The organism is Sinorhizobium sojae CCBAU 05684 (assembly GCF_002288525.1).
Taxonomy (GTDB): Bacteria; Pseudomonadota; Alphaproteobacteria; order Rhizobiales; family Rhizobiaceae; genus Sinorhizobium; species Sinorhizobium sojae.
This window is the reverse complement of sequence record NZ_CP023067.1, coordinates 3,347,772-3,405,442: the sequence shown is the minus strand read 5'-3', so window position 1 is coordinate 3,405,442 and position 57,671 is coordinate 3,347,772. Positions and strand designations below refer to the sequence as shown.

The window sequence follows — 57,671 nt, the reverse complement described above, 5'->3', positions numbered from 1 at the left end:
CACCCCATCCGTTACGAGGGCGACGAGCCGCTCCTGTCGATCCGCGTACAGGAACTCTTCGGACTGAAGACGCATCCGACGATCGGCAATGGCCGGCTGCCGCTGCTTCTCGAGCTGATCTCACCCGGCCACCGCCCGATCCAGACCACCCGCGACCTGCCGGGCTTCTGGGCCGGCTCCTGGAAGGATGTGCGCGCGGACATGCGCGGACGCTACCCGAAACACCCCTGGCCGGAGGATCCCGCCAATGCCGCGCCCACGACGCGGGCGAAGCCGCGCGGCACGTAGAGCATGCAATAAGCAGATTTTCATGGGTTCACCCACGATTATCGGGTTTAGATTCCTCCGCAGGTTCTGATCGCAAATCGTGGGCGCTTTTGCGGAACCTGCTTAGGACTGGTCTATCGTCCCGGTCTAGCGATAAACTTGAGCTGCAGCGCGCGAAAGGACCGGCATGGCGGCAATGGCACTCGACAATCTCAACGGCAATCGCAGCCTGCGGCTCCAGACGCTCGTGCGGCTGCGGTGGCTCGCGGTGGGCGGCCAAGCCGTGGCCGTGATCGTCACGGCATTCTGGCTGCAATTCCCGCTGCCGCTCGTTTCCTGCTCGGTTCTGATCGCAAGCCTTGCGCTGCTCAATGCCTTTCTGACGGTGCGCTATCCGCCGACGCACCGGCTGACGGCGCCGGCCGCCTTCGCGCTGCTCGGGCTCGACCTGGCGCAGCTGACGGCGCTGCTCTTCATCACCGGCGGGCTTGCCAATCCCTTTGCGCCGCTTCTTTGCGTGCCGGTGATCATCTCGTCTGCCTCGCAGCCGAAGCCGCACAGCATCGTTCTGGCGGGCTTCGCGGTCATCGGCATCACGGCCCTTGCCTTCTCCCCTTTCCCGCTGCCGTGGTATCCCGGAACCGTGTTGCTGATGCCGAGCGTCCTGACGATCGGCATCTGGTTTGCCATCGTCTCGATGACGGCCTTCGCCGCCTTCTACACCTATCGCGTTTCGCTCGAGGCAAGCGAGCTTTCCGAAGCGCTGACGGCAACCGAGCTCGTGCTGCAGCGCGAAAAGCACCTGTCGCAGCTCGACGGCCTCGCCGCCGCCGCCGCTCATGAGCTCGGCACGCCGCTTGCGACGATCAGCGTCGTCGCCAAGGAGATGGAACGGGAGCTTGGCGACGACCCGCGCTTCGGCGAGGACGTCCACCTGTTGCGCAGCCAAAGCGAGCGCTGCCGCGATATCCTGAAGCGGCTGACGACGCTCTCGTCGGAAAGCGAGGAGCACATGCGGCTTCTGCCGCTCTCCTCGCTGATCGAGGAGGTGATGGCGCCGCACCGCGAATTCGGGATCGAGATCAAGCTCGTGGAGAAGGGAGACCGCGCCGGCGAACCCGTCGGCGCCCGCAATGCCGGTATCCTCTACGGTCTCGGCAACCTTCTGGAAAACGCCGTCGACTACGCGCGGAAGGCCGTGATCGTTACGGTCGAGCACACCGCCGAGCGGGTGAAGGTGACGATCGAGGACGACGGCGACGGTTTCGCACCGGACATCCTGGCGCGGATCGGCGAGCCCTATGTCACCCGGCGGCAGAAGGAAGATAGCGCCGGCGGGCTCGGGCTCGGCCTTTTTATCGCCAAGACGCTGCTCGAGCGATCCGGCGCCCGGCTGCGCTTCGAGAACGGCAATCCGGGCGCCCGCGTCAGCGTCGAATGGCCGCGCGCGCTGATGGAGACGAAACTGGCCAAGTGATCTGCGGCGGATTATTGAAGACAGGGGCGAAAAAACCACGTAATTTCAACGGGACCGCAGGGCTCGAGGGTTGAAGAATGACGGACAAATCAACGGGTGGACAAAGCACGCAGTCGGATGCCGAGCTGATCGGGCCCGACAGGACGCTCCTGATCGTCGATGACGACGGGCCTTTCCTGCGGCGGCTCGCACGCGCCATGGAGGCACGCGGCTTCACGGTCGAAATTGCCGAATCGGTCGCCGAAGGCATCGCCAAGGCGAAGGCGCAGCCGCCGAAACATGCGGTCATCGACCTGAGGCTCGGCGACGGCAGCGGGCTCGACGTGATCGAGGCGATCCGCGGGCGCCGCGACGACACGCGGATGATCATGCTGACCGGCTACGGCAACATCGCCACGGCCGTTAACGCGGTTAAGCTCGGTGCGGTCGACTATCTCTCGAAGCCGGCGGACGCGGACGACATCTTCTCCGCCCTGGTGCAGCGTTCAGGCGAGCGGGTCGAGCCGCCGGAAAACCCGATGTCGGCCGACCGCGTCCGCTGGGAACATATCCAGCGCGTCTACGAGATGTGCGAGCGCAACGTCTCGGAAACCGCGCGGCGCCTCAACATGCACCGCCGCACGCTGCAGCGCATCCTGGCGAAGCGGGCGCCGAAATAATCAGGTTTCCACATCACGGCTGCCGGCGACGATGCCGCGAATCGATTCGCCGAGTTCGCCGTTTCTCTCCGCAGCCCATTCGGCGAGCATCAGGCGCTGTGCCGCCACCCGGGCAAAGGCCTGGGTGACCGATTTGCGCGTCGCGGCGGCCAGGCGATGTTCGGGGGCGTCGCGCAGCATATGTGCTTCGTAGCCGTCGGAAAGCATGAGCCCGCATTCCTCCGGAAAGATGTCGAGCGGCACCTCCGCATGAGTCGCAAAGAACAGCCGGTCGCAATGCAGCCGGTAGTCCGGCCATTTGCGGTCGACGCGAAAATCCTCGATAGAGGTCTTGATCTCGACGATCCAGATCTCGCCCTTCGCAGACAGCGAGATGAGGTCCGCCCGCCGGCCACTCGCGAGGGTCAGTTCCGGCAGCACGGCATGACGCATATCGGCAAGCAGGCGCTGCACGCCGCGGCGCACCTTCAATGCCCGCTCCGACTGGCGCCCGTCGGCGAGCGGATTGTCGCCATGGATCGATAGAATCGTCATCGTTCGACTTCGGCGCAAGGCGCCGCTCCGCCGCTTGTTGCAAAAAAGCAATCGTCGCGGAATTTACACTTTACGGCCGAATTGCGGCGCCTCCGTCCCTTGCTAAGCACCATGCAATCGCAAATAAGCTGACGGCCGGACACCCTCCTCCCGTCCTTCCTTACCCTTCCTTGTACGAGACCCTCATGCGCTTCCGCAACGCTCTCCTTTTGTGCAGTCTGGCGGCGACTGTCCTCATCGCCGGCTGCTCGCAAACCACGTCCACCGCCGGCTCCTCCTCCGAGGGCGAAAAAGTGGCGACGAATCAGATCTTTACAAGCAATTATGGCGCGGTCGAGGACCACGGCTATCCCTTGCCGGCGATCCCGATCGACCGTCTCGACAAGCGCTTCCATCGACAAATCGTTGAGTATCGGACGAAGGAGCGCCCCGGTACCATCATCGTCAACACGCCGAATCGCTTCCTCTATTACGTGCTGCCGGGCGGCAAGGCGGTGCGCTACGGCATCGGCGTCGGCAAGGCCGGCTTCGCCTGGGAGGGCGAGGCCTATGTCGCCTGGAAGCAGGAATGGCCGACCTGGCATCCGCCGAAGGAGATGGCCGAACGCAAGCCGGAAGTCGCCAAATATGTCGAGGAGGGCATGGGCCCGGGGCTCAGCAACCCGCTCGGCGCCCGGGCGCTCTACCTCTTCAACGAGGAAGGGCGCGATACGCTCTTCCGCCTGCACGGCACGCCGGAATGGTCCTCGATCGGCACCGCCGCGTCGTCCGGCTGCATCCGGCTGATGAACCAGGACATCATCGATCTCTATGCACGGGTTCGCCCGGGCCGCAGCGCACGCGTTATCGTGCAGCAGTAATGGCATCCCCGCTGCGACCTGTCGCCGGCAATAGAGATGTTCCCTCACCCTAGCCCTCTCCCCGGATGCGGGGCGAGGGGACGGGTCGGAAACCGCCCGTACTCTTCTTCACGCCCCCTGCTTCGCCTTCTGTTCCAGGCGCCGGCGATGGAGCACCGGTTCGGTATAACCGTTCGGCTGTTCGCGCCCCTTGAGCACGAGGTCGAGGGCGGCCTGGAAGGCGATCGATTCGTCGAAGCGGCCGGCCATCGGCTGGTAGTTCGGATCGGCGGCGTTCTGCCGGTCGACGATCGCCGCCATCCGCCTCATCGTCTCGACGATCTGCGCCTCGGTGACGATGCCGTGATGCAGCCAATTCGCCATGTGCTGTGAGGAGATGCGCAGCGTCGCGCGGTCTTCCATCAGGCCGACATCGTTGATGTCCGGCACCTTCGAGCAACCGACGCCCTGATCGACCCAGCGAACGACATAGCCGAGAATGCCCTGCGCATTGTTGTCGAGTTCGCGCTGGATTTCCTCCTCGGTCCAGTTCGGCCGCGCCGCCACCGGCACCGAGAGGATGTCCGCGAGCCTGGCGCGGGGCCGGCTCTTGAGGCTCGCCTGGACCTCGGCAACGTCGACGCGATGGTAATGGGTCGCATGCAGCGTCGCGGCCGTCGGAGAGGGAACCCAGGCCGTGTTGGCACCCGCCTTCGGATGGGCGATCTTCTGTTCGAGCATCGCCGCCATCAGGTCCGGCATGGCCCACATGCCCTTGCCGATCTGCGCGTGGCCGGAAAGCCCGCATAGAAGGCCGATGTCGACGTTCCAGTCTTCGTAGGCGGCAATCCAGGCCGCCTGCTTCATGTCGCCCTTGCGGATCATCGGACCGGCTTCCATCGAGGAGTGGATTTCGTCGCCGGTACGATCGAGGAAGCCGGTATTGATGAAGACGATGCGTCCGCGCGCGGCGCGGATGCATTCCTTGAGGTTGACGGTGGTGCGCCGCTCCTCGTCCATGATACCCATCTTCATCGTATTGGCCGAAAGTCCGAGTGCGGCCTCGACACGCGCAAAGATATCGCAGGCGAATGCCACTTCGTCGGGACCGTGCATCTTCGGCTTGACGACATACATCGAGCCGGCGCGCGAATTCGCCCGGCGGCCGTTGGGGCCGATGTCGTGCAGCGCGATCAGTGCGGTGACCATCGCGTCCATGAGGCCTTCGGGGACCTCGCCTCCGTCGCGGTCGAGGATCGCCGGATTGGTCATCAGGTGACCGACATTGCGCACCAGCATCAGCGATCGGCCAGGCAGCGTCAGCGCTGAACCGTCGGGCCTCGTATAGACCCGATCGGGATTGAGCTTGCGCGTGAAGGTCTGGCCTCCCTTGGTGACCTCCTCCTCCAAATCGCCCTTCATCAGACCGAGCCAGTTGCGGTAGACGACGATCTTGTCCTCGGCATCGACGGCGGCGACGGAATCCTCGCAATCCATGATCGCGGTAATCGCCGATTCGACGACGACATCCGATATCTGCGCCGGATCGGCCTTGCCGATGGCCGTCTTCTCATCGAGGATGAGGGCGACGTGCAGATTGTTGCGGGAGAGCACGACCTCGGCCGGAGCATCCGCTGCACCGACATAGCCGGCGAGTTGAGCCGGATCCCGAAGGGCAGTTTTGGCGCCGTTCGCCAGCGTGACCGCCAGCGCCGCGCCCTCGATCGCAAGCCCGCTTACCTCGCTCCAACGGCCCTCGGCCAGCGGAACGCTCACATCGAGAAAATCGCGAACCCAGGCGATGACCCTTTCGCCACGAACCGGGTTATAGCTCTTGCCGCGTTCGGCGCCGTCATCCTCGGAAATCGCATCGGTTCCGTAGAGGGCATCATAGAGGGAGCCCCAGCGGGCGTTGGCGGCGTTCAGGGCGTAGCGGGCGTTCATCACCGGCACGACGAGCTGCGGCCCGGCGATCGTCGCGATCTCCGGATCGACATTGGCGGTCGAGACGGAGAAATCCGGTCCTTCGGGCAGGAGATAGCCGATCTTCCTGAGGAAGGCCTCATAACCATCCACGTCGACGGGGGCGCCGTGCTCGCGATACCAGGCATCGAGCTGAGCCTGCAGGTCATCGCGCCGGGCGAGCAGCGCGCGGTTCTTCGGCACGAGATCGTGTATGAGAGCCGACAGGGCCGAAAAGAAGTGCTCGGACTCGATACCGGTCCCCGGCATCGCCTCCTCGACCAGAAAGCGGTGCAGTCCGGCATCGATCTTCAAGCCAAATTTCTCAACGCGATCCATGCCGCAACTCCCGATTCTCGATCACCACTCAATAGCTGAAAACAGGATACATGCGGAAAATGATCGCGCACACCCGCTATCCAGGCGGGCGCAGTCTCTCATCAATTCGTCCTCTGTCAATTCTGCAAAAGTTCTAAGAATTATTTCCTGACCGGATCAGCAATGCGCGATTCGCGGCCGGCCGCTGGCGGACGCGATGAACCGCGCCTCGATCAGTTTGCGTCCGCCCTCCATCTCGGGCGCGTCGATCTCTTCCCGGAGCGTTGCCACCGGCTGCTCTGCGCCGTTTGCCCGCGCCGTTTCCAGCGCCATCGCCTCGGCCCGGATGCGGGCAACCTCGAAGGCCTCCTCCTCACCGAGGAACCGCTCGCTGACGCCCGCACCGTTGACGACGAAGATACCTTCCTCCGGTGTCGTGACGAAGACGGTCACGGTGGCGCGCACCTGGCCAACCACGGCGCCGACCGCATTCGCCACATCGGCCTCCCCGGGAATCGCCGTCTCGGTGCCGAGCATATCGGCGATCGCCGGATAATAGACGGGGGCCGAGGCGCCGAGCCCGACAAGCGGCCGGTCGAGGCGGATCGAGAAACGCACGATACCGGGCTCGCGCTTCAATGCCCGGTCGACGGCAAGCGAAGCAGCCGGATCAATCGCTCCGGCGCCGTCTTCATGGAGACAGGCCTGCAGGATCACCTCCGAGGACTGCCGCGTCAGCCGGTCGACGATCATTTCGGCAAGCTTCTTGGCCGAGGTCGCGATCGGCTGGCCCGATCCGTCCTTGCCGCGGCCGGCAAGCTCGAGACCGAGACGGGCGGCCTCGGCGTTCCATTGTGACTGGCGTCCGAGCACATGCATGGCATCGGATGGCGTCAGGCCAGAGATATGCACCAGCCCGCGTGCGACAAGTCGGTCAAGGGTGGCCCGCTGCGCCGTGGTGACGAGCAGGTCCGCGAGCGCCACCGGCACCTGCCGGATCCGGCCGTAAAGGACCTGCTCCTGCGGCTGAAGTCCGCTCGCCAGGTGATCGGGCAGGCCCGTGCGCACGGCAAAGCGGCCGTCATGGCGGCCGGCATGGGGCGAGCGCAATTGCTTCTCCAGTACGGAGAGAACCGCCTCGCCATGGAGATGGGCAGCCAGGCTCAAGGGCAGGAAACGGCGGGGTCCAAGCTCGAATTTTGCTTTCAGGCCGCGATCATTGATCCGTACTTCCGAATCGCCGCCGAGACCGAAGGTGCGCATCGCAACCGCCTCGACCATCGTGCGGAATCCGCCGACGACGGCCCCGTCCGCATCGAGCCGCGGCCGGCCGCCCTCGAGAACGGCGACATCCGTCGTCGTACCGCCAATGTCGGAAACGACGGCGTTTTCGAGACCGGTCAAATGCCTGGCGCCGACCAGGCTCGCCGCCGGGCCGGAGAGTATCGTCTCGATCGGCCTCAGCCTCGCTTCGGCGGCGGAAATGAGGGCGCCATCGCCGCGCACCACCATCATCGGTACGTCGATGCCACGCGCTTTCAGGAAATCCTCGCAGGAGCCGATCAGCCGGTCGATCATCGAGACAAGGCGCGCGTTGAGCAGGGTCGTCAGCGCCCGGCGCGGGCCGCCGAGCTTCGAGGAAAGCTCGTGGCTGCAGGTAACCGGCAGGTGCGAGACCTCGCGGATCCGCTCGCGCACGCGCTTCTCGTGGTCGGGGTTGCGCACGGCGAAATAGCCGGCGATCGCAAAGGACGACACCTGCCGGCTGAGTTGCGGCAGCGCCTCGTCGAGCGCGCGCATGTCGAGCGGCGTCTCACCGCCATGGACGTTGTGGCCGCCCGGCAGAAACAGAACCGGATCCGAGCCGAGCGCCTCGATGAGCCCGTCGCGCTTCAGGTCTTCCGGCCCGAAGCCGATCATGACGAGGCCGGCGCGGCCGCCTTGTCCCTCGACCAGCGCATTTGTTGCCAGCGTCGTCGAGAGCGAGACGAGGCTGATCGCCGAAACCGGGGCCTGCGCCTTCTGCAGGACGGCCTCGACCGCCCCGGAAATACCCACGGCAAGGTCGTGCCGCGTCGTCAGCGCCTTTGCCTTGGCTACGACGCCCGTTGCTTCGCTGAAAAGGACGGCGTCGGTATAGGTTCCGCCGGTGTCGATGCCGAGAAGAAGGTGCGCGGTCAATTTCTGCTCAGTCCATGTTGAGAGCCGGGTGAGCCCGGGAGAGAAGGGGATCGGCCGGTGATAGGACAAATTGGCGGGTTTGACCACCGTGTGACGGACATCCGCTGTCGCAGGTACACTGAGATTATCGCGCGCGAAGCGTTACCTGCATCGGCAGCCCGCCTTTCGGCTGGGTCGTCAACCGCTGCACCGGCCAAGGATCGGTCGCCTCGGTCGGATCGAAACGGAAGCGGCGCATGAGCACGGCAATGGCGATGATCGCCTCCTGCAGCGCGAAGGTCGCACCGATGCAGACGCGCGGTCCCGCGCCGAATGGCAGGTATTGGAAGCGGTTGATCTTTTCACGGTTTTCCGGAAGGAAGCGTTCGGGCATGAACGCGCGCGGCTTCTGCCAATAAAGCGCATGGCGGTGCAAGGTCCAGGGCATGATCAGCACCGATATGCCCTTGCGGATCGCCACATGCTCGCCCTCGGGCGAGGTCCACTCGTCCTCCTCGATCGCCGCGCGATTGATCGAGGGTGCCGGCGGATAGAGCCGGAGCGCCTCCTCGAAGGCGGCAAGCACGTGCGGCATGCGCCCGAGCCAGTCGACGGGATCGGCACCGCTTGCGAAGACCACATCGATTTCCCGCTCCATGATCTCGCGATAGGCCGGCGTATTGGCGATGCAATAGAGGCACCAGGCGAGCGCGCGCGCCGTCGTCTCGTGGCCGGCGCCGATGAAGGTCAGGATATTGTCCTCGATCTCGTCGGTCGAAAGGCCGTCCGGCCCTTCGAGCTGCAGCAGCAGCGTCAGGAAATCGTTCGGCACGCTTTCGGGCTCCTGCGCCATCCGCCGCCGGCGTTGCGCCATGGTCTCCGAGACGACGCCGCGGAAGCGGTCGAGCACCTTCCGTCCGCCGATCCGGGTCAGCCGCGGCACCCATTTCGGTGCGACAAGGAGGTCCATCGGATCGACGCGGCCCATCCGCTGCAGCAATTGCTCGACATTGGCGGCGAAGCCTTCCTTTTCGACGGCGATTTCGCCGGAAAACAGCGTCTCGGCAAGGATCTCGAAGGTGAGTTCCGTCATGTCGACGGCGATATTGCTGACGAAGGGCTCCGACGCGGCGCGCTCATAGCGCTCGACGAAGGTTTCCGAGACCCGCAGCATCTGGCCGGCAAAGCCCTTGGCGTGGCGCGGCGTGAAAACCGGCGCCATGGCCTTGCGCGACCGCCTCCAGACCTCCCCCTCCGCCGTCAAGAGCCCATCGCGCAGGATCGGCCGGAGGATCAGCCGCCGCACCTCCGACATTTCATAGTTGGCGGCGTTCTCGACGAGGATGTAGCGGATGAGACCGGGATCGTTGACGATCAGCGTGCGCTGATTGATGAATTTCGTCTCGATCCAGGGCAGCGTGTAGGACGGCTCGCCCCAGAGCTCGAGCGGGTTTCGAAGCACAGTGCGGATGATCTGCAGTCGCGAGGGGATGCCGGTCCGCGGGACGGGCGCGGGCGGCTCGAAGGGCTCCGGGCGCGTGTCCATGACGAGGTGCCTTTCCTGATCGCCGACTGCCGCAATTGAAGGTGCTGCAGCAGCCTTCGCGCGTCTGAGCAGACGTGCGGGCTTTGTCAGCGTTTCAGCTTTTGGCGGCGCAATCAAGGGCCGGTTTCACGTGAAGCACGCTGACGGCGCCGGTCGCGGCGCGGTCCGGCTCAGAGCAGCGCTTCGAGCTCCGCGCGCCGGTCGTTAACGAGCCAGCCGTAGTAGTTTTCTTCCGGCCAATGCACCTCGCCGTCCGCATTCTTCGCAGCAAGGGCCGTGGCGCGCCCATCCGGATTGCCGACATTGTAGAGCGTTGCCGTGATCCCGGGATTGTTGGAGATGTCAACGCCGGCGATCGAGCGATAGACGTCGATCGAATGGCGGATGCTTGCGGCCATGTAGGCGAGCGAGACGTCGGGGTCCATGATCGCCGCGTAGACGCTGGCCGCGTTGCTTTCGTCAAGCCGGGGATATCCGGAAACGCGCGACACCATGTCCGTCAGCTTCAACGCCGTCAGCGGGTTGATCTGGCCGAGGCCGAAGGTCTGGCCGGCGAAGAAGGGCTGGAAGAACACCGCACTGAAGCGATTGTTCGGGAAGGCCTTGCCGACGACGACGCGGCCACGGAACTCGCGTTCCCATACCGCCTCGCGGCAGCTCCACAGCGCATAGGAGGTCTTCTTGTCCGCGCATGCACCAAATTGCGAGCGCTGGACGAATTCGCCGATCGACTCACCGTTATAGCCGAAGTGGAAGCTGTTGCCGGCATAGGCGGCCGCCTTGACGTAATAGGCCTGCAGGCGGTCATAGGCGTCGACGTTATAGGTGTGCTCGCCGACGATGGCGCCGATCATGTGAATGGGCGCTATGCCGTAGGCCGCCGAAATCTGCGTGATCTTGGCGATCAGGTTGCGGTCGGAGGCGAGGAGATCGCGCACCTTCTCGTACTTCGCGTCGAAAGAGGTTCGACCTGCCCTGGTGCGGCGAACGGAGGCGCCGGGAACGTCCGGCTGCTCTGCATGCCGGTTGCCTTCGGGCACCATGCGGATCTCGGCCACAGCCGGCTTGGCGACGGCGAAGCAAAGCGTGGCGATGGCGAAAAGACAAGCGGTGAGACGCACGATCTGTATTCCTGTGAACTTCTTTCCCGGAGGGACCCGATCCGGTCGGCGCGGGCCGCGTAAGGCAGAATAATGTCGGAATCATGCCCTGTTCCGGCTGATCGCCTTCGCTCTAGAAAAAATGCGGGCGCCTGTCGAGTGGCCGGCGCCCGTACCATCGAGCGATGAGCGGCTTTTCGCTGAAAGCCGGCAGAAAGGTCACAGAATGTAGCGCGACAGGTCGGTGTTGGCCGCAAGGTCGCCCACATGTTTGCGGACATATTCCGCGTCGATCATCATGGTGTGACCGCCGCGATCCGGCGCGTCGAAGGAGATGTCGTCCAGGACGCGCTCCATCACCGTCTGCAGCCGGCGGGCGCCGATATTCTCGACATTGGCGTTCAGCTGGACGGCGACTTCCGCAAGCGCGTCGATCGCATCCTCGGTGAAGTCCAGGACCACGCCCTCCGTCTCGAGCAGCGCCTTGTACTGGCGGATGAGGCTGGCCTCGGTTTCCGTCAGGATGCGGCGGAAGTCCTCCTTGGTCAAAGCACGCAGCTCGACCCGGATCGGCAGACGGCCCTGCAGTTCCGGCAGCAGATCCGACGGCTTCGAAACATGAAAAGCGCCGGACGCGATGAAGAGGATATGGTCCGTCTTCACCGGCCCGTATTTCGTCGCGACCGTCGTGCCTTCGACCAGAGGCAGCAGGTCCCGCTGGACGCCTTCGCGCGAAACGCCGGCGCCGAAGCCGCCCTCGCGGGCCGCGATCTTGTCGACCTCGTCGAGGAAGACGATACCGTCGTTTTCAGCCGAGGCGACCGCCTCACGCTGGATCTGCTCAGTGTCGAGCAGCTTGTCGGATTCGTCGTTGATCAGGATCCCGTAAGATTCCTTGACCGTCGTCTTGACCTTCTTCGTCCTGCCGCCGAGCGCCTTGCCGAACATTTCCGACAGGTTCAACACGCCGATATTGGCACCTGGCATGCCTGGAATCTCCAGCGTGCCCGGCATGCCCGCGTCGGCAATATCGATCTCGATCTCCTTGTCGTCGAGCTCGTTGGCACGCAGCTTCTTGCGGAAGGAATCGCGCGTCGCCGGGGAAGCCGTCGCGCCGACGAGCGCATCCAGCACCCGCTCTTCCGCATTCTGGTGCGCCTTCGCCTTCACTTCGGCCCGCTTTTTCTCGCGCACGAGCGCGATGCCGACCTCCACAAGATCGCGCACGATCTGCTCGACGTCCCGGCCGACATAGCCGACCTCGGTGAACTTGGTGGCCTCCACCTTGATGAAGGGGGCGCCGGCGAGCTTGGCAAGGCGGCGGGAAATCTCGGTCTTGCCGACGCCGGTCGGGCCGATCATCAGAATGTTCTTCGGCATGACCTCGTCGCGCAGCTCGTCGCTGAGCTGCTGCCGGCGCCAGCGGTTGCGCAGGGCGATCGCCACCGCGCGCTTCGCGTCCTTCTGGCCGATAATGTAGCGGTCGAGCTCCGACACGATTTCTCTGGGTGAAAAGTTGGTCATCAATTCCTCTCAAACTCGGTCCGCGTCAGCTCCATCAGGAGGGTCCGGCCGGACTCGTCTATCCATTCGCCGAAGGGTACGAAACCGGCCTTCGTATAGGCTCTGACCGCGCGGTGGTTGCCGGCATCCGGGTCGATAACGATACGCTCGGCACCTTTCTCGAACAGCCTAGCCGCGAAGGAACGGAGCGCGAGCGCGGCAACGCCTTTGCCGGTCATTTCGGGCGGGCCGACGAAGATGTCGACGCCGGACGTGTCGGCCGAAAGTTCGCCCGCCCAGGCTTCGTCGTCATATTGCGAGGGGATCCAGGATTGGATGTAACCGGCCGGTTCACCTTCGATATGGAAGATGAAACCATCGACCTCTCCCGTCTCACAACCGTCGCGGATCAATCCGAGTTCCACATCCGGGTCACCCCACCATTGGCGGACATGCGGCTCCGACAGCCAGGCAAGGAGCATCGGCAGGTGGCGCTCGGCCATCGGCTCGAAACTCACCTCTGCCCGGTCAGTCGGCATCCAGTGTCTCCACAACGATGCTGTGGTTGGTGTAGACGCAAATATCGCCGGCGATTTCCAGTGCGCGCCGGGCAATCTCTTCCGCAGATTTGTCACTGTCCATCAGGGCGCGCGCAGCCGCAAGCGCGTAATTCCCGCCCGAACCGATGGCGATCGTCCCGTGCTCCGGCTCGAGCACGTCGCCGTTGCCGGTAATCGCCAGCGTCAACGATCTGTCGGCAACCAGCATCATGGCCTCGAGGTTCCGCAGATACTTGCTGGTGCGCCAATCCTTGGCAAGTTCCACGGCCGCACGCATCAGCTGGTCGGGATATTGTTCGAGCTTCGCTTCCAGGCGCTCGAGAAGCGTGAAGGCATCCGCCGTTGCGCCGGCGAAGCCGGCAATCACGTCGCCCTTCAAGAGACGACGGACCTTGCGCGCATTGCCCTTCATGATCGTCTGGCCAAGGCTGACCTGGCCGTCGCCGGCCATCACCACCTTGCCGCCCTTGCGCACCGTGATGATGGTGGTCGCGTGCATCGTTCCGTAGGGATTGTGTTCGCTCATGTGAAACTACCTGTTGGCCCCGCGGATCCGGGGCGTTGCAGCCCGACCCGGGCCTGGTTGCTTGGGGCCTATGTAAGTCGGCTCGCCACAATTGCAAATGCGCCGCCCCGCCATTCCCTCCCTGGCTTTGCATCCGGGCCTGGGCCGATCGAATTTCCGTTGCAGTTCTGGATATTTCGCGCCCCGCCTGATATGGAGCGGCTCTTACAGCGACGCGCGTCCTATCAGACGCGCAAAGGTCGATGTACCACATTGAATCGCTGCACGCTCCGTTGCCTCTTGTGCACTTTTCGGGGTCGAGCGCAGACAGGAGAGCCTGATGGCAGACGTCATGCCCAGCCGAACCGGCCAGGTTTCGCGAAAGACGAACGAAACGGACGTTTCCGTCTCCGTCAATATCGACGGAACGGGCGCGTCGAAGGTCACGACCGGGGTTGGCTTCTTCGATCACATGCTGGATCAGCTTGCGCGCCATTCGCTGATCGACATGGAGATCAGCACAGAGGGCGACCTGCATGTCGACGACCACCACACCGTCGAGGATACCGGCATTGCGATCGGCCAGGCAATCGCCAAGGCGCTCGGCGATCGCCGCGGCATCACGCGCTATGCCTCGATCGACCTAGCCATGGACGAGACGATGACCCGCGCCGCCGTCGATGTTTCGGGCCGGCCCTTTCTCGTCTGGAATGTAGCCTTCTCCTCGCCCAAGATAGGCACCTTCGACACGGAACTCGTGCGGGAGTTCTTCCAGGCTTTCGCCCAGCACGCCGGCATCACGCTGCATGTGCAGAACATCTACGGCGCGAACAACCACCATATCGCCGAAACCTGCTTCAAATCCGTCGCCCGCGTGCTTCGCACCGCAACCGAAATCGACCCGCGCCAGGCTGGACGCGTTCCCTCGACGAAGGGGACGCTCGCCTGAGCCGGCTAAATACTGGTTTGAAGATCATGGCATCCTATCTCATCCTGACCCCGCCCGGTGCCGCCGCCGACGATGAAAGGGCGCGTTTCGTCGCCGACGGCTTTTCCTGGCCAGCCTTCTTCTTCCCCGCGCTCTGGCTGATCGCCAAGCGGGCATGGCTCCTGGGAATCCCGGTTGCCGTCCTGCAGATTCTGTTGATCTCTTTCTCGACTCTACCCGGCGGCTTCGTCCCGGCCCTCCTCATGCACCTTGCGCTCAGCCTGCTGGTCTCGCTTGAGGGGCCGCTCGTCATAGCCGGGCTGCTCTCAGCCAAGGACTGGACGCTGCGCAGGATCGTTCCGGCGCGGGACCTCGCGACGGCGGAGCGGATCTATTACTCGACCGCGACCGCGCATTCCAAAAACGCCACGCCATTGCGGTCGGTCGAATGGTCCGGGACGGAACGGACGGAAAATTCCACCGGCCCCGACTTCTTTGAATCGTATGGAGAGCGCTGATGCGGGTCGCCATCATTGACTATGGATCGGGCAACCTGCGCTCGGCCACCAAAGCTTTCGAGCGGGCTGCGCGCGAAGCCGGCATCGCCGCGGAGATCGAACTGACGGACCGGCCGGAGCGGGTGGCTTCGGCCGATCGCATTGTGCTGCCGGGCGTCGGTGCCTACGCGGATTGCCGCCAGGGGCTCGCCGCCGTCACCGGTATGGAGGAGGCTTTGACGCAGGCGGTGGAGACGGCCGGGCGGCCCTTCCTCGGCATCTGCGTCGGCATGCAGCTCATGTCCTCGCGCGGTCTCGAAAAAACGATCACCCGGGGCTTCGGCTGGATCCCCGGCGATGTCGTCGAAATGACACCAAGGGACACTGCGCTGAAGATTCCGCAGATCGGCTGGAATACGCTGCGGCTCACCCGGGCACACGCGCTCTTCGAAGACATTCCGACCGGCGAAGACGGCCTGCATGCCTATTTCGTGCACTCCTATCACCTATCCGCCGAGAACCCGGCGGATGTGGTTGCCGTCACGGAATATGGTGAACCGGTGACGGCCTTCGTCGCCACTGGCAACAAAGCGGGCGCGCAATTCCACCCGGAAAAGAGCCAGACGCTCGGCCTCGCCCTCATCTCGAACTTCTTGCGCTGGCAGCCGTGACGCTTCGCGGGCGCTCTTCTGATCGGACGAACCCATGATTCTCTTTCCCGCAATCGACCTCAAAGACGGCCAATGCGTGCGTCTGAAGCTCGGCGACATGGACCAGGCGACCGTCTACAATGCCGATCCGGCCGCCCAGGCGCGCGCCTTCGAGGAGCAGGGCTTCGAATGGCTGCATGTCGTCGACCTGAACGGCGCCTTTGCCGGCGAGACGGTCAACGGCACCGCGGTCGACGCCATCCTCAAGGCCACGCACAATCCGGTGCAGCTCGGCGGCGGCATCCGCGCGCTCGAGCATATCGAGAACTGGCTCTCCCGCGGGCTCGCCCGCGTCATCCTCGGCACGGTTGCCGTTCGCGACCCGGCGCTGGTGATCGAGGCCTGCCACAAGTTCCCGGGCCGGGTTGCGGTCGGCATCGACGCAAAGGGCGGCAAGGTGGCCGTCGAGGGCTGGGCGGAGGCCTCCGAACTCGGGGTGATCGAGCTCGCGAAAAAGTTCGAGGGAGCCGGCGTCGCGGCGATCATCTATACCGATATCGATCGCGACGGCATCCTCACCGGCATCAACTGGGACTCGACCCTGGAGCTTGCAAACGCCGTTTCCATTCCGGTGATCGCCTCCGGTGGCCTTGCCTCGATGGATGACATCCGCCGGCTGACACAGCCTGACGCGCACAAGCTCGAAGGGGCGATTTCCGGGCGGGCGCTCTATGACGGGCGGATCGACCCGAAGGAGGCGCTGGCTCTGATCCGCGATGCGCGAAAAGGGATGAACCCATGACCCTGAAAGCCCGCGTAATTCCCTGCCTCGATGTCAAAGACGGCCGCGTCGTCAAGGGCGTCAACTTCGTCGACCTCATCGATGCCGGCGATCCGGTCGAGGCGGCGAGAGCCTATGATGCGGCCGGTGCCGACGAGCTCTGCTTCCTCGACATCACTGCCTCCTCCGACAATCGCGAGACGATCTTCGACGTCGTCGCCCGCACCGCCGAGCAATGCTTCATGCCGCTCACCGTCGGCGGCGGCGTGCGCCAGGTGGCCGATATCCGCAAGCTCCTGCTTGCCGGCGCCGACAAGGTGTCTATTAACACGGCGGCGGTGAAGAACCCGGATTTCGTCGCCGAAGCCGCCGACAAGTTCGGCAACCAGTGCATCGTCGTCGCCATCGACGCGAAAAAGGTCTCGACGCCGGGCGAGGAAGACCGTTGGGAGATCTTCACCCATGGCGGTCGCCAGCCGACGGGTATCGACGCGATCGAATTCGCGCGCAAGGTCGTCGATCTCGGCGCCGGCGAAATCCTGCTGACGTCGATGGATCGCGACGGCACGAAAGCCGGTTACGACATCCCGCTGACGCGCGCGATTGCGGATGCCGTGCGTGCGCCGGTCATCGCCTCGGGCGGCGTCGGTACGCTCGACCATCTCGTCGAAGGCATCCGCGACGGCCATGCGACGGCCGTGCTTGCGGCGTCCATTTTCCACTTCGGCACCTACAGCATCGGCGAAGCCAAGCGCTACATGGCCGAGCATGGCATCGCCATGCGGCTCGACTAACCCAAAGGAGCCCGTCATGACCGAATTCACGCTCTCCGACCTCGAACGGATTGTCGCGACCCGCGCCAAGGCGGCGGCGGAGGACTCCTGGACCGCCAAACTGGTCGCCGGCGGCCAGCGCAAGGCGGCAAAGAAACTCGGAGAGGAAGCGGTCGAAACGGTCATCGCGGCGTTGACGAACGACCGCGAAAATCTGATCGATGAGAGTGCCGATCTCCTCTATCATCTTATGGTCGTATTGAATATCGCCGCCGTCCCGTTGCAGGATGTGATGAGTGAACTTGCCAGCCGGACCGGACAATCCGGCCTGCAGGAAAAGGCAAACCGGCAGAATCCATGAGCATCGCCGCGAAAGACATCGAACCGGCAGACATTCCGGGCAATCTACAGGGGGGCGAATATTCGCCCTACCACGTCTTCTCCGCTGAGGAATGGTCGCGCTTCCGCGCCGATACGCCGCTGACGCTGACGGCCGACGAGGTGCAGCGGCTGCGCTCGCTCAACGACCCCGTCGATCTCGGAGAGGTGCGCCGCATCTACCTGTCATTGTCCCGGCTTCTTTCCGCGCATGTCGAGGCGTCACAGATCCTGTTCCAGCAGCGCAAGCGCTTCCTCAGCATGTCGGACGAGACGAAGACCCCCTTCGTCATCGGCATTGCCGGCTCGGTTGCCGTCGGCAAATCGACGACCGCCCGCATCCTTGCCGAGCTGCTCGCCCGCTGGCCCTCGAGCCCGAAGGTCGATCTCATCACCACCGATGGCTTTCTCTACCCCAATGCGTTCCTGCAGCGGGAAAACCTCATGGATCGCAAGGGTTTCCCGGAGAGCTACGACATCGGCGCACTGCTTCGCTTCCTCTCCGCGATTAAAGCCGGACGGCCGAATGTCATGGCGCCGACCTATTCGCATCTCACCTATGACGTCGTTCCCGACCAGTTCCAGATCATCGACCGGCCGGATATCCTGATCTTCGAGGGGATCAACGTGCTGCAGTCGCGCGATCTGCCCGCCGACGGCAAGATCGTGCCGATGGTGTCCGACTTCTTCGACTTCTCCATCTACATCGATGCCGAGGAAAGTCTCATCCACAACTGGTATGTGAGTCGCTTCATGCGCCTGCGCGAGACGGCCTTCCAGAACCCGCAGTCCTTCTTCCATCGCTATGCGACGATCAGCGAGGAGGCGGCCCTGGCGATCGCCGAAGGGCTCTGGCACAACATCAACCTGAAAAACCTCCACCAAAACATCCTGCCGACGCGGCCGCGCGCGGATCTCATTCTGCAGAAGGGACAAAACCACCTCACGCAAACGGTGGCGTTGAGGAAGCTGTAGTTAGCGCCTCTCTATCTCTCTCTCTTGGGAAAAGACCCTGCCCAACCCGTCCCCACAGGTGGGAGGGGTTAACCTGCGGCACCTTCCCCGGTCCTTGTTGCCCGTGAGACAAGTTCAACCCCTTTGAGAAAAGTTCAACCCCTTTGAGAAGGGCAGTCGGCCGCGGCGGGCACGACAGCCCCTCCCCCCGTTTTTGTGCTGGGGAGGAGTAATTCCCGGGCAATGATTACGGATTCACCCGCCGGAGCGTCAGATTGAGGCGGCCGCCGTTCCTGAGCAAGGTCGAAGTATTCGGATAGATGCGGTCGACGCCATGGAAAGCGAGGCGGCCCTCGCCGCCGAGCACGACGACATCGCCGCTTTCGAGCTTGAAGGACATGGTCTGGCCGTCGCGGCTCTTGCCGCCGACGCGGAACAGGCAGCTGTCCCCGAGCGAGATCGACACGACCGCAGTCTCGAGGTCGAGTTCGTCCCGATCCTGATGCAGGCCCATGCGGGCGTCGGCCGAATAGAAGTTGACGAGGCAGGCCTCGGGCGCCTTGTCGCTCCCCGAAACTGCGCGCCAGATCTCCAGGAGCAGATACGGCATTGGCGGCCAGGGGCATCCGGTCTGCGGATGTTTCGCCTGATAGCGATAGCCGCCTTCGCGATCCGTCACCCAGCCGAGCGCGCCGCAATTGGTCATCCGCACCGACAGGGGCTTACCCGTCCTCGGCATTTCCGGCCTATAAAGCGGCGCTTCGGCGACGACATCGCGGATCGCTTCGACCAGTTGCTCCTGCCGGCTGCGGTCGAGAAAGCCGGGAATATGCCTGACGCCTTTCGGCAGCACCTGCATCGGGGTCTTTCCTTGTGCGGCCCGGACTACAGCGCCGCTTGTCGCCGCGCCCGAAAGAGGGTCGGCGCCTCAGTCGCCTTCCGGCCGGGTGCGCAGCCTCTTGATCTCCGCGCGACCGGATTTCTCCTTCAGCCGCCTCTCGACTGACCCGCGCGTCGGCTTTGTCTTCCTGCGCGGTGGAGGCGGCGGCGCGGCCGCCTTCAAGATCAGTTCCTTCAGTCTTTCGCGCGCGTCCTCCCGATTGCGCTCCTGGCTGCGGAAGCGATTGGCCTCGATCATCAGCACGCCGTCTTTGGAGGCGCGGCGGCCGGCAAGCTTCAGCGCATTCGCCTTGACGCGGTCCGGCAACGACGGGGACGTCAGGATATCGAAGAACAACTGAACGGCCGATGACACCTTGTTGACGTTCTGACCGCCCGGGCCGCCGGCCAGCACGAATTGCTCCGTCAGCTCCCAGCCGGCGATCACGATCGTCTCATTGATGTAAAGCGGTTCGCTTGCCATGACCCCCTATCGCACAAAGGAGGGAAACGTGTGAAGCAGCTTTCCGTTCGCCTATTGCATCTACTTGCTGCGATTGCGACCCCATGCGCCCGGTAGGAGCCGCCCATAGGAAAACCCGGCCGCAGGGGCCGGGTTTCACGTGAATCACGGGCTTGAACTCTATTCGGCAGCGAGCCGCGGGCCGGGGGCGGCGTCGCGCACGCTGCCGTCGACATGGCTCTCGAACTTTGCAAAGTTGGCTATGAACATGTCGACCAGCCGCCGCGCCTGGACGTCATAGGCTTCGCCCTCCGCCCAGGTGGAGCGCGGATCGAGAATACGGTCGTCGACGCCCGGGGCCGACACCGGTACCGCGAAGCCGAAATTCGCATCGGAGCGGAACGCAGCACGGTTCAAGGAGCCATCGAGCGCCGCCGCCAGCAGGGCACGCGTGACCTTGATCGGCATGCGGCTGCCCGTGCCGTAGGCGCCGCCGGTCCAGCCGGTGTTGACCAGCCAGCAGGTGACGCCATTCTTGGCGATCAACTCCTTGAGAAGGTTGCCGTATTCGGACGGATGGCGCGGCATGAAGGGCGCGCCGAAGCAGGTCGAGAAGGTCGCCTCCGGCTCCGTCACGCCCTTTTCCGTGCCGGCGACCTTGGCCGTGTAGCCGGAGAGGAAGTGATACATCGCCTGTTCCGGCGTCAGCTTGGCGATCGGCGGCATCACGCCGAAGGCGTCCGCCGTCAGCATGATGATGGTGCGAGGCTGCGGCGCAGTGCCGGTCCTGCTCGCATTGGGAATGAAATGCAGCGGATAGGCGATGCGGGTGTTCTCCGTCAGCGAGCCGTCATCGAAGTCGGGCATGCGCCGGTCGTCGAGGACGACATTTTCCATGACGGAGCCGAAGCGCCGCGTCGTCGAGAAGATTTCCGGCTCGGCCGCCTCCGACAGGCGGATCGCCTTGGCGTAGCAGCCGCCTTCGAAGTTGAAGACGCCCTGGTCTCCCCAGCCGTGCTCGTCGTCGCCGATCAGTGTTCGGCTCTGATCGGCGGACAGAGTCGTCTTGCCGGTGCCGGAGAGGCCGAAGAACACGGCCGTATCGCCATTCGGGCCGACATTCGCCGAGCAATGCATCGGCATCACCGATTTCTTCGGCAGCAGGTAGTTGAGCACCGTGAAGACCGACTTCTTCATCTCGCCGGCATAAGACGTGCCGCCAATCAGCACGAGACCCCTGGTGAAATCACAGGCGATGACGGTTTCGCTCCGGCAGCCATGGCGCGCCGGATTGGCCTTGAAGCTCGGCAGGTCGATGATCGTCAGCTTGGGCGCGAAAGTCGCAAGTGCGTGGCGCTCGGGGCGGATCAGAAGGTTTCGGATGAACAGGGAGTGCCAGGCGAATTCGGTGACGACGCGCGTCGGCAGCTCGTTTTCCCGATCCGCGCCGCCAATCAGGTCCTGCACATAGAGCGACATGCCCTTCGCATGCGCCAGCATGTCCTGATGCAGGCGCTCGAAATTCTCCGGCGACATGGCGCTGTTGTTGTCCCACCAGATCTCACCGGCGGTCGCCGCATCGCGCACGATGTACTTGTCCTTCGGCGACCGGCCGGTGTGCTGACCGGTGCGCGCACAGAGCGCGCCCTGCGCCGTCAGTTGCGCCTCGCCGCGGCGCAGGGCTTCTTCGTAAAGCTCCGCTGCCTCGAAGTTGTAACGAACGACCGAGAGGTCGGAGAAGCCGATCGTTTCGAGACCGTTCGAGGGGTTGCGGCTGCCAAGCTGCTCCATGGTCAAGCTTCCTTCGTGTTTGCCCGACGGCGTTGAATTTGGCCGGAACATACTGATCCGGAATTCTGAAAACAAGATAGCCTATCCTAAAAGAGTAATAATTTCAGTACATTAATCGATTTAAAGAAGTTTATGCTTTTTTTAATCGGTTGAAATGCGCCATTCTGCGTCGTGTTTCCGCCGCGTCCCGGGAGCGACGTCGCAAGCGCTTTTGCGCTTCGCCACAATTTGTTCCACCTTTATACTCATGTAACGCGGCCGTGACTCGCGGTTGCCGCCGTTTCAAGCGGATCCGGCCACCGGACATCAAAAGACGGAGTTGAACACGATGCAGACCATCGCGCTTGTCGATGACGACCGCAACATCCTGACATCCGTGGCCATCGCGCTGGAAGCCGAGGGCTACAAGGTCGAAACCTACACCGACGGCGCGTCTGCGCTCGAGGGGCTGGTGGCACGCCCACCGCACCTCGCGATCTTCGACATCAAGATGCCGCGTATGGATGGCATGGAGCTGTTGCGCCGGCTGAGGCAGAAATCGGATCTGCCCGTTATTTTCCTGACGTCCAAGGACGAGGAGATCGACGAGCTCTTCGGACTCAAGATGGGCGCTGACGATTTCATCACCAAGCCCTTCTCCCAGCGGCTGTTGGTGGAGCGTGTCAAGGCAATCCTGCGTCGTGCGACCAACCGCGATATCGCGGCCGCCGGCGCCGTGGGCACGGTGAAGAACGGCGACACGCCGGCGCGCTCGCTGGAACGCGGTCAGCTTGTCATGGACCAGGAGCGCCACACCTGCACCTGGAAGAACGAGCCGGTGACGCTGACCGTGACCGAGTTCCTGATCCTGCATTCGCTGGCGCAACGCCCGGGCGTTGTCAAAAGCCGCGACGCGCTGATGGACGCCGCCTATGACGAGCAGGTCTATGTCGACGATCGGACGATCGACAGCCACATCAAGCGACTTCGCAAGAAGTTCAAGATGGTCGACAACGAGTTCGACATGATCGAGACGCTTTACGGCGTCGGCTACCGTTTCCGCGAGACGGCCTGATCCTGGCGGAACTCGCGGATCAGGCGGGACTTGCCATCACGTCGATTGTGGCGCATTGAGAGGCGGCGCGAAGGCAGGTCGCAGATCGCGGCGATAGACGCAGCTCAGCGGTTCATGCCGCACTCCCGCCGGCCCGCTGCGTCTCAAGCGAAGCTCGCTGCAGGCTTGGACCGCTGCCATGTCCTTGGAATCGGACCGGGAAAGCAGCAACCGTGCCCTTGAGGTGAGGCGACCGGGCGGCCCGCCAACCCGGGGGTGCACAGGAAGGAAAGCGACGGTTTCTTCGTCGCGGGAGCAGTAGACTTGGTGGAAGTCTTGCGTGGCGAAATCGACGATTTGGACGGGAGAACCTCCGCGCTGCGCGGCCAGCGCCGGTGGGCGCATCCGTTCACGCTGATCCGCCGCCTGTTCGGCAACGCCGTCTTTTCGAGCCTGACGCGGCGGATTGTCTTCTTCAACCTCGTCGCGCTGATCGTGCTCGTCGGCGGGATCATGTATCTCAACCAGTTCCGCGAGGGCCTCATCGACGCCCGCGTGGAGAGCCTGCTGACGCAGGGCGAGATCATCGCCGGCGCGATTTCGGCCTCGGCATCGGTCGACACGAACTCGATCACCATCGATCCGGAAAAGCTGCTGGAGTTGCAGGCCGGCGAAAGCATCACGCCGCTGCCGAGCGACGAAGACCTCGAATTCCCGATCATCCAGGAGCGGGTCGCGCCGGTTCTCCGCAGGCTCATCTCACCGACGCGCACGCGCGCCCGCCTCTTCGACGCCGACGCCGATCTGCTGCTCGACTCGCGCCATCTCTATAGCGGCGGTCAGGTGCTTCGCTTCGACCTGCCGCCGGTCGATCCGGAAACGCCCAGCATCATGGAGGCGATCGGCACCTGGTTCAACCGGCTCTTACAGCCGAGCGACCTGCCGCTCTACAAGGAGCCGCCGGGCGGCAACGGCTCCGTCTATCCGGAGGTAATGAACGCGCTGACCGGCGTGCGCGGCGCGGTCGTGCGCGTCAACGAAAAGGGCGAACTGATCGTGTCCGTGGCGGTGCCGGTGCAGCGCTTCCGCGCGGTGCTCGGCGTGCTGCTGCTCTCCACCCAGGCCGGCGACATCGACAAGATCGTCCATGCCGAGCGCCTGGCGATCATCCGCGTCTTCGGCGTCGCCGCACTCGTCAACGTCATTCTGTCGCTGCTCCTCTCCTCGACCATCGCCAATCCGCTGAGGCGACTCGCGGCGGCCGCCATCCGCGTGCGCCGCGGCGCCAAGGAACGCGAGGAAATCCCCGACTTCTCCTCCCGCCAGGACGAGATCGGCAATCTCTCGATCGCGCTCCGGGAAATGACGACGGCACTCTACGACCGCATCGCCGCGATCGAAAATTTCGCTGCCGACGTCAGCCATGAGCTGAAAAATCCGCTGACCTCGCTGCGCAGTGCGGTGGAGACCCTGCCGCTCGCACGCACGGAGGACTCCAAGAAGCGGCTGCTCGATATCATCCAGCACGATGTCAGGCGCCTCGACCGCCTGATCAGCGATATTTCGGATGCCTCGCGGCTCGACGCCGAGCTCGCCCGCAGCGATGCGAAGAAGATCGACCTCGAAAAGCTCCTCGGCGACCTCGTCGATATCTCGCGGCAGGTCCGCGGCAGCAAGAAGCCCGTGCTGCTCGATTTCGTCATCGACCGCAAGGACAATCCGAAGGCGAATTTCTTCGTCAGCGGCTACGAGTTGCGTATCGGCCAGATCGTCACCAATCTCATCGAGAATGCGCGCTCCTTCGTTCCAGAGCCAAGCGGCCGCATCATCGTGCGGTTGAGCCGGTCTAGATCGCGCTGCATCGTCACCATCGAGGACAACGGACCCGGCATACAGGCAGAGGATATAGACCGGATCTTCGAGCGGTTCTACACCGACCGGCCGGAAGGCGAGGACTTCGGCCAGAACTCCGGCCTGGGCCTGTCGATCTCACGCCAGATCGCCGAGGCGCATGGGGGCACGCTGAAGGCCGAGAACATCGCCGGCAAGGGCGGCCTGGTGGCCGGCGCCCGCTTCATCCTGTCGCTACCGGCCGAGCAGAACGCATGACGACCAGCTGCAACATCCACGCGACGGCGATCGTGCTTGGTACGAGCGGCTTTCTCGTGACCGGCGCTTCCGGCTCGGGCAAGTCGGCGCTGGCGCTCTCCCTGATTTCACAGGCGCGGCGCCGCGGCCGCTTCGCGGCCCTTGTTGCAGACGATCGGGTGGACCTGGCGCTGGAGAACGGCCAGATCGTAGCGCGCTGCCCGCCAGCCATTCGCGGCCTGATCGAAATTCGCGGCGCCGGCATCGCCGCCGTAGACATCGTCCCGGCCTGCATTCTCGACTGGGCGATCCTGCCGGTAAAGGCACCATACGAGCCCCGCCTGCCGCCGGAGCAGGAGCGGTTGCAGCTACAAGTTGGGGATGGCCTGCCAATGATACGTCTTCCCGTTGAAGGCGCGCTCTCCCCGCTCGACGCGCTCCTCGCGATACTGCCCGAAAAATTAGGCCTTTAGCCCTACACGACAGCAAAACAGCTGCTTTTTCGGCATTTTAGGCTTGCACTTCGCCTTTTCCTTGCCAAGATGGCCGCCCCAACAGGTGGACGAAATTGCTGCATTGCGATATCTCACCCATCGACGAGTTGCGGATGCAGTTGGAGCATAGATACCCATGATCGGACTTGTGCTTGTCACCCATGGCAAGCTGGCGGATGAGTTTCGGCATGCTTTGGAACATGTCGTCGGTCCGCAAAGAGCAATCGAGACGGTGTGCATCGGCCCCGAGGACGACATGGACCAGCGGCGTCAGGACATCATCAACGCCGTTGACGGCGCCAATGAGGGCGACGGCGTCATCATCCTGACGGATATGTTCGGCGGCACGCCCTCCAATCTCGCCATTTCGGTGATGAGCAGCGGCAGCGTCGAGGTGATTGCCGGCGTCAACCTGCCGATGCTGATCAAGCTCGCCGGCGTGCGCGGCGAAAGCGACATGGACAAGGCCCTTGTCGAAGCCTCGGAAGCAGGACGAAAATACATCAATGTCGCCAGCCGCGTGCTGAGTGGAAAATGATGGACCACCTCCCCGATACCGCGCTGACGCGTGAGTTGCTCATCATCAACAAGCGCGGCCTGCACGCGCGCGCCTCGGCGAAGTTCGTCCAGACGGTCGAAGCCTATGATGCGGAGATCACCGTCTCCAAGGACGGCATGACCGTCGGCGGAACGTCGATCATGGGACTGATGATGCTGGCGGCGAGCACCGGCTGCAGCGTCTTCGTCAGCGCCAGCGGTTCCCAGGCGCAGGAGGCGCTGAATGCCCTCGATGCGCTGGTGCGCGACAAGTTCGGCGAAGAAATGTAAATTTTTTCCTTGAGCGCAGCCCAGCCGCGGCGCCGATATAAACATATAAAGACCTCTTTATATGACCATTGCTCTGCCAGGCGATTCCTGATAGACCAAACGCTCGCTCCCCGTCTGAAATGCGGGGAACGCAATGTCACGCCGCCAAACGGCCTGTCCGAACGGTGCGGCCGAAAAGATCAGCCTGGAGAACTCCATGACCGCCACTCACGACTATATCGTCGCCGACATCGGGCTTGCCGATTTCGGCCGCAAGGAAATTGCGATCGCCGAAACGGAAATGCCGGGCCTGATGGCCTGCCGCGAGGAGTTCGGTCCGTCGCAGCCGCTCCAAGGCGCCCGCATCACCGGCTCTCTGCACATGACGATCCAGACCGCCGTGCTGATCGAGACGCTGGTCGCGCTCGGCGCGGAAGTGCGCTGGGCCTCCTGCAACATCTTCTCGACCCAGGACCACGCCGCCGCCGCGATCGCCGCGGGCGGCATTCCAGTCTTCGCCGTGAAGGGCGAAACGCTCGAAGAGTATTGGTCCTACACGGACAAGATCTTCCAGTGGGCCGATGGCGGCTTCTCCAACATGATCCTCGACGATGGCGGCGACGCGACCATGTACATTCTGCTCGGCGCGCGCGCCGAGGCGGGCGAGGACGTGCTGTCGAACCCCGGCTCGGAAGAGGAGGAAATCCTCTTCGCCCAGATCAAGAAGCGGCTTGCCGCAACGCCAGGCTGGTTCACCAAGCAGCGCGATGCCATCAAGGGCGTGACGGAAGAGACGACCACCGGCGTCAACCGCCTCTATCAGCTCCAGGCGAAGGGCCTGCTGCCCTTCCCGGCGATCAACGTAAACGATAGCGTCACGAAGTCGAAGTTCGATAACAAGTATGGCTGCAAGGAGTCGCTGGTCGACGGCATCCGCCGCGGCACCGACGTGATGATGGCCGGCAAGGTCGCCGTCGTTTGCGGCTATGGCGATGTCGGCAAGGGCTCGGCCGCCTCGCTCAAGGGCGCCGGCGCGCGCGTCAAGGTGACCGAAGTCGACCCGATCTGCGCACTGCAGGCCGCCATGGACGGCTACGAAGTGGTGCAGCTCGAAGACGTCGTCTCCACTGCCGACATCTTCATCACTACGACCGGCAACAAGGACGTTATCCGCATCGAGCACATGCGCGAAATGAAGGACATGGCGATCGTCGGCAATATCGGCCACTTCGACAACGAGATCCAGGTTTCCGCACTCCGGAACCTGAAGTGGACGAACATCAAGCCACAGGTCGACATGATCGAGTTCCCGAAGGGCAACCGACTTATCCTGCTCTCGGAAGGCCGTCTGCTTAACCTCGGCAACGCGACCGGACATCCATCCTTCGTGATGTCGGCCTCCTTCTCCAATCAGGTGCTGGCGCAGATCGAGCTCTTCACCAAGGGCGGGAACTACAAGAACGAGGTCTATGTGCTGCCGAAGCAGCTGGACGAGAAGGTCGCCCGCCTGCATCTCGCCAAGCTCGGCGCCAAGCTCACGGAGCTCTCCGAGGAGCAGGCCGCCTATATCGGCGTGAAGACCCAGGGTCCATTCAAGGCGGAACACTACCGGTACTAATCGTTACCCGGGCAATCCACAACATCTTGTGGCCGCGATCTTGACAAGAGGTCGCGGCCGCTTTTTTGGGCGGCACACTTTCCGGCGAATCGTCAAAGAAGTATGGTTAACTCATTGATTCGTGACGCTGGTGCGGCTTTTTGTTCGCGAGAAGTGAGGGCGGTCCTGACGATCGCGTTGCACTCCTCCTCGCTCCGCCGTCGGCGTTGCGCGTGGGGATGTCTTGTCGGACACGCGGCAAAAAGACGGAGACAGACCGGGGATGCAATCGGAACGGACGCGAACCCTTTTTAAAACAACGTCTGCGTCGGGCGGTCCGGGGACGGCGGCGCGATGATCAGGCAACAATCCTTGGTCTCAGGCGCGTGGCAGGGGGCTCCGCGGCTGGTGCGGCGGCTGCTCGCCTGCACGGCGCTATTCGCAGCCGGCGACGCTGCGGCTGAAGTGTCGGCGCCGGTGGCCAGAACAATCTTTGGCTCCTCCGAGGTCGTCACCTTCTCCGTGCTGATCGGCGTCATCTCCGCTGCGATGATTTCGGCAATCTGGCTCATCCGGCAGCGCGGCAATATCGAAGCGGAGAACCGCCAGTTGCGATCGGATCTCTCCGACGCCAACCAGCGGATTTCCCGTTTCCAGGCGCTGATTGCCGACAAGAGCCGGCGCATCGTCATCTGGGACGGGCTTGCCGAGCGTCCGGAGTTCCTTGGCCAGCTTCCCGTCGAAACGGGCGCACCCCAGGGCGACCGGGACTTCCTTGCCTTCGGACGCTGGATCAAGCCGCAATCGGCAAGCCAGCTCGAAAGGGCGATAGAGATGCTGAGGGCGCATGCGCAAAGCTTCGATCTCGTGCTCGAGACGCAACGCAACGAGGTCCTCGAAGCGCAGGGCCGCGTTTCCGGCGGACGGGCCTTCGTGCGCTTCATCGCGCTCAACAATCTGAGAGCCGAACTTGCCGAGCTGAAGCTCGAACGCGACCGGCTGCATACTTCGCTTTCCACCTTCCGCACCCTGCTTGACGCGATCGATCTTCCCGTCTGGCAGCGCAGCCCCGACGGTAAGCTCGAATGGGTGAACGAGGCCTATGCCGAGGCTGTCGAGGCGCGCAACCCCGCCGCAGCCGCGGCGGAAGGCCGTGAACTGCTGGCGACCACAGCGCGCGAAAAGATCCGGGCCGTCTCCACTTTCGACACGCCATTCCGCGACAAGGTCTCGACCGTCGTGCGCGGCAACCGCACCTTCTTCGACGTGGTCGATGCCCGCGGCCCCGCGGGCTCGGCGGGCATGGCGATCGACATTTCCGGCATCGAGGCCGTGCGCGAGGAGCTCGCGCGCACGCTGAAGAGCCACGCCGAGACCCTCGACCATCTGGCGACGCCCGTCGCGATCTTCGACGGCAATCAGCGCCTGCAATTCTACAACCAGGCCTTCCAGCGCCTCTGGGATCTCGACATGGGCTTCCTCGAGCGCAAGCCGGACAATGGCGAGCTGCTCGACCGGCTGAGGGCCGGCGCAAAGCTGCCGGAACAGCTGAACTGGAAGCAATGGAAGGCCAATGCCCTTTCGGTTTACCAGGCGCTCGATACTCAGAGCGACCTCTGGCACCTGCCGAACGGCCAGACCTTGCGCGTCTTCGCCACGGCACGGCCGCAGGGCGGCGCGACCTGGGTCTTCGAGAATCTCACGGAAAAGGTCGATCTCGAAACCCGCTACAACACCCTGGTGCAGGTCCAGGGCGAGACGATCGACCACCTCGCCGAAGGCGTGGCCGTGTTCGGGCCGGATGGCCGCATCCGGCTCTCCAATCCGGCCTTCCGGGCGCTTTGGGGCATCAGCGAGGCGGAGGCCAAGCCCGGCACCCATATCCGCGCGGTCGAGCAGGCATGCCTGCCCTCGTATGACCAGCCGGACGGCTGGAAGCGCTTCGCCCACATCATCACCAGCTTCGACGACGAGCGGCCTTCGAGCCGCGGCATACTGGAACTGCGCACCGGTCTCATTCTCGACTATGCGGTGATCCCGCTTCCCAACGCCCAGACGATGCTGACCTTCGTCAACATCACCGACAGCGTACGGGTCGAGCGCGCCCTTACGGAGAAGAACGAGGCGCTGCGTAAGGCCGATGCGCTGAAGAACGATTTCGTCCACCACGTCTCCTACGAACTGCGTTCACCGCTGACGAACATCATCGGCTTCGCCGATCTCCTGAAAACGCCGGCCTTCGGCGAGCTCAACGCACGCCAGGCGGAATATGTCGATCACATCGCCACGTCCTCGTCGCTGCTCTTGACGATCGTCAACGACATCCTCGACCTGGCGACCGTCGACGCCGGCATCGTCCAACTGGACTTGACCGAGGTCAAGCTTCTCGACCTGCTCGACGACGTGGCCCAACAGATGGCCGAGCGCCTGGTCGAAAGCGGCGTGACGCTCCGGATCGACGCGCCGGACAATCTCGGCCGCATCGTCGCCGACCAGCAGCGGTTGAAGCAGGTTTTCATCAAGCTCCTGACCAATGCCGCCAATTTCTCGCCCGACGGCAGCGCCATCGGCCTCACATGCGGGCGCGACGGCAGCGACTTCGTGTTCTCGGTCACCGATATCGGACCCGGCATTCCGCAGGACGTGCTGAACACCGTGTTCAACCGCTTCGAGAGCCACGGCCAGCGCGGCGGTGCGGGCCTCGGGCTCTCGATCGTCGAAAGCTTCGTCAGCCTGCATCACGGCACCGTCTCCATCCGCAGCAAGGAGGGTGAAGGCACGGAGGTCAGCTGCCGCATCCCCTCTGCGGACATGCCGAAGATCATCGCGGCGGAATAGATGAGATCCGTCGACCGCCTGCTGAAGGACGAAGCGGCCACCATCGAGCTTGCCGAGGACCTGGCACTGGCGCTGAAGGCCGGCGACTGCGTCGGCCTCTCCGGCGATCTCGGCGCGGGCAAATCGACCTTCGCGCGTGCCTTCCTGAGGGCGATGGCGGACGACGCGACGCTTGAGGTGCCGAGTCCGACCTTCACGTTGGTCCAGAGCTACGAGCTCCGCATTCCCGTCGCCCATTTCGATCTCTACCGACTGGGCGATGCATCCGAACTGGACGAGATCGGATTCGACGAAGCCCTCTCGGTGAGTATCTGCCTCATCGAATGGCCGGAAAAGGCGGAGGGAGCGCTTCCGGCCGACCGCATGACCCTGACCTTCACGCACGAGGGCGAAGGACGCCGCGTGCAGATCTCGGCGCCTGATGAGGCGGTCTTCGAGCGGATCATGCGCTCCCTCGCAATCCGCGCCTTCCTGGCGGATGCCGGACATCCGCACGCGCGACGGCGGCACCTGAGCGGCGATGCTTCGGTGCGGGCCTATGAACACATACATGCGCAGAATGCGCCGACGAAGATCCTGATGGACGCGCCAAGGCACAGGCCCGGCCCCATTCTCAAGGACGGCAAATATTACCAGCAGCTCGCCCATATCGCCGAGGACGTGGTACCGTTCGTTGCCCTTTCCGAGCTCCTGCGTCGGCGCGGCTGCACTGCCCCGGCGATTTATGCGCGGGATCTGGACCAGGGCCTGCTCCTGATCGAGGACCTGGGTTCGGAGGGCATTGTTGACGCCGAGGGCCGGCCGATCGCCGAGCGCTATCTCGAGGGCGTCCGATTGCTCGCCCATCTTCACGCGCAGCCGACCGCGCGCGAAGTAGCGATCGCCGAAGGCATTGTCCACCAGATCCCCGATTTCGACCGCACGGCGATCAAGATCGAGACGAGCCTGCTGATCGACTGGTACCTGCCGTGGAAGCGCGGCGCGCCCGCATCTGAGGCGGAGCGGCGTGAGTATTTCGCCATCTGGGACCGGCTTATCGACATTCTTGGTTCCGCCGAGAAGAACCTGCTGCTGCGCGATTTCCACTCGCCAAACATCCTCTGGAGGCGGGATCTCGCCGGGCTTGACCGCATCGGCCTGATCGATTTCCAGGACGCGATGATCGGGCCGACGGCCTATGATGTCGCCTCGCTCGTCCAGGATGCCCGCGTGACGATTGATCCCGATCTCGCCGCGCGCCTCATGGCCGGCTATAAATGCGAGCGCAAGGCTCTCGGGCTCTTCGACGAAACGGCTTTCCTTCGCGACTGGCACTTGATGGCGGCGCAACGCAATTGCAAGCTTGCGGGGATCTGGGTGCGGCTGATGCAGCGCGACGGCAAGCCTGCATACATGCAACACATGCCGCGCACCTTCTCCTATCTGCAGCAGGCGCTCGGACATGAGGTGCTGACTCCCTTGCGCGAATGGTGCATTAAGGCTGGAATCCTGGCACCCGAATCAGCCAACTAGGACACGATGCCCATCACCAATGCCATGGTGCTTGCGGCCGGACTGGGCACCCGCCTCAGGCCGATCACAAACACGCTGCCGAAGCCGCTCGTTCCGATCGCGGGCAAAGCGATGATCGATTACGTGCTGGACCTGCTCGCCGCCGCCGGCGTGACGACGGCCGCGGTGAACGTGCATCACTTCGCCGACCAGATGGAAGCGCATCTCAGCCGCCGCGCTTTACCGCGCATCCTGATTTCCGACGAGCGCGATGCGCTGATGAATTCTGGCGGTGGGCTCGCCAAGGGGCTGAAACTGCTCGACGATGGACCGGTCCTCGTCATGAATGCCGATCTCTTCTGGATCGGCGAAAAGGCGGGAGGCCCCGGCAACCTGCGGCGGCTCGCCGAATTTTACGACCCGGAGCACATGGACATGGCGCTGCTCTGCGTGCGGATCGAGGATACGACCGGCCACAACGGCAAGAAGGATTTTTCGCTGGCCACGGATGGCAGGCTCAGACGTTACGACGAGGGCATGGAACGACCCGTCGTCTATGCCGGCGCGATCGCTATGGATTCGCGGCTTCTCGCCGACGCACCCGAAGAGGCCTTCAACCTGAACATCTATTTCGACCGGGCGATCGCAAAGGAACGTCTCTTCGGTCTGATGCTCGACGGTCAATGGATGACCGTCGGCACGCCCGAAGCGATCGCGGACGCCGAGGCGATCGTCCGGCGCTTCGAGCCAGGAGGATAGGGTGTCCGGGCGCGAACCAAACGTCTACACGATCCCCCCCGGACTGCCCTTTCTGAAAACGCTGGCGGAAACGCTCCTGAGCGGTAAGCTGGCGCCGGATTTCGAATATGATCCGGCGAATCCGCTTGGCCTTGCCGGCGTAACGATCTTTCTCCCCACCCGGCGCGCGGCGCGCGTGCTGCGCTCGGAACTCGTGGACCTGCTCGGCGGCCGCTCTGCAATCCTGCCGATGATCCGCGCTCTCGGCGAAACGGACGACGACAGCGGCTTCTTCGACGCGGAGGTGCCGGCGATCCTCGATCTTGCGCCGCCGCTCTCCGGCACATCGCGGCTGATCGAACTCGGGCGGCTGATCCTTGCGTGGCGCAACCGACTGCCGCAAGTGGTGCTGGACATCCATGCAGAAAGCCCGCTGATCGCGCCCGCAAGCCCTGCCGACGCCATCTGGCTTGCGCGCAACCTTGCCGAACTGATCGATTCGATCGAGACGGAGGAGCTCGACTGGGAGGCGCTGGACGGGCTCGACGCCGGAGAACATGCGCTCTGGTGGCAATTGACGCTCGCCTTTCTGAAGATCGCGCGAAGCTACTGGCCGGACCGGCTTGCGGAGCTCAAGCATTCGTCGCCGGCGCGCCACCGAAATGCCGTGCTCAAGGCCGAAACGCAGCGCATTGCTGCCGGAATGGTGAGTGGGCCGATCATCATCGCCGGCTCGACCGGCTCCATTCCCGCGACCGCCGCCCTGATCGCAGCCGTCAAGGCGCTGCCGAACGGCACCATCGTGCTTCCCGGTCTCGACCAGGAGATGAGCGATGAGGAATGGGGGTTTATCGCCGCAGACCGCTCGATCCCGAACGATCCGGGCAGCCGCACCCATCCGCAATACGGCCTTCAGCGCCTTTTGCAGCGCATGGCGGTAGAGCGCCGCGAGGTGCCGGTGCTCGGGACCGTCGCTCGCGATCTCAAGGATCGCAATGCCGTTCTCTCACGGGCGCTGCTGCCGGCGAAGGCCACCGACAGCTGGACGCAGACGCGCGAAGAGTTTGACCGCGAGAGGCTTCTTGCGGCCTTTGCCGACGTGGCGCTGATCGAGGCCGCGAACGAGCGCGAGGAGGCAACGGCAATCGCCATTGCGCTCAGGCTCGCGCTTGAAGGCGACGACGACAGCCAGGCGGCGCTCATCACGCCGGATCGCGGGTTGGCGCGCCGTGTGGGGGCGGAGCTTGCCCGTTTCGGCATCGAAGCCGACGATTCCGCCGGCATCCCGCTTTCGGCGGCGCCGGCGGGCACGCTTACCCGCCTGCTGATAGAGGCGACGCTCAGGCCGGACGATCCTGTGCCGCTCGTCGCCCTTCTCAAGCACCCGCTGGCGCGTTTCGGCTACGCCGCGGAGGAGGCGCGACGCGCCGCCGACGCTCTGGAAGTCACGGCGCTGCGCGGCAGCACCGCAGTCGCCGACGTTTCGGCACTCGAAGAAGTGCTCGACAAGGCGCTTGCACAACATGCCGACGACCGTCATCCGCCGCCCTGGCGAGTGGGAATCGGCCCCGATGAAATCGCCCTGGCACGCGACCTCGCCCAACGGATTGCCGGCGCCGTCGCTCCGCTGACCGGCGCGTGGACATCCCGCCCGGTCGAGGGCCGCCCGCGCTCGATGACGCTGACATTGGCCGATTGGGGCGAACGGACGGGCCGAGCGCTCGAGGCCGCCGCCATCGACGACCGCGGCAGCCTGGGTGAACTCTGGGGATCGGAAGCCGGCGAAGCATTGGCAACGCTACTGGGCGGCATCATCGAGACCGACGGGCAGATGGAGGCGGACGGTTCGCAATGGTGCGACATCGTCGAAGCGCTTGCCGCAAGCGAAGCGGTCAAGCCGCGGTCAATGCGCCATCCCCGCGTCTTCATTTTTGGCGCTTTGGAATCCCGCCTGCAAAGCGTCGATCTCGTCGTGCTCGGCGGCATGAACGAGGGCACTTGGCCGGGCCAGACCTCGAACGACCCCTTCCTGTCACGGACAATGAAGTCCGGCATTGGACTGGAACCGCCGGAACGGCGGATCGGCCAACTCGCCCATGACTTCCAGATGGTCTGCGGTACCCGCCGGTTGATCTTCTCCCGCGCGATGCGTCAGGGCTCGGCACCGACGGTGGCCTCCAGATGGCTGCAGCGCCTGCAGGCACTCGGCGGCGAGGCGCTGACGAGCCGGCTCAGGGCGAACGGCGCCGACTATCTGCAATGGATGCGCATGCTCGACGAGGGCGAGCGGCAGCCGCTTGCCGAGCGGCCACAGCCAAAGCCGCCGGCCGACCTTCAGCCGCGCAAATATTCCTTCAGCGAAGTGTCGCGCCTGCGCCGCGACCCCTATTCGGTCTATGCCCGCCGCATCCTCCGGCTCACGCCGATCGATTCGTTCAACCGCGATCCGGGCGCGGCCGAACGCGGCTCGCTCTATCACCGCATCGTCGAGCGGTTCGTCAAGGGCGGGTTCGATGCCGCCTCCCCCGATGGGGAAGAGGCGATGGTTCGCCTGATCAAGGAAGCCTTCGACGAGGAAAGGCTGCCCGCCCATATCGACACAATCTGGCGGCCGCGTTTCGAGGCAGTGGCAAGGGCGTTTCTGTCCTGGGAGCGGGAGCGCCGGCCCGGCATCGCCAGATCTTTCACGGAGGTTGCGGCGGCAATGGATATCGGCCTCGCCGACATAAGGCTGACGGGCATAGCCGACCGCCTGGACCGATTAAGAACCGGCACTATCGACATCATCGACTACAAAACCGGCTCCAGCCCCTCGCCCAAGGAAGCGCGGGCCCTGCTCGATCCGCAATTGGCGCTGGAAGCAGCCGCCCTCAAGGCCGGCGCCTTCAGAGCCCTGGGACCGGCAAAGCCTCACTCGCTGCGCTATGTGCGGCTGAAACCCGGTGGCCGCTTTGCGGTCGATACGGTCAACAACGAAAACAGCAAGGCGAGGGACACAAAGACGGCAGACCAGCTCGCGGAAGAATCGCTTGCCGGATTGCGAAAGCTCCTCGGCGCGTTGTTGAGCGGACGACATGGCTTTGCCTCGCGGCTGATCGTGCAGAAAGAGCGGGACTACGGCGGCGAATACGACCATCTGGCGCGTGTCGCCGAATGGTCGACGGCGGACGGCGAGGACGACGATGAGGAATAGCCTTCCCGGACCCACGGACGGCACGCCCAAGGCGTGGCTCGACTGGACGACAGGACAGCAGGCGCTCGCCTCGGACCCGGCGCGCTCGGCCTGGGTTTCCGCCAATGCCGGTTCGGGCAAGACGCATGTCCTGACACAGCGCGTCATACGGCTCCTGCTTGCCGGATGCCGGCCTTCCGCGATCCTCTGCCTCACCTATACGAAGGCGGCGGCTTCCGAAATGTCGAACCGCATCTTCGAGCGGCTCGCCGAATGGGCGACACTCGACGACGCAACACTGGAACAGCGGATCGAGGCGATCGAGGGAAGGCGCCCGGCGCTCGTAAAGATCCAGGAGGCGCGACGGCTTTTCGCCAAGGCACTGGAGACGCCCGGCGGACTGAAGATTCAGACGATCCACGCTTTTTCCGAGGCGCTGCTGCACCAGTTCCCGCTGGAAGCAAACGTCGCGGGACATTTTTCCGTGCTCGACGACCGCGCCGCCGCGGTCCTGCTTGCGGATGCGCGGCGCGCGCTTCTGACGGCCACCGCCGGGAAGGGCGAGGAGGCGCTCGCCGAGGCCTTCGCCACCGTGCTCGACCTCGCCGACGATACCGGCCTCGAGAAGCTGCTCGAGGCAATCGTTGCCAATCGCGCACGGATCCGCGCCTTTCTCGACCGCGCTTCCGAGCGGGGCGGGACAGAAGCGCATCTGCGAAAGGCCCTCGGGATCGCGCCGGGCGAGACGGCGAAGAGCGTCATGGCCAAGGCCTGGCCGCTTGCCGGCCTCAATGGCGCGGCACTCGAACACTATGTCGCGCTGGCGCTTGAGCATGGCGGCGTCAAGGCCGTCGAGGTCGCGGAGGGACTGAAAGCGATTTGCGAGCTCGGGGGTGCCGAGGAGCGTTTTGCCGGCCTGCTCAAGGTCTTCTTCAACGGCGGCGGCAAGCCGAAGGCCGATTCGACCTTCTTCAACAAGGCGATGCTCGGACAAGCGCCGCATCTTGCGCCGCTGATCGAGGAAGCGCGCAATCACGTCACCGCCTTGGCCGACCGCGTGAGCATCGTCCGGATGTACGAGGCGACGCGCGCCGCCCTCATCCTCGCCGAAAGGCTCGACCGCGACTATGAGGAGATCAAAAAGGCGCGTAGCCAGCTCGACTTCGAGGACCTGATCAACCGCACGGCGGCGCTGCTTTCCCGCAGCGACGTCGGCGCCTGGGTGCATTACAAGCTCGACCAAGGCATCGACCATATTCTCGTCGACGAAGCGCAGGACACCAGCCCGGCGCAATGGACGATCATCCAGGCGCTCGCGGCCGATTTCTTCGCCGGCGAAACGGCACGTGCCGACGACCGGACGATCTTCGCCGTCGGCGACGAGAAGCAGTCGATCTATTCCTTCCAGGGAGCGCGGCCGGAACGCTTCTCGCGCGAAAGCGTCCTTACCGAGCGGCGCGTGCGCGCCGCGAACCGGCATTTCAGCCCGATCCGTCTGCAGCTCTCCTTCCGCTCGACGGTGGACGTGCTGTCCGCGGTCGACACTGTCTTTGCCAATCCGGGCAATGCCAAGGGCCTCAGTGCCCGGAACGAGGCGGTCGTGCACGCCTCGAACCGGATCGGCCATCCGGGCGCCGTCGACATCTGGGACGTGATTGCACCCCAGCCGACCGCGTCCGAGGAGGAATGGACCGCACCCTTCGATGCTACGCCGGAACGGGCGCCGCTGAACATTCTCGCCTTGCGGATCGCGGCGGTTCTCGAGGACTGGATCGGCAAGGAAACGGTGATCGAGAAGGGCGTGCGGCGGCCGATGCGCCCAGGCGACGTCATCGTGCTCGTGCGCAAGCGCGATGCCTTCGTCAACGCGCTGACCCGGGCGCTGAAGCGCCGCGGCAACATTTCCGTCGCCGGCGCCGACCGACTGGTGCTGACCAGCCATATCGCCGTGCAGGACCTGATGGCGCTCGGCCGTTTTGTGTTGCTGCCGGAGGACGATCTGTCTCTTGCGGCGCTGCTTAAAAGCCCGCTCTTCAATCTTGGCGAAGACGATCTTTTCGAGCTCGCGGCGCGCCGGGCGGAAGGCGAGAGCCTCTGGCTGCGGCTGCAACGGTTGGCAGCGGAAGAGACAAGCCGCTTCCATGGCGTAGTCAAGAAGCTTGCGGAGTTCGGGAGTCTCGCCCGCTCTCTGCCGCCGCACGATTTCTATGCCCGCGTGCTCGGCGCCCAGGGCGGCCGGCGCGGTTTTCTGGGTCGACTCGGCAGCGAGGTCAGCGACATTCTCGACGAGTTCCTGACCTTCGCACTCGACCATGAACGAAGCGGCCTGCCCGGTCTGCAGGCTTTCATCTCGACGCTCGAAGTGGAGGCGCCGACGGTGAAACGCGAGCAGGACAAGGAGCGCGACGAGGTGCGCGTCATGACCGTGCATGCGGCGAAGGGCCTCGAGGCCCCGGTCGTTTTCCTCGTCGACGGCGGTGGCGCCGCCTTCGTCCGCCAGCAGGTGTCGGACCTGCGCTTTCTCGAACGACAGCAGGCCGACCGTGCCGTGGTGAGCATTCCGGTCTGGCGGGCGCCGGGCTCGCCGTCGAACACACTGATCTCTAACGACAACGAGCGCCTCAAGAGGCTGGCCGAGGAGGAATACCGACGCCTTCTCTATGTCGGCATGACGCGTGCCGCGGACCGCCTGATCGTCTGCGGCTATCGCGGCCAGCGGCAGACGCTCGATACCTGGCACGCCATGGTGCAGGGAACGCTCGCCCATGATCCAAAGGGCCGCGCCAAACCGACGATCTTCCGCGCGGGCAGCGAGGAGTGGACCGGACATGTGTGGCGCGAGACGCAAGCGCCCGTGGCGCTGAAGGAGGCCGGCGAGCTCCCGGCGAAGTCGGAACCGGCAGCGTCCGGCCTGCCGCCCGCCCTTTCGAAGCCCCTGCCGCCACAGCGCCGGCTGCCCCGGCCGCTCACCCCCTCCGGCACGACGATCGCGATCGATGATCCGGATGGAGAGACGATCGTCGGTTCGGCCCTCTTTGGCGAAAGGGGCGCTCCAAACTTCTCGATGCTGCGCGGGGCGATCCTGCACCGGCTGCTGCAGGTCCTGCCTACGATCGACGGCCCCGAACGGCGCGCCGCAGCTGAGCGCTATCTCAGCCGGTCCGTACCGCGCTGGCGCGATACGGACCGGCGCCAACTGATCGACGCCGTCATGGATGTGCTCGACCGTCCCGATCTCGCGGCACTTTTCGCCGGACAGAGCCGCGCGGAAGTCTCCGTCATGGGAACGCTGAAGCTCGGCGGCCGCGAGTTCGCGGTCTCTGGGCGGATCGACCGCCTGGCCGTTTCCGGTGACACGGTGACGATCGCCGATTTCAAGACAAACCGCCAGGTGCCGGAGACGCTCGAGGAGATCGCTCCGGTTCACCGAACGCAGCTTGCGATCTATCGCGAGCTCTTGAAGCCGCTCTATTCCGGCAAGTATTTCCGCTCCGTTCTGATCTTCACCGAGGGGCCCGCCGTGCGGGTGCTGACCGATGCGATGCTGGACAGGAGCCTTGAAGAGCTCGCGACAAAGTGAGATACACCTTATTGAATATCCGGTGGCGGCGCCTCACATGAGGCACAACATCTGGACAATGTCATTTCCGAACGCAAGGAGCAGCCGATGGCTACCGTAAAAGTCGATGCGTCCAACTTTCAAAAGGAAGTCCTGAATTCCGCTGAGCCGGTCGTCGTGGACTTCTGGGCGGAATGGTGCGGCCCGTGCAAAATGATCGCGCCGAGCCTTGAGGAAATTGCCGCCGAACTCGCGGGCAAGGTCAAGGTCGCCAAGCTCAACATCGACGAAAACCCGGAACTCGCCGCCCAGTACGGCGTCCGCTCGATACCGACGCTCGCCGTGTTCAAGGCCGGCGAAGTTGCCGACATCAAGGTCGGTGCAGCGCCCAAGACGGCACTGAGCTCCTGGATTTCCAACGCAGCCGCTTGAGCTGAGCCCTGTACGGAAGAAATCACGACTGAGAAGCCCGGCGTGCCCGGGCTTTTTTCTTTCAGGGAGTCAGTCGAAACCGTGCTTTGCCGTCCCAGCCTCGCCGGTAGGTTCTCCGTCATCCTCGGGCAGGACTCCCAAACCCAGGCTCAAGCCCGAGGATGACAACAGGACAGGGCTGCTCCGTCGCCACCTTACCGCGGCGGTGTGCCGTTTTCGGCGAGAACATCACCCACGAGATAGAGCGAACCGCCGATCAGGATGCGCGGTGGCACTGGATCCTCGTCCGTGAGTTCGGCGATGAGGCTTAGCGCCTCCGCGACCGACGACGTCGCATTGGCCTCGAAACCCGCCGAAGCGGCATCTGCGGCGAGAGCGACGGGATCAAGCCCGGCATCGGAGCCATGGATCGGCACGGTGAAGACCTGCTCGGCGAGATCGAGGAAAGCCTGGAAGTAACCCACCGGATCCTTGGTGTTGATCATGCCGATGATCAGGAACAGCGGCCGCGGTTCACGTTCCTCGAAGCCCGCCATTGCTTCGGCAATGACCTGGCCCGCACCGGGGTTATGCCCGCCATCGATCCAAATCTCGGCCCCCGCCGGTCCGTGATGCGACAGCTTGCCGCCGGCGAGGCGCTGCAGCCGGCCGGGCCATTCCACGCTTGCCAGGCCCTTCTCGATGGCCGCTTCCGGCACGTCGAAACCGGCGGCCCTCACCGCGCGGATAGCCGCGGCGGCATTGGCATATTGGTGCCGGCCGGGAAGCCGCGGCAATGGCAGGTCCGCAAGTCCGCACTCGTCCTGATAGATCAGCCTGCCGAACTCCTCATGCGCCATGAAGTCCTGACCGTAGACGGACGTCGGGCAGCCGAGCCGCTCGGCGGTTTCGACGAGCACATCGCGCGCGCCGTCTTCCTCCTGATGGCCGATCACCACAGGGCAGCCGCGTTTCATGATGCCGGCCTTTTCGGCGGCAATCAGTTCCACCCGATCGCCGAGATAGGCTTGGTGGTCGAGCGAGATCGGCATGATGACGGAGCAGGCCGCACGGGCGATGACATTCGTCGCATCGTAGCGGCCGCCAAGCCCGACCTCGATGATCGCGACATCGGCGGGATGCTCCGCGAAGAGCAGGAAGGTGACAGCGGTCAGCATTTCGAAGACGGTCACACTCTGGCCGGCATTGGCCGCCGCCACGCGGCGCACCGCATCGGCAAGGACCGGATCGCTGACGAGCGCACCCCTTCCGCCCTTGACGCCGAGACGATAGCGCTCGTGCCAATTTACGAGATGCGGCGAGGTGTGCACGTGGACGCTGAGGCCCGTCGCCTCGAGGATCGCTCGGCAAAAGGCGGTGGCAGAGCCTTTGCCGTTCGTACCGGCGACATGAATGACCGGCGGCAAGCGTTGCTCAGGATTCCCTAGCGCGGCAAGCAGGCGGGTGATCCTGTCCAGCGACAGGTCGAACCCCTTCGGATGGAGCGCGAGAAGCTTCTCGATCTCCTGCGCCGCTTCGCTGACCTCAGCCGCCGTCATGATATTACCCCGAGAATAAACCGCTGCAGCGGGATAAGAACAGATGCGAAGCGGATTGACCCGCCTCGCCTCTAGACATGCTTGAAGCGCTGGCGCGTTTCAAGCCGGATCGCGGCGGCTCAGGCTCTTGCCGCGACGGGCATCGCGGAAACCTGCGCGGCTTCTTCGCGCTTTACGGCTTCCGCCGGCTTCTTCATCAGGATCTTCAGGACGCGCGCCAGCGTCTCCGGCAGGTCGTGGCGCTTGACTACCATGTCGACCATTCCGTGCTCCAGGAGATATTCGGAGGTCTGGAAGCCGTCGGGGAGCTTCTCGCGCAGGGTCTGCTCGATCACCCGCTTGCCGGCAAAGCCAATTTCGGCGCCGGGCTCGGCCATGTGGATGTCACCCAGCATCGCATAGGAGGCGGTGACACCGCCGGTCGTCGGATTGGTGAGCACGACAATATAGGGAAGGCCCGCTTCCTTGAGCATGTTCACGGCGACAGTGGTGCGCGGCAATTGCATCAGCGAGAGGATGCCCTCCTGCATGCGGGCGCCGCCCGAAGCCGGGAAGATGACCAGCGGGCATTTCTCCGCGATCGCCCGTTCGAAGGCCTTGACGATCGCTTCGCCCGCCGCCAGGCCGAGCGACCCGCCGATGAAGTTGAACTCGTGCACGACTGCGACGAGCTTCACGCCCTGGACGAGGCCGAGACCAGTGACGATCGTGTCCTCGAGTTCGGTCTTGGCTCGGCTGTCGCGCAGGCGATCGACGTATTTCTTCGAATCGCGGAACTTCAGCGGATCCTGCGCCACCTTCGGCTGCGGCAGAGCCTCGTAGATGCCGCCGTCGAACAGGTCCTTCAGACGTGCCTTGGCCGGCATCTTCATATGGTGGCCGGACTGCGGGATGACCCACTTGTTCTCTTCGAGATCGCGGTGGAACACCATCTCGCCGGTTTCAGGGCATTTGATCCAGAGGTTTTCCGGAACTTCCCTGCGGCCCAGCATCGAATTGATCTTCGGCCGAACGTAGTTTGTGATCCAGTTCACTTATAGACTCCTGAAGATGTCCTTCGAGTTGCGCGCCAATATAGGCGGATTATTCGGCTGCCGCGAGTCTTGCCGCCCGCACGCCCGCCGAGAGGCCCCGAACCAGCGCCTCGACGCCCGGTACAGTCGCTTCGGTCGCGTGGCCGTCTTCCGTCAGGCTCGACGCGATTTGGTTGATGATGGCCGTGCCGACCACGACACCATCGGCCGAGGCTCCGATTACCCGCGCATGGTCGGCGGTCTTGACGCCAAAACCGACGCAGACGGGCAGTTCGGTGTGCGACTTGATCCGTGCAACCGCCCCGGCGATCAGCGACGGATCGGGCAGGGCCGCGCCGGTGATGCCGGTCATCGAGACGTAGTATACGAAACCGGAGGTGTTCTCGAGTACCTTGGGCAAGCGGCGATCATCGGTCGTCGGCGTCGCCAGGCGGATGAAGCTGATGCCCTTTTCGAGCGCCGGAATGCAGAGTTCGTCATCCATTTCCGGCGGCAGGTCGACGACGATCAGCCCGTCGACCCCGGCCTCGACCGCGTCCGCCAGGAAGCGCTCGACGCCGTAAATATAGATCGGGTTGTAATAGCCCATCAGCACGATCGGGGTGCTCTGATTCTCGGCCCGGAAGCGCCGTGAAAGATCCAGCGTCTTGGCTAGCGTCTGGCCCCCCTTGAGAGCCCGCTGGCCGGCGAGCTGGATCGCCGGACCGTCGGCCATCGGATCGGAAAAGGGCACGCCGAGCTCGATGACATCGGCGCCCGCCTTCGGCAGCGCCTTCATGATCGCGAGCGACGTTTCGAAATCCGGGTCTCCGCCCATGAAATAGGTGACGAGCACCGGGCGACCTTCCGCCGCAACGTCGGCGAACCTCTGTTCCATGCGTGCGGTCATGTCGTTATTGCCCCATACCCAGAAGTTTGCCGACGGTGAAAATGTCCTTGTCGCCGCGACCGGAGAGATTCATCAGGATGATCTGATCCTTGTCCATCTTCGGCGCCCGCTTGATGACCTCGGCGAGCGCATGCGACGGCTCGAGCGCCGGGATGATGCCTTCGAGGCGGGTCAATGTCTGGAAGGCCTCGAGCGCCTCATGGTCCATGATCGGCACATATTCGACGCGGCCGATATCGTTGAGCCAGGCGTGCTCCGGGCCGATGCCCGGATAATCGAGGCCCGCTGAGATCGAATGGCCTTCCTTGATCTGCCCGTCGCCGTCCTGCAGCAGATAGGTCCGGTTGCCGTGCAGCACGCCCGGCGAGCCGGCCGTGATCGAAGCGCAATGCTCATCCCCGCCGAGCCCCTTGCCGCCGGCTTCGACACCCACGATGCGGACGCCGTCGTCATCGAGGAAGGGGTGGAAAATGCCGATCGCGTTTGAGCCGCCGCCAACGGCCGCGACAACGAGGTCGGGCAGCCGCCCTTCCGCCTTGAGAATCTGCTCCTTGGCCTCCTGTCCGATGACCGCCTGGAAATCGCGAACCATTTCCGGATAGGGGTGTGGGCCGGCGGCGGTGCCGATCAGGTAATATGTGCTGTCGACATTCGTAACCCAATCGCGCAGTGCCTCGTTCATCGCGTCCTTGAGCGTGCCGTTGCCGGCCGTCACCGGCTTCACCTCGGCACCGAGGAGCTTCATTCGGAAAACGTTCGGCGCCTGCCGCTCGACATCGGTCGCGCCCATATAGACGACGCAGGGCAGACCGAAGCGCGCGGCGACGGTGGCGGAGGCCACGCCATGCTGGCCCGCGCCGGTCTCGGCGATGATGCGGGTCTTGCCCATGCGCTTGGCAAGCAGGATCTGGCCGATGCAATTGTTGATCTTGTGCGAACCGGTGTGGTTCAGTTCCTCGCGCTTGAAATAGATCTTTGCGCCGCCGAGTTCGGCCGTCAGCCGCTCGGCGAAATAAAGCGGGCTCGGGCGGCCGATATAGTGGGCGCCGAGCATTTCGAGTTCCGCCTTGAAAGCGGGATCGCTCTTCGCCGTGGTCCATTCGTCCTGAAGGTCGAGGATCAGCGGCATCAGCGTTTCCGCCACGAAACGGCCACCGAAAATGCCGAAGCGGCCGTCCTCGTCGGGTCCGGCTCTGTAGGAGTTCGGTTTAAGCGGCTGATTCACGTCTTGCTCCCTGATCGTGGCCGTTCGGCTTCGGCGCGGCGAACCGCATCGAAAAACGCATCCATAAGCTTCAAATCCTTGACACCCGGTGCTCTCTCGACTCCGGAGGATATATCGACGGCACGTGCGCCGGTCAGCGCCAGAGCCTCGCCGATATTCGCTGCATTCAGCCCACCGGAAAGCATGTAATCCACGCTTCCGTCAAGCGCCTCCAATAGTCGCCAATCGAAAGACACCCCATTGCCGCCGGGCAATTCCGAACCGGCCGGCGGCTTGGCGTCGAAGAGGAAGCGATCGACGATACCGAGATAGGGATCAATCCGGTCGAGATCGGAAACCTCGCGAATTGAGAGGGCCTTCATCACCGGGAGACCGTAGATCGCCTTGACGGTCAACACCCGCTCCGGGCTCTCCTGTCCATGTAGTTGCAGGATGTCCGGATCGAGCGCGGAGACGACTTCGTCGAGCTCGTCATTTTCCGCGTCGACGGTGACGGCGACGATCCTCGCCCGACCGCGGATGCGCTCGGCCAGCCGGCCGGCATCGTCTGGCTCTATGTTGCGCGGGCTCCTGGGAAAGAAGATGAAACCCGCATGCGAGGCGCCGAGAGCAACAGCATGCTCCGCGGCCTCCAGTGTCTTCAATCCACAGATCTTCACTTGCGTATTCATGGGAAGCGACCTCGCACGAAACGGGGCGCGAGTCGAGCAAAACCGTTGCGTTGCCAAGCGTATTGCGGGCGCCCTTGCACGGAGCCCCATCTTCCACTTGGGATTTGCCCCGCTGCAAGAAAACCGTGACGTGGGCGGCTGCCTTTTGCTGCATCCGCATTGTGCTCCGGGCCGACCGGCCAAGCCCTCATCTAACCGAAATCGATCGCGTGCAGCATGGTGCCGTTGCGCTTCAGCCAATGCCGGGCATCGCGGGTATCCGGACACAGTTTCTCGCAGAGCGCCCAGAAACCCGGTCCGTGATTCATCTCCTGCAGGTGGGCGACCTCATGGGCGGCGAGATAGGCGATCACTTTGGGAGGCGCCATTGCAATGCGCCAGGAGAAGCTCAAGTCACCTTCGGCGGAACAAGATCCCCAGCGGCTGCGGGTGTCCTTGAGGCTTAGCGAACGCACCGGTCGGCCGATTCTCCCGGAATAGACGGCGACGAGCCGCTCCAGTTCCAGCCGCGCTTCCTTCTTCAGGAAATCGGCGATGCGCCGGCGCAGGTGTTCCTCCGCCCCGCCGACCCTTAAGATCGGCTCGTCGCCGACCATCACCGCTTCCGTCAACCCGCGAATGCGGCCCGTCCGCTCAATGCGGTGGGAAACGCCGCGAATGAAGATCATGCCGCCATGCTCGATCTCGCTCTCGCCGGAGAAGCGCGCGAGCTTGGTCATCAGCCAGCCCTGCTGGCGGGTGAGGAATGCGCTGACTTCCCGTTCCGGCAGGCCCTCGGGCACCGTCAGTTTCAGGGCACGGCCGCCGGGCTCGATGCGCAGCGTCATCCGCGTGGCGCGCGCATTCTGCCGTATCGTCAAGGGCAGAACCTTGCCGGCCACCGCGATCTCCCGCGTGACTTGAGCCGGCGTTCCACCGCCCCGGCACCACTTGAAAGAAGGAAACATGAAAGCCTGTTTACCCGATTCGCGGCGCCGTTGACATGCGAGAACTTCCAGGATCGCGGTCGATTGAAGACGCAATAGGTCCGGCGTTTCATGTGAAACGCCGGACGGGAGCCGGCAGGATCAGCTGGCCGTCGCCTCCGGTGTACCGCCATTCCGGCGTTCGCGCATGAAGCGGTCGAACTCTTCCTTGTCCTTCGCACGGCGGAGCTCGCGCACATAGGCGTCGAATTCCTCTCGCATCTCGTCGAGCTTACGGCGCTCTTCCTCAAGCCGGGCAAGCTCCGCCTCGCGCCACTCGTCGAAGGCGACGTTACCGGTCCGGTGGTGGGCCCAGTGACGGCCTTGATTCCGGCGGAAGCCGGCGCACATGCGGTCGACGCTATCGTTCGCGTCCTTTTTGAAGGCTTTCAGCTTGTCGCCAAAGAGGATGTAGGCGAGCATGGCCAGACCCAGCGGCCAGAACACAATGAAGCCGAGTACCATCAATGCAATGGTCGCAGGCGTCCAGTCCGGACGGATCAATGCAGATTGGTTCATCTTCAGCATACCTCGCAATCAGCGGGCCGCCCGGTGCGGCCCGATGAAAACGATGTGGGAAAGACCGGCAAGGTCTACAAGATCGTGGCGCCTGAAATCCGTCAAGTGCTTGACTCCAGGCCACAAAATCGTCACGGAGCACGCCCTCCGCGCCGGTCACGGAAGGCGCCTGCGGCGCCTTGCGACTTCTCAGCGAGCGGAGCGCTCCTGTTTCGGCGGCCCGGTCAGGCCGACTTGCCGCCCTTGATGACGCGCTTGACAGGCTTTGCGTGCCGCGAATGCTCGCGCTGGAAGGCGACGATGCGAGGCGCAATTTCGCGACGGAACCGCGAGCCGTTGAACACGCCATAATGGCCGACGTCCGGCTGCACATAGTGCTGGCGCATATGCTCGGGGATATTGGTGCAGATCGTCTGCGCCGCCTGCGTCTGACCGAGGCCGGAAATGTCGTCGTTCTCGCCCTCTACGGTCAAGAGCGCCACCTTACGGATCGCCGTCGGATCGACGCGCTTGCCGCGATGGATCATCTCACCCTTCGGAAGCGCATGCTGCATGAAGACGACCTGCACGGTCTGGAGATAGAACTCGGCCGTCAGATCCATGACCGCCAGATACTCGTCGTAGAATTCGCGATGCTTGTCGGCCGCATCGCCGTCGTTCTTGACGAGATGGGCGAAAAACTCCTTGTGCGCGATCAGATGCCGATCGAGATTCATCGACATGAAGCCGGAAAGCTGCAGGAATCCGGGATAAACCATACGCATGAAGCCCGGCTGCGGCCACGGCACCGGCATGATGACATTGTCACGGAACCATTCGACCGGCCGCTGTTCCGCCAGCTGATTGACGCCGGTCGGGTTGATGCGGGTGTCGATCGGTCCGCCCATCAGCGTCATCGAGGCGGGCGACAGCGGATCGTTTTCCGCTTCCATTAGGGCCGTCGCCGCCAGAACCGGCACGGCCGGCTGACATACGCCGACCACATGCGTATCCGGCCCGAGGAAGTGCAGGACCTGGATGACGTAATCGATATAGTCGTCGAGGTCGAAGGTGCCCTCGCTGAGCGGCACCATGCGGGCATCCATCCAGTCGGTAATGTAGATATCCGCATGCGGCAGCAGCGCTTCGACGGTGCCACGGAGCAAGGTGGCATAGTGGCCGGACATCGGTGCGACGAGCAGTACCTTCGGATCCGGTTCACGCCCGGCGGCCAGCGAACGTTCGAAATGAATGAGGTTGCAGAAGGGAGCACGCCAGACGATCTTTTCGCGGATCATTACCGGCTGCCCGTCCACTACCGTTTCCTGAAGGCCGAATTCCGGCTTGCCGTAGCGCCGTGTCGCCCGCTCGAAAACCTCCAGCCCCGCGGCTGCGGCGCGGCCGAAATAGGTGTGCGAGACCGGATTCATCGGATTCTTGAAGGCCAGCCGCATGGCGTCCGCCGCCGTGCGCCAGGGAGCCATCATGGCATGGTTCATTTCATAAAGCTGATAGAACATGGGACGCGTACCCCTTTAATCAATCGATGACGGCGCCGCTCCCAGTCCGACGCAAGCTTGCGATTGTTTTCCTTGGTGTCCGCAATGATTGCAGACTATCACGATTTTTGTGCAGTGCAAAAAACGCCCTATGCTTTTCAGAGCTTATGTAGGCGAATCACTTCCTAATTTCCGATATTGCTCAAATAGCATGGTCGAGTCTTGGCGACTATGATGTTCGTACCTCAGCGCGCGGTAATCCCATAGAATCTTGCGGCTGTTCCCGCAAATATCGCCTGTTTTTCAGGCACCGACCTCTCAGCAGTCAGTGCTCGCGCAGCGGCAAACCACTCGGCATAGTCGGCATCGAGTAAGACCACCGGCCAATCGCTGCCGTACATGACCCGGTCGGCGCCAAAGACCTCGATAAGGTGCGAGGCATAGGGGGTGAGCCGCTCTTTTGACCACGCTCCGCCCGCTTCCGTCACCAATCCGGAGAGTTTGACACTGACGTTGGGTCGAAGTGCGAGTGCCGCCATATCGGCACGCCAGGGCTCGAGTCTGCCGCCGGCAATGAAGGGCTTGGCACCGTGGTCGACGACGATCGCGAGGTCCGGCAACCGGTCGGCAAGTGCGGCGATCACCGGCAGATGACGCGGCTGAACGAGCGCATCGAAGCGAACGTCCAGTTGCGGCAGCGCTTCGAGCGTCGCGATCACCTCCGGCCGCAGAATCCACGCCGTTTCCGCAATGCTTTGCAGCATCGGCCGAATGCCCCTGAACTTGCTGTGGCGCTTCAACCGCTTGACCTCGGAAACGGCATCCGAAGCGAGGAGATCGACCCAGCCGACCACCGCCGCGACCGTCTCCTCGCGCTCTGCGATCGCAAGCAGGAATTCGGTTTCCGCGACATTGGGCGCTGCCTGCACGAGCACTGTGCGGGTAATGCCGGCCGCGGCCAGATGCGGCGTCAGGTCGGCCGGTCCGAAGTCTCGATAGATCGGCTCGAGATCCGGCCCCGGCCAGTCATTATGGCCGAGGCCGAGTGTCCAATAATGCTGATGCGCGTCGATGAAGTTCATGAGGCATCCACCGCGATCACGGCCTTCACGAGGCCGGTCCTGTCATGGGCCCAGCGCGGCAGGTCTGCGACCGCCGCCTCGAGCGTCGTACGGTGCGTGACCAGCGCCTGCACGGGAACGAGCCCTTTACCGATCGAGGCGACGACATGGCCGAAATCCTCGCGTGTCGCATTGCGGCTGGCCACCAGCGTCATTTCACGTTTGTGGAACTCCGGGTCGGAAAAGCGGATCTCGTCCTTGACCACGCTGACGAAGACAAGCGTGCCGCCATGGCCGACATACGAGAAGGACCGCATCATCGATGCGCCATTGCCCGTAGCGTCGAAGGCGACATCGAAACCCTCGCCCTCCGTCGCCTCGGCGATCGCCTTCTCCGATCCTTCGCCGGCGAGGATCCCCTGCAAAAATCCTAGCCTGTCGGCGGCGAAGGCCAGGCGTTCGGCGCTCGTGTCGAGAAGCGTCACCGCGTGCCCGGCAATCCTCGAGAAGAGCGCCGTGCCGAGACCGATCGGGCCGGCGCCGATCACCAGCGAGCGGGCACCGGCCGCAGCGCCCGAGCGCCTGACCGCATGGGCGCCGATCGCCAGGAACTCTACAGTCGCCGCGGCTTCCGGTGAGAGACCGTTCGCCGGGTAGAGGTTCTCCTCCGGCATCACGATCTCCTCGCAGAAGGCGCCATCGGTATGGACGCCAAGGACCCGGACCGAAGTGCAGCAATTGGGTTTGCCCTTGCGGCAGGCAATGCAGTTTCCGCAGGCGATATAAGGATTGACGACGACCAGCGTTCCGGGAACGAGCGCGCAACCGGAGCCCGCCTCGACTACCGTTGCGGAGATCTCATGGCCCATGACGCGCGGATATTCGAGGAAGGGGTGCTTGCCCTCGAAGATGTGATAGTCGGTGCCGCAGATGCCAACGCGGCGGACCGCGAGGCGCACCCACCCCGTGTCGGGTGCCGCCGGACGGGCGCGCTCGACGATTTCGAGGCGACCAGGTTCTTGGCAGACGACAGCTTTCATTGCGCGCTCCGAAGTTTGATCCATGGGGCAATCATGCGTCACCGCGATCCGCGTCGCCTGAGCTGGTCGAAATAGACGATGACGATGATCAGCAGGCCGGTGATGATGCGCTGCCAGAACGAGTTGACGTTCAGGAGGTTGGCGCCGTTGTTGATGGTTGCCAGGATGAAGGCGCCGAGCAGCGGCCCGTGGACCGAGCCGACGGCGCCGAAGAGGCTGGTACCGCCGATCACAGACGAGGCGATCGCCTGCAACTCCCAGCCCTCGGCCTGGGTGGCGTTGCCGATGCCGATGCGCGAGGCCAGAAGCAGGCCGACAAAGGCGGCGCAGGTCGAGGAGAGGATGTAAGCCAGGTAGATCGTCCGATCGACGTTGACGCCGGAGAGGCGTGCCGCTTCCCGATTCGAACCGACCGCGAAGAGATAGCGGCCGAAGCGACTCAGGTGCAGGAAGACGTAAGCCGGCACCGCGACGAAGATCACCATCCAGAAGAGACTGGGGATGCCGAGGAAATCGGCGCGGGAAAAATTGGTGAAGGCCTCGTTGGTGATCGAGATCGTCGAACCATTGGTGATCAGCAGGCCGATGCCGCGCAGCGAGGTCAGCGTCGCGAGCGTGATGATGAAGGGCGGCAGCCCCATTCGGACGATGCCGAAGGCGTGAAAGCCGCCGATAAGCACGCCGATCGCCAGCGTCGCGACGATCGCAAGCCAGAGCGGCACGCCGGCGGCAAGCAGCCAGGCGACGATGACGCTGGTGAAACCGACCACCGCGCCGACCGAAAGGTCGATGCCGGCCGTAATGATGACGAAGGTCTGGCCGACCGCGAGAATTGCCGTCATCGCCCCCTGGCGAAGGAGATTGCTGATATTGTTCGGCGTCCAGAAGGCGTTGGTCGCCAGACCGAGTGCCAACCAGAGCGCAAGCAAGAGGCCGAGAAGCGTGAGACCGAACAGGATGCTGACGCCCCTCTTCGGCGCCGGTGCCACGCTGCCTTCTACCGTTTCCACGCTCATCTTTTCCCTCCCTGCAATCTTCTCAAATCGTCACGCGTTGATCGCCTGCGCCAAGACTTCCTCGTGGCTCGCGGCGCGGTAATCGTGGCTCGCCACCAGCCTGCCCTGGCGAAAGACGTGCAGCCGGTCCGCAAGCTCGTAGACTTCCGGCAGGTAGGAGGAGATCAGGATGATCCCTGCGCCCTGTTCGAGCAGCTGGGCCAGGAGCCGGTAGATTTCCGCCTTGGTGCCGACATCAACGCCGACGGTCGGCTCGTCGAAGATGAACAGCTTGGCGCCATGGCTCAGCCATTTGCCGATAACGATCTTCTGCTGGTTGCCGCCGGACATGGCCGAGGCGAGCACATGCCGCGACGGTGTCTTGATCTGCAGGTCGCGAATCTGGCGGTCCGCATTGGCCGCTTCCTCGGCGCGGTTGATGGTGAGGCCGCGCGTCAGCCGGCGAAAGACCGGAAGATTGATGTTGAGCCCAATCGGCAGATTGAGGCAGAGCCCCTGATCGCGGCGGCTCTCCGGCGCCAGCGCGATGCCGAGTTCCATCGCCTTGCGCTCGTTGTCGATTTCGACCTTCTTGCCCTGCCAGTAGACCTCGCCGGCTTTGGTCGGATGGCGGCCGTAGAGGCCGAGGGCGAATTCGCTGCGGCCGGCACCGATCAACCCATAGAGCCCGACGATCTCGCCGGCCCTCACAGAGAGCGATATGTCGGTAAAGCCTAGGCCCGAAAGCCCGCGTGTTTCGAGGATCGTCTCGCCGAAGGGAAAGTGCTCCTTATGGTAGATCTGCTCGATGGTCCGGTTGATCATCAGCGCGATCAGCTCGGCCTCGTCGGTTTCACCGATTTCGCGCGTGCCGACATGGGTGCCGTCGCGCAGGACCGAAACACGGTCGGCGAGCTCGAATACTTCCTCCAGCCGGTGGCTGATATAGACGATGGTGACGCCTTCGCTCTGCAGACGGCGGATGAGGCGGAAAAGCTGTGCGGATTCCTGGCGCGTCAGATATGCGGTCGGCTCGTCGAAGATCAGAAAGCGGATGCCGCGCATGGCCGCGCGCGCGGTGGCGACCAGCTGCTGCTGGCCGATGGTAAGATTGCCGAGCGTGGCGTCGGCCGGCAGGTCGAAGCCGAGGTCGTCGAGCACGCCCTGCGCCGCAACGGTCATTGCGCGCTTGCGCATGAGACCATTGCGGTTCATCTCGTCGCCGAGGAACATACTGGCCGCGACGCTCAAGTGCGGACAGAGCACCACCTCCTGGTGGACGGCATTGATGCCGCGGGCGATCGCCTCGTTGGGGCTCGCAAGCTGCACCGGCTCGCCGCACCAGCGCACCTCGCCGGCGGTGCGCGCAATGACGCCGGTCAGGAGCTTGATCAACGTCGACTTGCCGGCACCATTCTCGCCGACGATGGCATGGATCTCCCCCGAGAGGAACGTGATGGATGCGGGCTTCAGTGCCTGGACCGCGCCGTAGTTCTTCTGCAGGCCGCGCAACTCCAGGATCGGTTCCCCCTTCGCGACGGCCGTCTTGAGTTTGGCATCATGCCGGTGGCTGACCTCTTGAAGCCCGGTCATCTTCCCCTCCTCGATATTGCCGGGGGCGGCCGGCTCCTCGCCACCGGCCGCCGCGCCTGCTGCATCGTCTCCTTAAATCTCGATTAAAGGAGACAGACATGCGTCAATTCAAAGCTGTCGATGAGGCCGCGGCGCGCGAAGCGCCGCGACGCAAATCACGACGGATCAGTTCACCTTGGGGTTCAGGAGGGCGTCGATCTTCGGATCGGCCATGTTGGCCTTGGTGACGAGATTCGCGCCGGTGTCGACATTGGCCTCGACCTTCTCGCCCTTCGATACGGCGAGCGCCGTCTTCACACCGTCATAGCCCATACGATAGGGATCCTGGACAACGAGGCCGGCGAGCACGCCTTCCTTCAAGAAGCTCACCGTCTTGTCATCGCTGTCGAAGCCGATGACCTTGATCTTGTCGCCCAGCTTGTTCTCGGCAATCGCTTGACCGGCGCCCTGCGCCATGATCAAGTTGGAGGCGAATACGCCGACGAGATTGGGGTTGGCGGTGATCAGGTCGGTCATGATGTTGAGACCGGTCGTCGCCTGGCCGTCGGCATATTTGTCGGCGACGACTTTCAGGCCCGGATATTTGGTCTTCAGCTGATCCAGGAAGCCCTCGCGCCGCTGGTCGAGCGAACCGACGCCGGGCAGGCTGGTGATGATGGCGACTTCGCCCTCTTCCTTGCCAGTGGCTTCCTTGATCGCCGCGGCAAGCCCGTCGGCGGCAATGCGGCCGCCCTGGACATTGTCGGTCGTCAGGAACGAGGCGAACGACTTCGAATCGGCAGCAGAATCGATGCCTACGATCGGCACGGCCTTGGCGGCCTCGTCGATCGGCTTGCCGAGCGCCTTGAACTCCGTCGGCGCAATGACCACGGCTTCCGGCGCGCCGGCGACGGCGTTTTCAAGAATGCTGATCTGGCCGTTGATGTCCGATTCGGACTGGGCGCCGAGCTCCGGCACGTTGACGCCGAGGTCCTTGCCCGCCTGGCGTGCGCCCGCCAGTACGATCTGCCAGTAGAAGGAGGTGGTGTCCTTGACGATGATCGGGACGCTGACGTCCTGGGCGAAGGATGTCATCGGCCCCATGGTGGCCATGAAGGCGGCGCCGGCAAGCGCGGTAAAGGCACGGCGGGAAAGAATATGCTTGGCAATGCTCATCGGGTTCTCCTCTTGAAGTGACACCTTGCTGTTCCGTTATCGAGAACGATCCGCCAGGTGCCCACGGACCGTCTTTTATCTATAAAAAACATTTCTTCACACTAATGCAGCTGATCCGAATTGGCAAGCCTTCTTGCGCTCTCCTTAGCTGCTTTCCTCCCGACGCAAGCGGCACTGCCCGCCATCGAACGGGTTCAGCCGATTAGACCCGGACGGCCTGGTCGCCAAGTTCCGGTGCCACGAGCGTAAAGGGTTCGTAGACCGCGAATTCCTCCAGCGTGACTTGCCGCCGCGTAAGCTCCATGTTCCGCTCGAGACTTTCAGGCTTTGCGGTGCCGATCAGCACCGAGGCCACAGAAGGATTGACAAGCGGGAACTGGAGCGCGGCGGCGGCGAGCGGCACGCCGCGCCCGCCGGCGATCCGCTCCATCGCCGCGACCTTCGTCCTGACCTCTTCCGTCGCCGGCATATAATCGAAATGCGCGCCCTCCACCGGGCCAGTGGCAAGGATGCCGGAGTTGAAGACGCCGCCGACCACGAGCGACGTTCCCTTCTTCTCGCAAAGCGGCAGGAGCTCTTCGACGGCCGAGCGGTCGAGTAGCGTATAACGGCCCGCGAGCAGGATGCAGTCGATATCGGCCCGGCTGAGGACGTCGAGACAGACCGGCACCTCGTTGACGCCGAGACCATAGGCCGAAATGACGCCGCCGGACTTCAATTCCTCCAAGGCCTTCAGGCCGGAATCGAGCAATTGCCGCAGATAGATCGCGTTCTTCTTCGCACCGTGGGTGTAACTGCCGATATCGTGGACATAAAGGATATCGATGCGATTGAGTCCCAGGCGGGCGTAGCTCAATTCGACGGAACGCATGATCGCGTCATAGCTATAGTCGTAGCTGACATCGAAGTTCAGCGGCTTGACGTAGGAATAGTCGGGAACCTGGTCCTCAGGCACCGGATGCAACAGCCGGCCAACCTTTGTCGAGAGCACGAAATCGTCGCGCGGCTTGTCGCGCAGGAAATCGCCGGCCCGGCGCTCGGCGAGCCCGAGCCCGTAATAGGGCGCTGTGTCGAAGTAACGTATGCCCGCGGACCAGGCCGCGTCGAGGGTCGCCATGGCCGCCTCGCGCCTGCATTCGCGGTAGAGGCCGCCGAGCCCCGCAGTGCCGAAGCTGTATTCGGTCACGGCGAGGCCGGTTCGGCCGATCCTTCTCGTCTGCATTCCTTGTCTCCTCCCTGCAAGGATTGCGTTTTTCTCACCTGCGTTTCGGTTCGAAACGAGTTTGCCCCTCACCCTAGCCCTCTCCCCCCAGGCGGGGAGAGGGGATGAAGCCAGCGCCGCGTGTCTCCTTCGCTCCGCTTGCGGAGAGCAGGTGGCCGGCAGGCCGGATGAGGGGCAGTTGCTGCCCCACATTTAAAGCGTCGCCCCCAGATGCCAGGGGACGAACTCGTTATCGCCGTAGCCGAAAAGCTCGCTCTTGGTCTTGCCACCCGAAGCCGTGTCGATGATCAGATCGAAGATCCTGCGGCCGAGGTCGGCCACGGTCGTCTCGCCGGAAGCGATCACGCCGCAATCGATGTCCATGTCCTCTTCCATCGCCCGGTAGAGCGCCGTATTGCTGGTGAGCTTGATCGACGGCGCCGGCCGACAGCCGAAGCAACTGCCTCGGCCCGTGGTGAAGGCGATGACGTTGGCACCGCCCGCCACCTGGCCCGTGGCCGAGACCGGGTCGTAGCCGGGCGTGTCCATGAAGACCAGGCCGTGTTCGGTCACGCGTTCGGCATAGCTATAGACGGCGGTTAGCGGAGAGCGGCCGCCCTTGGCGACGGCGCCAAGCGACTTTTCCAGAATGGTCGTCAAGCCGCCCCTTTTGTTACCCGGCGAAGGGTTATTGTCGAGCGAAGCGCCGTGCAGCGCGACATAGTTCTCCCACCAGGAAATCAGGTCGTCGAGTTTCGCCGCCACCGTGTCACTGACGGCGCGGCTGCGCAGGAGATGTTCGGCGCCGTAGATTTCGGAGGTTTCGGAGAGAATCGCCGTGCCGCCGACACCGGCGAGGATATCGACCGCGGCACCGAGCGCCGGATTGGCGGTGACGCCGGAAAGGCCGTCGGAGCCGCCGCACTGCAGCCCGACGATGATCTCGCTGACCGGGATCGGCACGCGCCGCGCGGGTGCGACTTCCCTGGCGATCTCCTCGAGCACGCCGAGCGCGCGCTCGACCGAACGGCGCGAGCCGCCAGCCTCCTGAATGTTGAAGTGCCGCTTCTCGGCACCGGCGCCGCTCTGGCCGTAAAGCGTCAGCTGGTTGACCTCGCAGCCGAGACCGACCATCAGAACGCCGCCGAAATTGGCGTGGCGGGCATAGCCGGCGAGTGTTCGGTGCAAGTTTTTCATGCCGTCGCCGGTCGAAGACATGCCGCAGCCCTGATCGTGGACGATCGGCACGAAGCCGTCGATGCCTTCATACCTCGGCAGGATACGCCGGTTGGCCTCATCGGCAATCGCGCGACAGACGGTGGTGGAACAGTTCACGCTGGCGATAATGCCGATATAGTTCCGCGTCGCGGCCCGCCCGTCCGCACGGCGGTACCCGAGGAAAGTGCGCGCCTTGTCGGCCTCGCTTGCGGCCTCCGGCGGAACCGGGGCGCCGATTGCGAGCCTGTCCTGGTCGAAGGCGAGATTGTGGGAATGCACGTGATCGCCCGCGGCGATTTCAGACGTGGCGCGGCCGATCGCCTGGGCATATTTGACCACCGGTTCGCCTGCCGAAATCGACCGGATCGCCACCTTGTGGCCGGGGTCGATCCTCACCGCTGCCCGCGCACCGCCAGGCAGTGTTCCACCCGGCTCGATGGCAGTCGTGGCAACGGCGACATTGTCCTCCGGCGAAAGCAGGATCGACGACAGTGCAGACAATTTCTGGCTCTCCCCGGAACATTGCTTTTGTCTTTTATCTACAATAGACAGATTACCGTCAATGGTTATTATGAGGGTACATGCATTTTCGATGCGAAACGTTGGGTGCCGCCTGGCGTCGGGCTAGCTGAGTGCCGACGAACCGCCTAAAGCGAACGCCATCGAAGCGCGATTAACTCAAACCGCAGGACATCCAATGGCGAAACAGAACACTGTCTTCAAGGATGCCTTCAACCGCTGCCTCACGCAGATGGCTGAGACCCCTGCACTGCCTTCCGAGCCGGAGCTTGGGCAGCTTCTTGGCGTCAGCCGCACGACCGTTCGCGCTATTCTCGCGCGCTGCGAGGAGCTCAAGCTGATCAGCTGGGATAAGCGGCGCAAGACCGTGCTGCGCCGCCCGGAGCCTTCCGACTATTTTCCATCGGAGGAGACCAGTTCGCTTGCCGAGATCATCGAGCGCAGCTTCATGCGGCGAATTCTTGCGGGCGGCGCCGAACCCGGCATGCAGATCAACGAGTTGGAGCTCGCCCGGGAGATCGGCACCGGCACGACAAGCGTGCGCGAATTCCTGATCCGCTTCAGCCGCTTCGGCCTGATCGAGAAACGGCCGAACAGCCATTGGGTGCTCAAGGGATTTACCCGCGATTTCGCGCTTGAGCTGACGGAAGTCAGGGAAATGTTCGAACTTCGTTCCGCCGCCCGCTTCGTCACCCTGCCGGAGGACCATTCGGCCTGGGAGGAGCTGAAGAAGATCGAGGCCGTGCATCGGGAAATCCTTGCGGATATCGACGAACGCTACAGGGAATTCTCCGAGC

At 63.8% G+C, this 57,671-nt stretch carries 50 protein-coding genes (2 of these 50 cut by a window edge); 24 read left to right on the top strand and 26 right to left on the bottom strand.

What is annotated here, in order from left to right; translation table 11 throughout:
* The 3 genes from hrpB to SJ05684_RS16445 form a co-directional block, all read left to right on the top strand.
* Positions 1-288, top strand: the 3' end of a protein-coding gene (gene hrpB, locus SJ05684_RS16455; protein WP_034852529.1) for an ATP-dependent helicase HrpB. It extends 2,172 nt beyond the left edge of the window; the window shows 288 of its 2,460 coding nt (coding positions 2,173-2,460); its start codon lies beyond the left edge, outside the window; its stop codon occupies positions 286-288.
* Positions 289-454: 166 nt separating this feature from the next.
* Complete coding sequence (locus SJ05684_RS16450; RefSeq protein WP_034852531.1) at positions 455-1,744, top strand: ActS/PrrB/RegB family redox-sensitive histidine kinase; 1,290 nt, start codon at positions 455-457, stop codon at positions 1,742-1,744.
* A 77-nt stretch (positions 1,745-1,821) separates the two neighbouring features.
* The gene (locus SJ05684_RS16445; protein WP_034852534.1) at positions 1,822-2,403 is read left to right on the top strand and encodes an ActR/PrrA/RegA family redox response regulator transcription factor; all 582 of its coding nucleotides are present in this window, start codon (positions 1,822-1,824) and stop codon (positions 2,401-2,403) included.
* Here the strand turns inward: SJ05684_RS16445 and SJ05684_RS16440 are convergent, their stop codons facing one another.
* Positions 2,404-2,937: an MmcB family DNA repair protein gene (locus SJ05684_RS16440; RefSeq protein ID WP_050979934.1), complete on the bottom strand. Its 534-nt coding sequence runs from the start codon at positions 2,935-2,937 to the stop codon at positions 2,404-2,406.
* A gap of 185 nt (positions 2,938-3,122) precedes the next feature.
* Here SJ05684_RS16440 and SJ05684_RS16435 point away from each other — a divergent pair, with 185 nt between their 5' ends.
* Entirely contained in the window at positions 3,123-3,797 is a 675-nt protein-coding gene (locus SJ05684_RS16435; protein ID WP_034852536.1) for a L,D-transpeptidase, read from the top strand.
* Between the two features lie 108 nt (positions 3,798-3,905).
* Here the strand turns inward: SJ05684_RS16435 and SJ05684_RS16430 are convergent, their stop codons facing one another.
* From SJ05684_RS16430 to hslV, 7 genes are all read right to left on the bottom strand, one after another.
* Positions 3,906-6,077, bottom strand: a complete 2,172-nt coding sequence (locus SJ05684_RS16430; protein ID WP_034852538.1) for a malate synthase G — start codon at positions 6,075-6,077, stop codon at positions 3,906-3,908.
* Positions 6,078-6,233: 156 nt separating this feature from the next.
* Positions 6,234-8,237 (bottom strand): hydantoinase/oxoprolinase N-terminal domain-containing protein, encoded by a 2,004-nt coding sequence (locus SJ05684_RS16425; protein WP_034852540.1) that lies wholly within the window; start codon positions 8,235-8,237, stop codon positions 6,234-6,236.
* A gap of 124 nt (positions 8,238-8,361) precedes the next feature.
* Complete coding sequence (locus tag SJ05684_RS16420; RefSeq protein ID WP_034852580.1) at positions 8,362-9,762, bottom strand: cytochrome P450; 1,401 nt, start codon at positions 9,760-9,762, stop codon at positions 8,362-8,364.
* A gap of 170 nt (positions 9,763-9,932) precedes the next feature.
* Complete coding sequence (locus SJ05684_RS16415; RefSeq protein WP_034852542.1) at positions 9,933-10,883, bottom strand: DUF1402 family protein; 951 nt, start codon at positions 10,881-10,883, stop codon at positions 9,933-9,935.
* A gap of 198 nt (positions 10,884-11,081) precedes the next feature.
* Entirely contained in the window at positions 11,082-12,386 is a 1,305-nt protein-coding gene (gene hslU, locus SJ05684_RS16410; protein WP_034852544.1) for an ATP-dependent protease ATPase subunit HslU, read from the bottom strand.
* On the bottom strand, positions 12,386-12,904 hold the full coding sequence (locus SJ05684_RS16405) for a GNAT family N-acetyltransferase (RefSeq protein ID WP_034852546.1): 519 nt from the start codon (positions 12,902-12,904) through the stop codon (positions 12,386-12,388). The genes hslU and SJ05684_RS16405 overlap by 1 nt, the downstream gene beginning before the upstream one ends.
* Entirely contained in the window at positions 12,894-13,451 is a 558-nt protein-coding gene (gene hslV, locus SJ05684_RS16400) for an ATP-dependent protease subunit HslV (RefSeq protein WP_050979935.1), read from the bottom strand. The genes SJ05684_RS16405 and hslV overlap by 11 nt, the downstream gene beginning before the upstream one ends.
* Positions 13,452-13,770: 319 nt before the next feature.
* Here hslV and hisB point away from each other — a divergent pair, with 319 nt between their 5' ends.
* Genes hisB through coaA form a run of 7 tightly spaced genes read left to right on the top strand, consistent with a single transcriptional unit; the run spans position 13,771 to position 18,412 of the window.
* Entirely contained in the window at positions 13,771-14,379 is a 609-nt protein-coding gene (hisB, locus tag SJ05684_RS16395; protein WP_034852548.1) for an imidazoleglycerol-phosphate dehydratase HisB, read from the top strand.
* A 26-nt stretch (positions 14,380-14,405) separates the two neighbouring features.
* Complete coding sequence (locus tag SJ05684_RS16390; protein WP_034852549.1) at positions 14,406-14,876, top strand: DUF2628 domain-containing protein; 471 nt, start codon at positions 14,406-14,408, stop codon at positions 14,874-14,876.
* Positions 14,876-15,526, top strand: a complete 651-nt coding sequence (gene hisH, locus SJ05684_RS16385) for an imidazole glycerol phosphate synthase subunit HisH (RefSeq protein ID WP_034852551.1) — start codon at positions 14,876-14,878, stop codon at positions 15,524-15,526. Before SJ05684_RS16390 ends, hisH begins: the two co-directional genes overlap by 1 nt.
* Positions 15,527-15,560: 34 nt before the next feature.
* A complete protein-coding gene (gene hisA / locus SJ05684_RS16380) occupies positions 15,561-16,307 on the top strand; it encodes a 1-(5-phosphoribosyl)-5-[(5-phosphoribosylamino)methylideneamino]imidazole-4-carboxamide isomerase (protein ID WP_034852552.1) in 747 nt (248 codons plus the stop codon).
* Positions 16,304-17,080 (top strand): imidazole glycerol phosphate synthase subunit HisF, encoded by a 777-nt coding sequence (hisF, locus tag SJ05684_RS16375; RefSeq protein ID WP_034852554.1) that lies wholly within the window; start codon positions 16,304-16,306, stop codon positions 17,078-17,080. The genes hisA and hisF overlap by 4 nt, the downstream gene beginning before the upstream one ends.
* 16 nt (positions 17,081-17,096) lie before the next feature.
* Entirely contained in the window at positions 17,097-17,420 is a 324-nt protein-coding gene (locus SJ05684_RS16370; RefSeq protein ID WP_034852555.1) for a phosphoribosyl-ATP diphosphatase, read from the top strand.
* On the top strand, positions 17,417-18,412 hold the full coding sequence (gene coaA, locus SJ05684_RS16365; RefSeq protein ID WP_034852557.1) for a type I pantothenate kinase: 996 nt from the start codon (positions 17,417-17,419) through the stop codon (positions 18,410-18,412). The genes SJ05684_RS16370 and coaA overlap by 4 nt, the downstream gene beginning before the upstream one ends.
* A 226-nt stretch (positions 18,413-18,638) precedes the next feature.
* Here the strand turns inward: coaA and SJ05684_RS16360 are convergent, their stop codons facing one another.
* The 3 genes from SJ05684_RS16360 to SJ05684_RS16350 all read right to left on the bottom strand — a co-directional run bounded on the left by SJ05684_RS16360 (position 18,639) and on the right by SJ05684_RS16350 (position 21,524).
* Complete coding sequence (locus tag SJ05684_RS16360; protein ID WP_034852559.1) at positions 18,639-19,250, bottom strand: alpha-ketoglutarate-dependent dioxygenase AlkB; 612 nt, start codon at positions 19,248-19,250, stop codon at positions 18,639-18,641.
* A 69-nt stretch (positions 19,251-19,319) separates the two neighbouring features.
* On the bottom strand, positions 19,320-19,754 hold the full coding sequence (gene arfB / locus SJ05684_RS16355; protein ID WP_034852561.1) for an alternative ribosome rescue aminoacyl-tRNA hydrolase ArfB: 435 nt from the start codon (positions 19,752-19,754) through the stop codon (positions 19,320-19,322).
* A gap of 159 nt (positions 19,755-19,913) precedes the next feature.
* Positions 19,914-21,524 carry a phosphoenolpyruvate carboxykinase gene (locus SJ05684_RS16350; RefSeq protein ID WP_034852562.1) on the bottom strand — a complete coding sequence of 537 codons (1,611 nt, stop codon included), beginning with the start codon at positions 21,522-21,524 and terminating at the stop codon, positions 19,914-19,916.
* A gap of 328 nt (positions 21,525-21,852) precedes the next feature.
* Between SJ05684_RS16350 and SJ05684_RS16345 the strand changes: the two genes are divergently transcribed.
* The 12 genes from SJ05684_RS16345 (at position 21,853) to trxA (ending at position 39,773) form a co-directional block, all read left to right on the top strand.
* Entirely contained in the window at positions 21,853-22,578 is a 726-nt protein-coding gene (locus tag SJ05684_RS16345; protein ID WP_034852584.1) for a response regulator transcription factor, read from the top strand.
* A 357-nt stretch (positions 22,579-22,935) separates the two neighbouring features.
* Positions 22,936-24,666: a sensor histidine kinase gene (locus SJ05684_RS16340; RefSeq protein ID WP_244426598.1), complete on the top strand. Its 1,731-nt coding sequence runs from the start codon at positions 22,936-22,938 to the stop codon at positions 24,664-24,666.
* Complete coding sequence (locus SJ05684_RS16335; RefSeq protein WP_034852565.1) at positions 24,663-25,118, top strand: HPr kinase/phosphorylase; 456 nt, start codon at positions 24,663-24,665, stop codon at positions 25,116-25,118. The genes SJ05684_RS16340 and SJ05684_RS16335 overlap by 4 nt, the downstream gene beginning before the upstream one ends.
* A gap of 157 nt (positions 25,119-25,275) precedes the next feature.
* The gene (locus SJ05684_RS16330; RefSeq protein WP_034852567.1) at positions 25,276-25,677 is read left to right on the top strand and encodes a PTS sugar transporter subunit IIA; all 402 of its coding nucleotides are present in this window, start codon (positions 25,276-25,278) and stop codon (positions 25,675-25,677) included.
* The gene (locus SJ05684_RS16325; protein WP_034852569.1) at positions 25,674-25,967 is read left to right on the top strand and encodes an HPr family phosphocarrier protein; all 294 of its coding nucleotides are present in this window, start codon (positions 25,674-25,676) and stop codon (positions 25,965-25,967) included. The genes SJ05684_RS16330 and SJ05684_RS16325 overlap by 4 nt, the downstream gene beginning before the upstream one ends.
* A 196-nt stretch (positions 25,968-26,163) precedes the next feature.
* Complete coding sequence (gene ahcY / locus SJ05684_RS16320) at positions 26,164-27,564, top strand: adenosylhomocysteinase (protein ID WP_034852586.1); 1,401 nt, start codon at positions 26,164-26,166, stop codon at positions 27,562-27,564.
* 333 nt (positions 27,565-27,897) lie between these two features.
* Complete coding sequence (locus tag SJ05684_RS16315) at positions 27,898-30,381, top strand: PAS domain-containing sensor histidine kinase (RefSeq protein ID WP_034852571.1); 2,484 nt, start codon at positions 27,898-27,900, stop codon at positions 30,379-30,381.
* Entirely contained in the window at positions 30,382-31,893 is a 1,512-nt protein-coding gene (gene tsaE, locus SJ05684_RS16310; RefSeq protein WP_034852573.1) for a tRNA (adenosine(37)-N6)-threonylcarbamoyltransferase complex ATPase subunit type 1 TsaE, read from the top strand.
* A gap of 6 nt (positions 31,894-31,899) precedes the next feature.
* Positions 31,900-32,631, top strand: coding sequence for a nucleotidyltransferase family protein (locus SJ05684_RS16305; RefSeq protein ID WP_034852575.1), 732 nt, complete (start codon positions 31,900-31,902; stop codon positions 32,629-32,631).
* Between the two features lies 1 nt (position 32,632).
* On the top strand, positions 32,633-35,803 hold the full coding sequence (addB, locus tag SJ05684_RS16300) for a double-strand break repair protein AddB (RefSeq protein WP_095694290.1): 3,171 nt from the start codon (positions 32,633-32,635) through the stop codon (positions 35,801-35,803).
* Positions 35,793-39,362 carry a double-strand break repair helicase AddA gene (addA, locus tag SJ05684_RS16295; protein ID WP_034852592.1) on the top strand — a complete coding sequence of 1,190 codons (3,570 nt, stop codon included), beginning with the start codon at positions 35,793-35,795 and terminating at the stop codon, positions 39,360-39,362. Before addB ends, addA begins: the two co-directional genes overlap by 11 nt.
* A gap of 87 nt (positions 39,363-39,449) precedes the next feature.
* Positions 39,450-39,773, top strand: coding sequence for a thioredoxin (gene trxA, locus SJ05684_RS16290; protein ID WP_034852593.1), 324 nt, complete (start codon positions 39,450-39,452; stop codon positions 39,771-39,773).
* 194 nt (positions 39,774-39,967) lie between these two features.
* Here the strand turns inward: trxA and SJ05684_RS16285 are convergent, their stop codons facing one another.
* The 15 genes from SJ05684_RS16285 to SJ05684_RS16215 all read right to left on the bottom strand — a co-directional run bounded on the left by SJ05684_RS16285 (position 39,968) and on the right by SJ05684_RS16215 (position 56,856).
* Positions 39,968-41,311: a bifunctional folylpolyglutamate synthase/dihydrofolate synthase gene (locus tag SJ05684_RS16285; protein WP_034852594.1), complete on the bottom strand. Its 1,344-nt coding sequence runs from the start codon at positions 41,309-41,311 to the stop codon at positions 39,968-39,970.
* 119 nt (positions 41,312-41,430) lie between these two features.
* Positions 41,431-42,345, bottom strand: a complete 915-nt coding sequence (gene accD, locus SJ05684_RS16280; RefSeq protein WP_034852595.1) for an acetyl-CoA carboxylase, carboxyltransferase subunit beta — start codon at positions 42,343-42,345, stop codon at positions 41,431-41,433.
* 49 nt (positions 42,346-42,394) lie between these two features.
* Entirely contained in the window at positions 42,395-43,234 is an 840-nt protein-coding gene (gene trpA, locus SJ05684_RS16275) for a tryptophan synthase subunit alpha (RefSeq protein WP_034852596.1), read from the bottom strand.
* 4 nt (positions 43,235-43,238) lie between these two features.
* A complete protein-coding gene (gene trpB / locus SJ05684_RS16270) occupies positions 43,239-44,459 on the bottom strand; it encodes a tryptophan synthase subunit beta (protein WP_034852597.1) in 1,221 nt (406 codons plus the stop codon).
* Positions 44,456-45,130, bottom strand: coding sequence for a phosphoribosylanthranilate isomerase (locus tag SJ05684_RS16265; RefSeq protein ID WP_034852598.1), 675 nt, complete (start codon positions 45,128-45,130; stop codon positions 44,456-44,458). The genes trpB and SJ05684_RS16265 overlap by 4 nt, the downstream gene beginning before the upstream one ends.
* A 191-nt stretch (positions 45,131-45,321) precedes the next feature.
* Positions 45,322-46,077 carry a M48 family metallopeptidase gene (locus tag SJ05684_RS16260; protein WP_034852665.1) on the bottom strand — a complete coding sequence of 252 codons (756 nt, stop codon included), beginning with the start codon at positions 46,075-46,077 and terminating at the stop codon, positions 45,322-45,324.
* Between the two features lie 120 nt (positions 46,078-46,197).
* Positions 46,198-46,614: a DUF2852 domain-containing protein gene (locus SJ05684_RS16255; protein WP_034852666.1), complete on the bottom strand. Its 417-nt coding sequence runs from the start codon at positions 46,612-46,614 to the stop codon at positions 46,198-46,200.
* Positions 46,615-46,838: 224 nt separating this feature from the next.
* On the bottom strand, positions 46,839-48,113 hold the full coding sequence (phaZ, locus tag SJ05684_RS16250) for a polyhydroxyalkanoate depolymerase (RefSeq protein WP_034852599.1): 1,275 nt from the start codon (positions 48,111-48,113) through the stop codon (positions 46,839-46,841).
* A gap of 224 nt (positions 48,114-48,337) precedes the next feature.
* Complete coding sequence (locus SJ05684_RS16245; protein ID WP_034852600.1) at positions 48,338-49,174, bottom strand: amidohydrolase family protein; 837 nt, start codon at positions 49,172-49,174, stop codon at positions 48,338-48,340.
* Positions 49,171-50,193, bottom strand: coding sequence for a zinc-binding alcohol dehydrogenase family protein (locus SJ05684_RS16240; protein WP_034852602.1), 1,023 nt, complete (start codon positions 50,191-50,193; stop codon positions 49,171-49,173). The genes SJ05684_RS16245 and SJ05684_RS16240 overlap by 4 nt, the downstream gene beginning before the upstream one ends.
* Before the next feature lie 38 nt (positions 50,194-50,231).
* Positions 50,232-51,209 carry an ABC transporter permease gene (locus tag SJ05684_RS16235; protein WP_034852603.1) on the bottom strand — a complete coding sequence of 326 codons (978 nt, stop codon included), beginning with the start codon at positions 51,207-51,209 and terminating at the stop codon, positions 50,232-50,234.
* A 30-nt stretch (positions 51,210-51,239) separates the two neighbouring features.
* The gene (locus SJ05684_RS16230) at positions 51,240-52,781 is read right to left on the bottom strand and encodes a sugar ABC transporter ATP-binding protein (RefSeq protein WP_034852604.1); all 1,542 of its coding nucleotides are present in this window, start codon (positions 52,779-52,781) and stop codon (positions 51,240-51,242) included.
* 165 nt (positions 52,782-52,946) lie between these two features.
* The gene (locus tag SJ05684_RS16225) at positions 52,947-53,936 is read right to left on the bottom strand and encodes an ABC transporter substrate-binding protein (protein WP_034852606.1); all 990 of its coding nucleotides are present in this window, start codon (positions 53,934-53,936) and stop codon (positions 52,947-52,949) included.
* 202 nt (positions 53,937-54,138) lie between these two features.
* A complete protein-coding gene (locus SJ05684_RS16220) occupies positions 54,139-55,158 on the bottom strand; it encodes an aldo/keto reductase (protein WP_034852608.1) in 1,020 nt (339 codons plus the stop codon).
* A gap of 192 nt (positions 55,159-55,350) precedes the next feature.
* A complete protein-coding gene (locus SJ05684_RS16215) occupies positions 55,351-56,856 on the bottom strand; it encodes a UxaA family hydrolase (RefSeq protein ID WP_034852610.1) in 1,506 nt (501 codons plus the stop codon).
* Between the two features lie 196 nt (positions 56,857-57,052).
* Here SJ05684_RS16215 and SJ05684_RS16210 point away from each other — a divergent pair, with 196 nt between their 5' ends.
* Positions 57,053-57,671: the 5' portion of a GntR family transcriptional regulator gene (locus SJ05684_RS16210; protein WP_034852612.1), read on the top strand. Its footprint extends 260 nt past the window's final position; the window shows 619 of its 879 coding nt (coding positions 1-619); it begins with the start codon at positions 57,053-57,055; its stop codon lies beyond the right edge, outside the window.

Excerpts from the sequence above, each read along its gene's own strand:
- ahcY (WP_034852586.1), top strand. The coding sequence starts at position 26,164 with ATGACCGCCACTCACGACTATATCGTCGCCGACATCGGGCTTGCCGAT.
- SJ05684_RS16225 (WP_034852606.1), bottom strand. The coding sequence starts at position 53,936 with ATGAGCATTGCCAAGCATATTCTTTCCCGCCGTGCCTTTACCGCGCTT.
- SJ05684_RS16245 (WP_034852600.1), bottom strand. The coding sequence starts at position 49,174 with ATGAACTTCATCGACGCGCATCAGCATTATTGGACACTCGGCCTCGGC.
- SJ05684_RS16260 (WP_034852665.1), bottom strand. The coding sequence starts at position 46,077 with ATGTTTCCTTCTTTCAAGTGGTGCCGGGGCGGTGGAACGCCGGCTCAA.
- SJ05684_RS16405 (WP_034852546.1), bottom strand. The coding sequence starts at position 12,904 with ATGCCGACTGACCGGGCAGAGGTGAGTTTCGAGCCGATGGCCGAGCGC.
- trpA (WP_034852596.1), bottom strand. The coding sequence starts at position 43,234 with ATGACCGCACGCATGGAACAGAGGTTCGCCGACGTTGCGGCGGAAGGT.
- SJ05684_RS16440 (WP_050979934.1), bottom strand. The coding sequence starts at position 2,937 with ATGACGATTCTATCGATCCATGGCGACAATCCGCTCGCCGACGGGCGC.
- SJ05684_RS16240 (WP_034852602.1), bottom strand. The coding sequence starts at position 50,193 with ATGAAAGCTGTCGTCTGCCAAGAACCTGGTCGCCTCGAAATCGTCGAG.
- addA (WP_034852592.1), top strand. The coding sequence starts at position 35,793 with ATGAGGAATAGCCTTCCCGGACCCACGGACGGCACGCCCAAGGCGTGG.
- hisB (WP_034852548.1), top strand. The coding sequence starts at position 13,771 with ATGGCAGACGTCATGCCCAGCCGAACCGGCCAGGTTTCGCGAAAGACG.
- trxA (WP_034852593.1), top strand. The coding sequence starts at position 39,450 with ATGGCTACCGTAAAAGTCGATGCGTCCAACTTTCAAAAGGAAGTCCTG.
- SJ05684_RS16350 (WP_034852562.1), bottom strand. The coding sequence starts at position 21,524 with ATGGAGCAGCTTGGCAGCCGCAACCCCTCGAACGGTCTCGAAACGATC.
- SJ05684_RS16445 (WP_034852534.1), top strand. The coding sequence starts at position 1,822 with ATGACGGACAAATCAACGGGTGGACAAAGCACGCAGTCGGATGCCGAG.
- tsaE (WP_034852573.1), top strand. The coding sequence starts at position 30,382 with ATGAGATCCGTCGACCGCCTGCTGAAGGACGAAGCGGCCACCATCGAG.
- hisA (WP_034852552.1), top strand. The coding sequence starts at position 15,561 with ATGATTCTCTTTCCCGCAATCGACCTCAAAGACGGCCAATGCGTGCGT.
- SJ05684_RS16345 (WP_034852584.1), top strand. The coding sequence starts at position 21,853 with ATGCAGACCATCGCGCTTGTCGATGACGACCGCAACATCCTGACATCC.
- SJ05684_RS16370 (WP_034852555.1), top strand. The coding sequence starts at position 17,097 with ATGACCGAATTCACGCTCTCCGACCTCGAACGGATTGTCGCGACCCGC.
- SJ05684_RS16255 (WP_034852666.1), bottom strand. The coding sequence starts at position 46,614 with ATGAACCAATCTGCATTGATCCGTCCGGACTGGACGCCTGCGACCATT.
- coaA (WP_034852557.1), top strand. The coding sequence starts at position 17,417 with ATGAGCATCGCCGCGAAAGACATCGAACCGGCAGACATTCCGGGCAAT.
- SJ05684_RS16220 (WP_034852608.1), bottom strand. The coding sequence starts at position 55,158 with ATGCAGACGAGAAGGATCGGCCGAACCGGCCTCGCCGTGACCGAATAC.
- SJ05684_RS16315 (WP_034852571.1), top strand. The coding sequence starts at position 27,898 with ATGATCAGGCAACAATCCTTGGTCTCAGGCGCGTGGCAGGGGGCTCCG.
- phaZ (WP_034852599.1), bottom strand. The coding sequence starts at position 48,113 with ATGTTCTATCAGCTTTATGAAATGAACCATGCCATGATGGCTCCCTGG.
- SJ05684_RS16235 (WP_034852603.1), bottom strand. The coding sequence starts at position 51,209 with ATGAGCGTGGAAACGGTAGAAGGCAGCGTGGCACCGGCGCCGAAGAGG.
- SJ05684_RS16335 (WP_034852565.1), top strand. The coding sequence starts at position 24,663 with ATGACGACCAGCTGCAACATCCACGCGACGGCGATCGTGCTTGGTACG.
- SJ05684_RS16430 (WP_034852538.1), bottom strand. The coding sequence starts at position 6,077 with ATGGATCGCGTTGAGAAATTTGGCTTGAAGATCGATGCCGGACTGCAC.
- SJ05684_RS16230 (WP_034852604.1), bottom strand. The coding sequence starts at position 52,781 with ATGACCGGGCTTCAAGAGGTCAGCCACCGGCATGATGCCAAACTCAAG.
- SJ05684_RS16330 (WP_034852567.1), top strand. The coding sequence starts at position 25,276 with ATGATCGGACTTGTGCTTGTCACCCATGGCAAGCTGGCGGATGAGTTT.
- SJ05684_RS16450 (WP_034852531.1), top strand. The coding sequence starts at position 455 with ATGGCGGCAATGGCACTCGACAATCTCAACGGCAATCGCAGCCTGCGG.
- SJ05684_RS16285 (WP_034852594.1), bottom strand. The coding sequence starts at position 41,311 with ATGACGGCGGCTGAGGTCAGCGAAGCGGCGCAGGAGATCGAGAAGCTT.
- hslU (WP_034852544.1), bottom strand. The coding sequence starts at position 12,386 with ATGACCAACTTTTCACCCAGAGAAATCGTGTCGGAGCTCGACCGCTAC.
- SJ05684_RS16420 (WP_034852580.1), bottom strand. The coding sequence starts at position 9,762 with ATGGACACGCGCCCGGAGCCCTTCGAGCCGCCCGCGCCCGTCCCGCGG.
- SJ05684_RS16435 (WP_034852536.1), top strand. The coding sequence starts at position 3,123 with ATGCGCTTCCGCAACGCTCTCCTTTTGTGCAGTCTGGCGGCGACTGTC.
- SJ05684_RS16325 (WP_034852569.1), top strand. The coding sequence starts at position 25,674 with ATGATGGACCACCTCCCCGATACCGCGCTGACGCGTGAGTTGCTCATC.
- SJ05684_RS16265 (WP_034852598.1), bottom strand. The coding sequence starts at position 45,130 with ATGAATACGCAAGTGAAGATCTGTGGATTGAAGACACTGGAGGCCGCG.
- SJ05684_RS16390 (WP_034852549.1), top strand. The coding sequence starts at position 14,406 with ATGGCATCCTATCTCATCCTGACCCCGCCCGGTGCCGCCGCCGACGAT.
- hslV (WP_050979935.1), bottom strand. The coding sequence starts at position 13,451 with ATGAGCGAACACAATCCCTACGGAACGATGCACGCGACCACCATCATC.
- arfB (WP_034852561.1), bottom strand. The coding sequence starts at position 19,754 with ATGGCAAGCGAACCGCTTTACATCAATGAGACGATCGTGATCGCCGGC.
- hisF (WP_034852554.1), top strand. The coding sequence starts at position 16,304 with ATGACCCTGAAAGCCCGCGTAATTCCCTGCCTCGATGTCAAAGACGGC.
- SJ05684_RS16305 (WP_034852575.1), top strand. The coding sequence starts at position 31,900 with ATGCCCATCACCAATGCCATGGTGCTTGCGGCCGGACTGGGCACCCGC.
- SJ05684_RS16360 (WP_034852559.1), bottom strand. The coding sequence starts at position 19,250 with ATGCAGGTGCTGCCGAAAGGCGTCAGGCATATTCCCGGCTTTCTCGAC.
- hisH (WP_034852551.1), top strand. The coding sequence starts at position 14,876 with ATGCGGGTCGCCATCATTGACTATGGATCGGGCAACCTGCGCTCGGCC.